Origin of the sequence: Enterobacter cloacae complex sp. IR5412, assembly GCF_049237385.1 — a bacterium.
GTDB classification, from domain to species: domain Bacteria; phylum Pseudomonadota; class Gammaproteobacteria; order Enterobacterales; family Enterobacteriaceae; genus Enterobacter; species Enterobacter intestinihominis.
This window is the reverse complement of sequence record NZ_JBMKHQ010000013.1, coordinates 74659-131117: the sequence shown is the minus strand read 5'-3', so window position 1 is coordinate 131117 and position 56459 is coordinate 74659. Positions and strand designations below refer to the sequence as shown.

Sequence of the window (56459 nt, the reverse complement as noted above, 5' to 3'; positions counted from 1 at the left end):
CACGGCAGGCATTGACAGCCTGCCGTGTGGGGATCAGTTCTTTTCAGGCGGGAAAATGAGATTCAGCACGATAGCGGTAATACCGCCCGCAGCGATGCCGGAAGAGAGCAGGTTTTTCACCCAGTCCGGGGCAAACTGCAAAATCAACGGCTGCTGGGAGACGCCAAGTCCTACGGCGAGAGACAGCGCAATAATCATGATTGCGCGGCGGTTCAGCGGCTCGCGGGAGACGATACGCACGCCGGAGGCCGCGATGGTACCGAACATGACCAGCGTCGCGCCGCCCAGGACCGGCTCGGGAATGTGCTGCACAAACCCGCTCACCGCCGGGAACAGGCCGAGGACCACCAGCATCAGCGCCACCACGAAGCCCACGTAGCGGCTGGCAACCCCGGTCAGCTGGATCACGCCATTGTTCTGGCCGAAGCAGGAGTTCGGGAATGTGTTGAACACCGCCGAGACAAACGAGTTCAGTCCGTTCGCCAGCACGCCGCCTTTCAGACGTTTCATGTACAGCGGGCCGGAGACCGGCTGCTCGGACACGTCGGAGGTGGCAGTGATATCGCCAATGGTTTCCAGCGAGGTGATCATAAAGACCAGCATCAGTGGCAGGAGCAGACTCCAGTCAATGCCCAGGCCGTAGTAGAGCGGCGTTGGCACGGTAATCAACGCGCTGTTGGTTGGGGTGGTGTTTTCAGGCAGCATGCCCAGCGCCCACGCCAGCAGGTAACCGGCCGCCATGGCGATCACCAGCGAAGCCACACGCAGGTACGGGTTACGCTGGCGGTTAAGCAGAATAATGATCGCCAGCACCACGCCTGCCAGCAGCAGGTTTTTCGGCGCGCCGAAGGTATGGTCGCTCATTGCCGCGTAGCCGCCCCCGATGGAGGTCAGACCCACCTGAATCAGCGACAGGCCGATAATCATCACCACCACGCCGGAGACCAGCGGGGTGATCACCCGGCGCGCAAGGTGCAGAACGCGGGAGATGATCATCTCTGTGCAGCTTGCCAGCATCAGGGTGCCGAAAAGCGCCGCCATCATCGTCGGGACATCTGCGCCGCCGGTTTTCAGTGCCGTACCGCCCATGATCAGCGGCGCCACAAAGTTAAAGCTGGTGCCCTGAATCGACAGCAACCCCGAACCCACCGGACCCCAGGCTTTAATTTGAATGATGGAGGCTACACCGGAAGCGAACAGAGACATACTGATGATGTGTTGCGTATCCTGCGCCGGTAACCCCAGCGCCTGACAAATCAGCAGAGCCGGCGTGATGACCGCAACGAACATCGCCAGCAGATGCTGGCAGGCGGCAAACAGGGTTTGAGGTAGCGGGGGACGATCTTCAAGGCGGTAAATCAGTTCACTGTTTTGCTTCTGCGCAATCGGTTGCGCATCAGCAGACTCCAGAGTGTTAACAGACATCGGCGGCAATCCCACGGTGGAAAAGCGGGCATTTTAGCTGACCACCTGGTAAAAGCAAACGATTGCCAGCAAAAAAAAGAGAGAAAATCTGCCGGTGTGAGCAGGTTTTCTACAACGAACAGGAAAAAAAAATTACACTTTTCGCGCCGGCGGCTCATGACGAGCATCACCCGGCCCAGGATAACGCCGCGTGTGTATGGAACACGCGCATAACAGGAGCCTTTTATGATTCATCTCGATACGTTGTCGACCCTTGTTGCCGCAACGCTGGTTCTTCTGCTTGGTCGCAAGCTGGTACACAGTGTTTCCTTTCTGAAAAAGTACACCATTCCTGAACCTGTAGCCGGTGGATTGCTGGTGGCGCTGGCCCTGCTGGTACTGAAAAAAAGCATGGGTTGGGAAATTGATTTTGATATGTCCCTGAAAGATCCGTTGATGCTGGCCTTCTTTGCCACTATCGGCCTGAACGCTAACCTCGCAAGCCTGCGTTCAGGCGGCAAGGTGCTGGGCGTGTTTTTGATTGTCGTGGTGGGCCTGCTGCTGATGCAAAACGCCATCGGCATCGGTATGGCGTCGCTGCTGGGGTTGGATCCGCTGATGGGTCTGCTGGCGGGGTCGATTACCCTGTCAGGTGGCCACGGAACGGGCGCGGCGTGGAGCAAGCTGTTCATCGAACGCTATGGCTTTGAAAACGCAACGGAAGTGGCAATGGCCTGCGCGACCTTTGGCCTGGTGCTTGGCGGGCTGATTGGCGGCCCGGTGGCGCGCTATCTGGTGAAACATTCCACTACGCCGGAAGGCAGACCAGACGATGAAATGGTGCCGACCGCGTTCGAAAAACCGGACGTTGGTCGCAGCATCACCTCGTTGGTGATGATTGAAACCATCGCCATGATTGCCATCTGCCTCACCGTGGGCAAAATCGTTGCGCAATGGCTGGCGGGAACGGCTTTCGAACTGCCAACCTTTGTCTGCGTGCTGTTTATCGGGGTGATCCTGAGCAACGGTCTGGCGCAGATGGGCTTCTACCGCGTCTTCGAACGCGCGGTGTCCGTGCTGGGGAACGTCAGCCTGTCGCTGTTCCTGGCGATGGCGCTGATGAGCCTCAAGCTGTGGGAGCTGGCCTCGCTGGCGCTGCCGATGGTGGCGATCCTGGCGGTACAGGCCGTGTTTATGGCGCTGTATGCCATCTTTGTTACCTGGCGCATGATGGGCAAAAACTATGATGCGGCGGTACTGGCTGCGGGTCACTGTGGATTTGGTCTGGGAGCGACACCAACGGCCATCGCGAATATGCAGGCGATCACCGAACGGTTCGGCCCGTCGCACATGGCGTTTCTGGTGGTGCCGATGGTGGGCGCATTCTTCATTGATATCGTCAACGCGCTGGTCATTAAGCTCTACCTGATGCTGCCGATGTTTGGCTGACCGTCAGGCGTTGGAATACCGCTCGGTTTCCGGCATCCAGCGTTCAATTAACGCTGCCGCCTGTTCGGGGTAGCGTTCATGAATATGACGCGCAAGGCGTTGTACTTCGGGGATCATGGCCTGATCGCGCAGCAAATCCGCCACTTTAAATTCGGCGTTACCCGTCTGACGCGTGCCCAGCAGTTCGCCCGGGCCGCGGATCTCCAGATCTTTTTGCGCAATGACGAAGCCGTCATTGCTGTCGCGTAATACCTGCAAACGCATCTGCGCGGTTTTCGACAGCGGGGCTTTGTAGAGCAGCACGCAGTGAGAGGCGATCGCGCCACGGCCCACGCGGCCTCGTAGCTGGTGGAGCTGCGCCAGGCCCAGACGCTCCGGGTTCTCAATAATCATCAGGCTGGAGTTCGGCACATCCACGCCCACTTCGATAACCGTGGTCGCAACGAGTAAGTGCAGCTCGCCCTGTTTGAACGACTGCATCACCGCCTGCTTCTCGGCAGGCTTCATGCGCCCGTGAACCAGACCGACGTTCAGCTCTGGCAGGGCGAGCTTTAACTCTTCCCATGTGGCTTCGGCAGCCTGCGCTTCCAGCAGCTCAGACTCTTCAATCAGGGTGCAGACCCAGTACGCCTGACGCCCTTCCTGCGTACAGGCGTTGCGCACGCGGTCAATGATGTCGCTGCGCCGCGTGTCCGGTATGGCAACCGTGGTCACCGGCGTTCGGCCCGGCGGCAACTCGTCGATGGTGGAGGTATCCAGATCGGCATAGGCCGTCATCGCCAGGGTGCGCGGAATCGGCGTGGCGGTCATGATCAGCTGATGCGGGTGGAAGCCCTGTTGCAGACCTTTCTCCCACAGCGCCAGACGCTGATGAACACCAAAGCGGTGCTGTTCGTCGATAATGACCAGCGCCAGGCCGTTAAACTGCACCTGTTCCTGGAAAATGGCGTGCGTGCCGACAATCATCTGCACCTGCCCGCTGGCAATAGCTTCCTGCTGCGCAAGACGTGCTTTGCCCTTCTGCTTCCCGGCCAGCCAGCCCACTTCGATCCCCAGTGGGGCGAACCAGTTACGGAAATTGTTGGCGTGCTGCTCGGCCAGCAGTTCTGTCGGCGCCATCAGCGCCACCTGCTTGCCGTGGGCGATAGCGCGTAAAGCGGCCAATGCGGCAACCAGCGTTTTCCCGGAACCCACGTCGCCCTGCACCAGGCGCATCATCGGCACATTCAGCGCCATATCGCGTTCGATCTCGGCGGTGACCCGCGCCTGGGCGCCGGTGGGTTTAAACGGCAGTGTGGCCAGCAGCTTATCTTTGAGCTCATCATGCGGGCTTAATGGCTGCGCGTGGAAACGCTGCGCACCTGCGCGCAGGGCCAGCATGCTCAGGTTGTGAGCCAGTAATTCCTCAAGGATAAGCCGCCGTTGGGCGGGATGTTTACCGCTTTCTAAATCAACGAGCTGAAGCGTTGGCGGTGGACGGTGCAGGGTGCGCAACGCCTCCGGCAGGCTCATCATGCCCTGCGCCAGCTCCGGCGGCAGCAGCTCGTTAATGGCGCAGGTATCGAGCAGCTCCAGCGCCTGGTCGGTGAGCTTGCGCAGCGTGGCCTGCTTAATGCCTTCGGTGGTTGGATAGACCGGCGTGAGCGTCTCCTGTAGCTCAGGTGAGCTGAGATCGCCCTGCACGCGGTATTCCGGGTGGATCATCTCCGCGCCGTATTTGCCCCGTTTGGCTTCACCGTACGCAAGTACGCGTCGTCCGGTGGCAAGGCTGTTTTTCATCGCCGCATTGAAGTTGAAAAAGCGCATGGTGAGAATGCCGGTGCCGTCGCTGATCTGGCAGGTCATCATCCTGCGTCCGCCAAAGGTGATGTTGCAGTTCAGCACTTCCCCTTCAACGGTGGCGTAAATAGCGGGCAGCAGATCGCCAATTTTATAAAGTTGAGTACGGTCTTCGTAACGCAGGGGGAGGTGGAGCAGGAGATCCTGCACGGTGTGCAGGCCAATCTTCGCCAGTTTACTGCTTTGTGCCGCGCCCACGCCCGTCAGGCTGTTGAGCGGTATGGCGTCCAGCAGGCGGCCTTTCATGATTTACCCTGCGTACTGCATGGTGGACCACCACTCGGCATCGGCTTCAATTTCGCCCTGCGCGTTGACGTGGGGGTAAGGCAATTTCTTCTGCTTCGCAACGCGAGCCAGCACCGGATAGCCACCTTCAAACAGCAGGCGCTGCTGCTCCTCTTCCGGCAGCATGCTGTTGCTGCGCTCGTACATTCCGGCATTCTGACGCTGGCGCTGCGCTTCATACAGGATCAGCGCTGAGGCGACCGACACGTTGAGTGACTGGACCATGCCGATCATCGGAATGATGATGTCCCGGTCAGCCAAATCCAGTGCTTCCTGCGTGATCCCCGTTTTCTCCTGGCCCATTAAAATGCAGGTCGGACGGGTGTAGTCGATCTCACGGAAATCCACGGCTTTAGCTGAGAGGTTGGTTGCCAGAACCTGCATGCCACGCCCTTTCAGGTGCGAGACCGCTTCACCAATAGTCTGGTGAGTTTTCACGGATACCCAGCTGTTGCTGCCTGCGGCGGTGGAGGCCATGGTACGCATACGTGCGCCTGGCCAGACGGCGTGGACTTCATGCACGCCGACGGCATCTGCGGTGCGGACGATAGCAGAGACGTTATGAGGTTTATGGACCTGCTCCATGCAGACCGTCAGATCAGGCTGACGCCTGGCGAGCATTTCGCAGATTCGCTCGTAACGTGTTGAATTCATAATGCTAGTTTCGGTTACGGGTGACTTTAATGACATCCGGCATCACGCGGATCTTGCGCATAATATTGGCCAGATGTACGCGGTCACGGGCGGTCAGGCGAATAAAGGCGCTGTAAACGCGGCCATCTTTTTCTTCAGTATTCAGGCTCTGAATGTTTGACGAGGCCGTGTTGATCGCTGCCGTCAGGTTCGCCAGTGCACCCTGGTGGTTAAACATATCCACCTTGATTTCAGTGATAAATTCCTGCGCTGTCTCTTTATCCCATTCGACCGCCATGAACTTCTCAGGCTCTTTCTGATAGCCACGGATGTTACGGCAGGATTCGTGGTGGATCACCAGCCCTTTACCCGGGCTGACGTGCGCAATAATCGGGTCGCCCGGGATAGGGCGGCAGCATTTGGCGAAGGTGATGAGCACCCCGTCAGCGCCTTTGATTGGCAGGTGACCATGATTTTGCGCGTTAGCAGGAACGGCTGTCGTTTCGCCCTGTTGCAGGTTCTTCGCCACGACCACGCTCATGGCGTTTCCGAGGCCAATCTCTGCCAGCAGGTCATCCAGCGAGGCGAGCTTCATACGCTCCAGCTCATGCTGAATGTTTTCTGGTGGGATCTCTGCCAGTTTGCGGCTGCCACCCAGCGCGTGATTGAGCAGACGACGCCCCAGGCTAACGGAGTCGTCGCGCTTGAGATTTTTCAGCAGCTGGCGGATTTTTGCGCGCGCTTTTGAGCTCACGACAAAGTTCAGCCAGGCGGCGTTAGGACGTGCGCCCGGCGCGGTAATAATTTCGACAGTCTGCCCGCTGAAGAGCGGCTGCGACAGCGGATAAGGCTGCCTGTCGACGCGGGCACCCACGCAGGCATGGCCGATATCGGTATGCACGGCGTAAGCGAAGTCGACCGGCGTCGCGCCCGCAGGCAGTTCGACAATGCGCCCTTCCGGCGTGAAAACGTAAATCTCATCCGGGAAGAGATCGGATTTAACGCTCTCGATAAATTCAAACGAGCTACCTGCACTCTGTTGCAGCTCCAGCAGGCTCTGCATCCAGCGCTGGGCGCGGATTTGCGCGGTGGTGCTGCTTTCGCCGCCGTGCTCTTTATAAGCCCAGTGCGCCGCGACACCCATTTCCGCCATCTGATCCATGTCTTCGGTACGAATTTGCACCTCAACCGGAACGCCGTGCGGGCCAATCATCGAGGTGTGCAAAGACTGGTATCCGTTCGCTTTTGGAATGGCGATGTAATCTTTGACGCGCCCCGGACGTGGCTTGTACAGGCTATGCATCTGCCCCAGCACGCGGTAGCAGGTGTCCGAGTCGTGGACGATGACGCGGAACGCGTAGATATCCATGATCGAGTGAAAACGCTGCTCCTTGAGCACCATTTTGCAGTAGATAGAGTACAAATGCTTTTCGCGACCGCTAACGCGGCACGGAATACCGGCTTCCTGCAAGCGCCCTTCGATTTCAGAGAGGATCTTTTGAATCATCTCTTTACGGTTGCCTCGTGCGGCTTTCACTACCTCTTTAATCACGCGATAGCGGTTTGGGTATAACGCTTCAAAACCCAGCTCTTCCAGCTCGGTTTTAATGTGATGAATACCTAAACGGTGCGCCAGCGGACTGTAGATTTCGAGGGTTTCACGGGCGATGCGGCGACGTTTATCCGGGCGAAGTGAGCCCAGCGTGCGCATATTGTGGGTGCGGTCAGCAAGTTTGATGAGAATGACGCGGATATCCTGCACCATCGCCATGATCATCTTGCGAAAGTTTTCGGCCTGCGCCTCTTTCTTATCGCGGAATTTCAGCTTATCAAGCTTAGAGACCCCTTCCACCAGCTCGGCAACGCTTTTGCCAAACAGCTGTTCCATGTCCTGGTAGGTGGCAGGGGTATCTTCAATCACGTCATGCAGCAGGGCGGCCATGAGCGTTTCGTAGTCGAGTTTCATCTCGGCCAGAATACAGGCCACCGCTACCGGGTGCGTGATATAGGGTTCACCGCTTGAACGTGTCTGGCCCTCGTGAGCGTCACGTGCAACGAGATACGCCTGTTGAAGACGCTTAATCTGGTCTTCAGGCAGGTAGGTTTGAATCAGTTGATTCAGGCTTTCAAACAGATACAAGGGCGACCCGCAGGTTTAATTAACGACGACCTTCAGCAATGGCGGTTACGGCCTGCAGTTCTGCGGCTTCCTGCTCTTGCTGCTCCTGGCGCTCACGCACGTCGAGGATCTGGTTGTTGATCAGACCTTCTTCGATTTCGCGAAGTGCAATAACGGTGGTTTTATCGTTTTCTTCCGGTACCAGCGGATCTTTACCGCCTACCTGCATCTGACGAGCGCGACGCGCGGCGACCAGTACCAGGTCAAAACGGTTACCAATTTTCTCTACAGCGTCCTGAACAGTTACGCGTGCCATACTTAAAATGCTCCACAGGTGAAGAAATGACTGGGCATGATACTGAAAGTGGGTTCAGTCTGCCAACAGTTTGGTGATTAATGCGTCATGTCGCTGCTTCTGGCGGCTCATACGCAGACGTTCTGCGCGAAGGATAGTTTTGAGATCGCTCAGCGCGGCATCAAAATCATCATTCACAATAAGGTAATCATATTCCGCGTAATGGCTCATTTCTGCAACAGCCTGTGCCATACGCTTCGCGATAACTTCTTCGCTGTCCTGGCCGCGACCACGCAGGCGGCGATCCAGTTCATCTTTCGATGGCGGTAGAATAAAAATACTGCGCGAATCAGGCATTTTCTTACGAATTTGCTGCGCGCCCTGCCAGTCGATATCCAGGAACACGTTCACGCCGGTCGCCAGAACCTGCTCAATGGTTTCACGCGAAGTACCGTAGTAGTTACCGAATACTTCTGCGTGTTCAAGAAACGCGTCTCTGCCAATCATCGCTCTGAATTCGTCGTGATTCACAAAGAAATAGTGTTCACCGTGCACCTCACCCGGACGCGGTGCTCGCGTGGTGTGAGAAACAGAAACCTGTGTATCGTACAGCGGTTGGGTTTTTAACAGTGCCTGAATAAGGCTGGATTTACCCGCGCCACTAGGGGCAGAAACAATATAAAGCGTGCCTTGAGCCATGAGAGTCTTTTGTATGTGTTAACGAAGAAGTCTTACATACGGGCTTATTATACACGTCGCCGCTGTGTGACGTAGCCTTTGTCACACTTTTTCCCGTGGATGATTAAATTTTGCGTGCTGTTTTCAGGTTTTGTCTGCGGTTTGCAGCAACAAAAAGAAACGCTGGATAACGCCTCGTAAAGCGTAACGTTGCCATTCGCGTCGTTTTCAATACCGGGTTATACCTCCTCCAACGCAAAGGAGGGGTAATAATGTGGCGATGGATAAGCGGGTTTGCGCTGTTGTGGTGTGGCACCGGGTTAGCGGTATGCCCGGTATGGTCGCAGGCAAAAGCAGAAAAGGAAATTGTAGCGCTGAGCGCACAGATCAAACGCTGGGACGATGCTTACTGGAAGCAGGGAGGCAGTGACGTTGATGACGGGGTGTACGATCAGCTTAACGCGCGGTTGAACCAGTGGCAGCGCTGCTTTGGTCATGTCTCTTCCGAAGAGAGACCGCCACCTCTGACAGGTAGTGTGACACACCCGGTTGCGCATACGGGCGTGCATAAGGTTGCCAGTAAAGCTGAGCTCAGCCAGTGGATGCGAGCCCGGCAACATCTCTGGATGCAGCCCAAAGTGGATGGCGTGGCTGTGACGCTGGTGTACCAGGGCGGGAAGCTTGTCCGGGCCATTAGCCGTGGCAACGGTGTGAAAGGTGAAGACTGGACGGCGCAGGTTCGATCAATCCCCTCTGTTCCGCAAAACCTGTCCGGCCCCCTGGCAAATAGCGTCTTACAGGGTGAACTGTTCTGGATTCATGAAAACCACATCCAGCGTCAGATGGGGGGGATGAACATGCGGGCAAAAGTGGCGGGCGCCATGATGCGTCATAACGATAGCGCACTTCTCAGGCAGCTCGGCGTGTTTATCTGGGCCTGGCCGGATGGACCTAAAGAGATGCAGGTATCTCTGGATGCGTTGTCAAAAGCCGGGTTCACCCTGACGGCGCGTTATACGCTGCCCGCCGCGTCTGTGAATGCGGTCGAAGCGCAGCGTTCAGCGTGGCATACAACAGCATTGCCCTTTGCCACGGACGGCATTGTGGTGCGTTCAGCGGATGAACCCGCGGGCGACGGTTGGTTACCCGGTGAAGGCCGTTGGGTTGTCGCATGGAAATATACGCCTGTCGCTCAGGTTGCTGAAGTGCGAGGGATACAGTTTGGCGTCGGGCGAACGGGCAAGGTGTCCGTTGTAGCCGAACTGGATCCAGTAAAGCTTGATGATAAACAGGTGCGGCGGGTGAGCCTGGGGTCGGTCACACGCTGGCAGCGGCTGGATATTGTTCCCGGCGATCAGGTTCTGATAAGCCTCGCCGGGCAGGGGATCCCCCGATTCGATCGAGTTGTCTGGCGGGGAGCGAACAGGGAAAAACCAGAACCTCCGGCCCTGCAGTACCACTCGCTGACCTGTTTTTATGCCTCACCAGCGTGTATGGAACAGTTCTTTGCCCGGTTGACGTGGCTTAGCTCAAAACAAGGGCTAGGGATCGAGGGGTTAGGCGAGGCGGGCTGGCGAACGCTTCATCAGACGCATCGTTTCGAGCATATTTTTTCGTGGTTAACACTGACGCAGGCGCAGCTACAGTCCACGCCTGGCTTTTCCGCCGGGCGCGGGTTATCGCTCTGGCATCGTTTTAATATTGTGCGCAAACAACCTTTTATTCGCTGGGTCACAGCGATGGGGATCCCGCTGACAAAAGCCACGCTGAATGCGGTTGGGGCGGCGTCGTGGCAGGCGCTGAATCAGCGGAGCGCCGCTGACTGGCAGGCTTTGCCGGGAACAGGTGAAGAGAAGGCGCAGCAGGTCGTTAACTGGCTGCATGCGCCTCCTGTTGATAGGCTGGCAAGGTGGCTGGCTGAGCAGCACATTAACGGGTTCTGACCTTAATGCGCGTTGTGCTTGTAATGAAAAACCGGCAGGCCCAGCTTCAGGCGCAATGCCAGCATACGCGCGGTGAAACCAAACAGCAGCGTGGAGATAACGACCACATCGTGGTTTGTGACATAGTGCTGCAAGGCGACATAAAGCACTGCCGCGGCAAAGGAGATGCCGGCATACAGTTCCTTCTGGAAAACCAGCGGGATACGTTTGCAGAACATATCGCGCAGCACCCCGCCAAACACGCCCGTGATCACCGCCGCAATGGTGGCGATAACCGGGCCTTCACCCATATCGAGAGCAATTTGTGCGCCAATGATGGAAAAAACAATCAGCCCAAGCGCATCCAGCACCAGGAACAAGCGGCGCAGATGAGGCATCACCGGGGCTACAATCGTGGTTAACACGGCTGCCGTTGCCACGATAATGACGTACTCAGGGTTTTTAACCCAGCCGAGCGGATAATGGCCAAGCAGGATATCGCGCACGGACCCGCCGCCGAGCGCAGTGGCCGTGGCAATAATGATCACGCCGAAGGTGTCCATTCGGCGACGTCCGGCGGCAAGCGCGCCGGTCATGGCTTCAGCGGTAATGCCAATAAGATAGAGAATGTGAAGCAGCATAAACCCTCCGGAATGAAGTGGAGGAGGTTAGCGATTTGTGCGCAAGATCACGATTGAGATTTTCTAAGGCGAGGGGATTTGCCCTAAAGGAATTTATCAACGCATGCCAGGCGGGCTTGTGATAAGGCGGGAGGCAAAGAAAGTAAGGATAAATAAGGATTAGAAAAAGTAATGGGTGATGTGCCAGACACCACCCTGAAAGGTATTACTCGATATTCTGGATCTGCTCGCGCATCTGCTCAATCAGGACCTTCAGTTCAATTGCTGAATTGGTCACCTCTGCATTGATAGACTTAGACGCCAGCGTGTTCGACTCGCGGTTGAACTCCTGCATCATAAAGTCGAGACGGCGGCCTACCGCTTCTTTCTTCTTCAGGATGTTATAGGTCTCTTTAACGTGCGCTTCCAGACGATCCAGCTCTTCAGCCACGTCTACACGCTGCGCCATCAGCACCAGCTCTTGTTCCAGACGGTTGTTTTCCAGCTGGACTTCCGCCTCTTCCAGTTTGGCGACAAGACGCTCACGCTGCCATTGCAGCACTTCTGGCATATGCGCGCGCACTTTAGCCACTTCGGCGCTCACGCCTTCAAGGCGTTGCTCAATCATCGCTTTCAGCGCCTGGCCTTCGGTTTCGCGGGCAACGATAAAGTCATCCAGCGTGCCGTCGAGTGCAGCCAGGATTTCAGCGGTAATCGCGTCCAGATCCTGCTCTCCGGCGGCCATCACGCCAGGCCAGCGCAGAATATCAACCGGGTTGATCTCGCCTTCATCGCTTTGCATTTTGACCCAGTTCGCCGCATTAACCAGCTGTTTTGCCAGCTTTTCGTTCAGGATCAGTTCGCCCTGTGCACTGGCATCGGGCTCAAAACGCAGGTTACATTCCACTTTCCCGCGGGTCAGACGCGTACGGATACGCTCACGCACCACAGGCTCCAGGCTGCGGAACTGTTCCGGCATACGGAAATATGTTTCCAGATAGCGCTGGTTTACCGAGCGCATTTCCCAGGTAGCGCTACCCCAGCTACCCTTGATTTCACGCCGGGCGTAGGCGGTCATACTGCGGATCATAGACATTCCCGTTTTTAAAGGAGAGATGGGGGGATTATAGCTTTCAGGGGCTTCTCAGGATAGGAATAAGCGTCCTTTATCCGTATAATGCGCAGCCACATTCGTTTCAAGCCGGAGAATCCATCATGCGTCCAGCAGGTCGTAGCGCCAACCAGGTGCGTCCCGTCACCCTGACCCGTAACTATACAAAACACGCTGAAGGCTCCGTGCTGGTTGAGTTTGGTGACACCAAAGTGCTTTGCACCGCGTCCATCGAAGAGGGCGTGCCTCGCTTCCTGAAAGGTCAGGGCCAGGGGTGGATCACCGCGGAATACGGTATGTTGCCGCGCGCAACCCATACCCGTAATGCCCGTGAAGCGGCAAAAGGTAAGCAGGGCGGCCGTACTATGGAGATCCAGCGCCTGATCGCACGTGCGCTCCGCGCCGCGGTTGACTTAAAAACGCTGGGTGAGTTCACCATCACGCTGGACTGCGACGTGATCCAGGCCGATGGCGGCACGCGTACGGCCTCCATTACCGGTGCCTGTGTGGCGCTGGCAGATGCGCTGAACAAGCTGGTTTCCGCCGGTAAGCTGAAAACCAACCCAATGAAAGGGATGGTTGCTGCTGTCTCCGTTGGTATTGTTAACGGCGAAGCGCTTTGCGATCTGGAATACGTTGAAGATTCTGCCGCAGAAACCGACATGAACGTGGTGATGACCGAAGATGGTCGCATCATTGAAGTGCAGGGCACGGCAGAAGGCGAGCCATTCACTCACGAAGAACTACTCACCTTGCTGGCGTTGGCCCGAGGGGGTATTGAATCTATTGTAGCGACGCAGAAAGCGGCGTTAGAAAATTGATTTTAAGGCGACCAATGAGTCGCCTTTTTTTTGCCTGTAAGACTGAAAAGACAAAGGAGCAAATCCATGAAATCGTATCAGCGCCAGTTTATTGAGTTTGCGCTTAACAAGCAGGTACTTAAGTTTGGCGAGTTCACGCTGAAATCCGGTCGTAAAAGCCCGTATTTCTTCAACGCCGGGCTGTTTAATACCGGGCGCGACCTGGCACTGTTAGGCCGCTTCTATGCCGAAGCGCTGGTAGATTCCGGGATTGATTTCGATCTGCTGTTTGGCCCCGCGTACAAAGGCATTCCAATTGCAACCACCACGGCGGTGGCGCTGGCGGAGCACCATGACCGCGACGTACCGTACTGCTTTAACCGTAAAGAGGCCAAAACCCACGGTGAAGGCGGCAATCTGGTAGGCAGTGCGTTGCAGGGCCGCGTGATGCTGGTGGATGACGTGATCACCGCAGGCACCGCGATCCGTGAATCGATGGAAATTATCCAGGCTAACGGTGCAACGCTTGCGGGTGTGCTGATTTCGCTCGATCGTCAGGAGCGTGGGCGTGGCGACATCTCTGCTATTCAGGAAGTGGAACGCGATTATGGCTGCAAAGTGATCTCTATCATCACGCTGACAGACCTGATTGCATATCTGGAAGAGAAGCCTGAGATGGCGGATCACCTGGCGGCGGTAAAAGCGTATCGCGAAGAGTTCGGGGTTTAATTGCGTTGCCCGGTGGCGCTACGCTTACCGGGCCTACCTGTTCGTAGGCCGGATAAGGCGAAGCCGCCATCCGGCGATGGCGTTACTGTAATTGTGCTGCCACTAACGGCCAGCGGGCGTCAAAATCGTCCGTTGGTCGATATTTAAACTCGCTGCGCACAAACCGGGAGAGCATCCCTTCGCAAAATGCCAGGATCTGGCTTGCCAGCAGCGTCTCATCCGTATTATATCCCTCGCCTTCCCGCATTTTCTTCTCGCGCAGAACCTGACGAAGCTGGGCTTCGATACGCTCAAAAAGCTGGTTTATACGGCCTTGCAGACGATCCTGTTCAAACATCAGCGCGTGGCCGGTAAGAATACGGGTCAGACCCGGGTTACGTTCACCAAAGCCCAGAATCAGCAGCACAATCAGACGCAGACGCGTGCTGGTGTCTTTTTCATCCTTCAGAATCAGGTTGATGCGCGTGATCAGGCTATCTTCGATAAACTCGATCAGGCTGTCGAACATCCGGGTTTTGCTCGGGAAATGACGATACAGCGCCGCCTCTGACACGCCCACAGAGGCCGCCAGCTTGGCGGTGGTGATGCGTTGACTGCCGTCGCTGGATTCAAGCATCAGAGCCAGAGATTGAAGTATTTCTTCGCGACGATTCCTTTTCGCGGTTTGTTTTTCTGCCATGTTACAAAATACCCCTGAAAATAAGCACTTGTCAGGCTGGCAACCACACAGCGACCCGCAAACTGACGTTTGCGGTTTGTTATTGCATTATGGCGCTGTGAGATGCGTGTTTGTCGGGCGGTTATTTGCGCCCGGAATGGCCGAAGCCGCCTTCGCCACGGTCGGTAGCGTCGAAGTCTGCCACCAGGTTAAATTCTGCCTGCACCACCGGTACAAACACCATCTGCGCGATACGCTCGCCCGGTTCAATGGTGAAGCTGTCCTGGCCACGGTTCCAGACGGATACCATCAGCTGACCCTGATAGTCAGAGTCGATCAGGCCGACCAGGTTACCCAGCACGACGCCATGCTTATGGCCCAGGCCAGAGCGCGGCAGGATCACCGCTGCCAGTGACGGGTCAGCAATGTGAATCGCCAGCCCGGTCGGGATCAGGGTCGTTGCACCCGGCGCCAGTTCTACGGCGTCATCGAGACAGGCGCGCAGGTCAAGACCGGCAGAGCCGGAGGTGGCATACGTTGGCAGCGGAAATTGCTCGCCAACGCGCGGGTCCAGAATCTTAACGTCGATTTTTTTCATCATAACGGGTAACGATCTCGTCCAGTAATTGTTGGCCCAGGAGTTCTTTGCGCTCAAGCGGTAAGACTTTATCTCCATCCTGCCAGAAAAGGTGCAATGCGTTGCTGTCGCTGTTAAATCCTTGCGTGGACAGCGATACGTCGTTCGCGCAAATCAAATCGAGGTTTTTGCGGGTACGTTTTTGCCGGGCATATTCTTCCACATTATTCGTTTCTGCGGCAAACCCAACAACGTAAGGACGATGAGTTTTCAATGCGGCGACACCGGCAACGATATCCGGGTTCTTCACCATTTTTATTGTTAATTCATCACCTTGCTTTTTAATTTTGGCGTCGGCAATGGTTTCGGCGCGGTAATCAGCGACGGCCGCACAGCCGATAAAAATATGCTGTTGTTGAGCATGCGCCTGTACGGCGGCTTCCATTTCCAGCGCGGTAGTTACATCAATACGCCGCACAAACGCAGGGGTGGTAAGCGACACCGGGCCGCTCACCAGCGTCACGTTCGCGCCTCGTTTGGCTGCCGCGGCAGCAATTGCAAAGCCCATTTTGCCGGAGCTGTGGTTGGTGATGTATCGCACCGGATCCAGCGGCTCGCGCGTGGGGCCCGCGGTAATCATGATGTTGAGATGTTGCAGATCGTTGACAGGCGAGAAATGGGCGGCGGCCATATCAACAATCGTCAATGGGTCGAGCATACGCCCTGGCCCCACGTCGCCACAGGCCTGGCTGCCGCTCTCCGGTCCCCAAATTAGCAGGCCGCGCGAGGCCAGCGTATCCAGATTATGCTGGGTAGCGGCGTTGCGATACATCTGCTGGTTCATTGCGGGTACAACCGCGACGGGCGCAGGCGTGGCGAGGCAAATGGTCGTTACCAGATCGTTCGCCATCCCGGCCGCCACGCGGGCAATTACATCTGCCGTGGCGGGGGCAAGGATAACCAGATCGGCCCATTTCCCCAGCTCAATATGGCCCATTGCGGCTTCGGCTGCCGGGTCGAGAAGGCTGTCGGATACCGGGTATCCCGAGACGGCTTGCAGGCTCAGCGGGGTGATAAAGGCTTTGCCGCCTTCGGTGATCGCGACCCGTACGTCGGCCCCGCGCTCGCGCAAACGGCGCACCAGGTCTGGCGTTTTATAGGCAGCAATACCGCCGCTGACGCCAAGAACGATTTTTTTACCGGCCAGGCTCATCATGATTCTTTCCTGTTGGGTTTCACCAGAGAGCGGGCATTTTATCACAATCCCTAAAACGGGGTGATGATGTCCTTAATTCACTTTGCGAGGCGCTACGCAAGAACGAAACGCCAGCGTCGAGCCCCGAATTTGCCTGTGGCAGCATAATGGCAAACAGAAGGAGGCCGGGCATGGAAGAGACTGAACTGCTGCTACCGCGTGAAAAAATGCTGCGCCATGGCGTCACGTTGTTAAAGGACGACGAGCTGCTGGCGCTCTTTTTACGCACAGGCACGCCGGGGAAAACGGTATTTACGCTGGCGAAAGAGCTGATAGAGCATTTCGGCTCACTGTATGGATTGTTGACCGCCGAGCTGGAGGCGTTTACGCACGTTGAGGGTATTGGCGTGGCGAAATATGCCCAGTTGCGGGGCATTGCGGAGCTGGCCCGGAGATTTTACAACGTGCGTATGGAGGAAGAAGACCCGATCCTCACCCCCGATATGACCCGCGAATTTCTGCAAAGCCAGCTTTCCGATCTGGAGCGGGAGATCTTTATGGTGATCTTTCTCGACAACAAAAACCGGGTACTGAAACATACCCGCCTTTTTTCGGGAACATTGAGCCACGTTGAGGTGCATCCGCGAGAAATTGTGCGGGAAGCGATAAAAGTGAATGCAGCCGGCGTGATCCTCGCGCATAATCACCCCTCTGGCTGTGCAGAACCAAGCAGAGCTGACAAAGCAATTACCGAACGTATTATCAAATGCTGTCAATTCATGGACATTCGTGTGCTGGACCATCTGATAATTGGCCGCGGAGAGTACATTTCTTTTGCCGAACGTGGCTGGATTTAGGCCTTTTCTCGCGATCCATCGGGATCTTTGTCTGTTCGGGACTTGAGCACACCGCCGAGTCAGCGTATACTACGCCACCTTTGAGAATCTCGGGTTTGGCATTTGGGCCTGGCAATCGAGAGTTCAATAGAACTATGCGATGACCGGGCTGTAAAGCCTGACGAGGCGCCGATACCCCATACGAAGCTCGAGCTAATTTGATTTTTGGAGAATAGACATGTCCCGAGTCTGCCAAGTTACTGGCAAGCGTCCGGTGACCGGTAACAACCGTTCCCACGCACTGAACGCGACTAAACGCCGTTTCCTGCCGAACCTGCACTCTCACCGTTTCTGGGTTGAGAGCGAGAAGCGTTTTGTCACCCTGCGCGTATCTGCTAAAGGTATGCGTGTAATCGATAAGAAAGGCATCGATACAGTTCTGTCCGAACTGCGTGCCCGTGGCGAAAAGTACTAAGTACTTAAAGAGGAAATAAATCATGGCTAAAGGTATTCGCGAGAAAATCAAGCTGGTTTCTTCTGCTGGTACAGGTCACTTCTACACCACCACGAAGAACAAACGTACTAAGCCGGAAAAACTGGAACTGAAAAAATTCGATCCAGTTGTACGCCAGCACGTACTGTACAAAGAAGCTAAAATCAAATAATTTTAGTCTCCTTGTATTGAAAAACCCCGCATCTGCGGGGTTTTTTGCATTCTGCATCTCAACGGAGGAACCATGCCTGAATTACCTGAGGTAGAGACCAGCCGCCGCGGCATTGAGCCCCATCTGGTTGGCGCGACTATTCTTCATGCTGTCGTTCGCAACGGGCGTCTGCGCTGGCCGGTGTCCGATGAGATCCACGCGTTAAGCGATAAACCCGTCCTGAGCGTACAGCGCCGCGCGAAATACCTGCTGCTGGAGCTGCCTGACGGCTGGATCATTATCCATCTGGGCATGTCGGGAAGCCTGCGCATCCTCACCGAAGAGTTGCCTGCGGAAAAGCACGACCACGTTGATCTGGTGATGAGTAACGGCAAGGTGCTGCGTTACACCGACCCGCGTCGCTTTGGTGCATGGCTGTGGACCAAAGAGCTGGAAGGGCACAACGTGCTGGCGCATCTTGGACCTGAGCCGCTCTCAGAGGCGTTTAACGCGGATTATCTCAAAGAGAAGTGCGCGAAAAAGAAAACCCCGATCAAACCCTGGCTGATGGATAACAAGCTGGTCGTGGGCGTGGGGAATATCTATGCCAGCGAATCGTTGTTTGCCGCCGGGATCCATCCCGATCGGCTGGCCTCTTCGCTGTCTGCGCAGGAGTGCGAGCTGCTGGTCAGAGTGATTAAAGCGGTACTGCTGCGCTCAATTGAGCAGGGCGGGACGACGCTGAAGGATTTTCTGCAAAGCGACGGGAAGCCGGGCTATTTTGCGCAGGAGTTGCAGGTTTATGGTCGTAAGGGGGAACCGTGCAGAGCATGCGGGACGCCGATTATTGCCACGAAGCACGCTCAGCGCGCCACGTTTTACTGCCGTCAGTGCCAGAAGTAGGGTTACTTTAACTTTTCCATCAACGCCTGGTGGACGTTAACCGGCAGAAAGTGGGTAACGTCCCCGCGATGGCGCGCCACCTCTTTCACCAGCGAAGAAGAGATGAAGGACCACTCTTTGGAGGGCATCAGGAATACGCTCTCCAGCTCCGGCATCAGATGGCGGTTCATGTGCGCCAGCTGCATCTCATATTCGAAGTCTGCTACCGCGCGAAGACCGCGGATCAGGATATTGGCCTGCTGGGCACGGGCAAAGTTTGCCATCAAATCGCTGAATCCGACGACCTCAACATTCGACAAATGCGAAATCGCATCGGTGGCAAGCTGCACGCGTTCGTTCAGGTCGAACATCGGCTTTTTGCTCGGGCTGGCGGCAATGGCCAGAATCACTTTGTCGAACATACACGCCGCACGGGTGATGATATCAAGATGACCGTTAGTGATCGGATCGAAGGTACCCGGATAAATCGCTTTTGTGCTCATGGCTCACGTTTTCTCTGAGTAGCCGCGGTTCAGCGCCCACAGCTCGGTGTATTTATTGAAAGTATACTGGGCATTCACTACCGCCAGTAACCAGCCCTGTTTGCCGTCCAGCACGCCGCCACGTAGCAGCAGCGTTTTCAGAAACGCGCCCAGCGTGTGGGTGAAGATGCCGGTCAGCGTGGCCTTCTTGCCGCGCGCATGCCGCTCCTGTGCCCAGGCGGTGGCATAGTTCAGCTGTTTCCGCTGGAAGCTGGCGAAATCGCGGCAGGTCAGATGAAGCAGATCGCCCGTCAGGGGGATGACCTGAGCGTTATCGCAGGCCAGAGACTCATGGACCAGGTTGTCGTTGTACTGATAACGCTCGCGGGCATAGAGGCGCATCACGCGGTCGGGGTACCAGCCGCTGTGGCGCATAAAGCGGCCCAGGAAATAGTTACGACGCGCGATACTGTAGACCGCGCCGGGCTGTGGCGCAGCAAGCACCGTTTGAATGGCCTGTCGGAGTTCCGGGGTGACGCGCTCATCGGTATCGATCATCAACACGTAATCGCCTGTGGCGTAACCCTGCGCACGCTGACGCTGAATACCGTAGCCCTGCCAGTCGGTGTCGGTAAAGACTTTTGCCCCGGCTGCACGGGCAACGTCCGCCGTATTGTCCGTACTTCCGGAATCGAGAATGACGATTTCGTCAGCCCAGGCAACAGAGGCCAGGCAATCCGGAAGCAGGTCGGCGGCGTTTTTGGCGATCATCACGACCGACAGACGCGTTGACATTAGTGGCTCCGCTGCGGCAGGTAAGGTTGCAAAAGTTGCAGCAGACGGGTCAGTGCGCCCTGGTTCTGATGCAGGACTTCAACGGCGTGACGACCGTACCACAGGCGGTAATCTTCGTCAGTCAGAAGGGTTGAGACCTCTTTGACCACCGAGTCCGCATCGGTCACGGTGATTAAGCCATCGGCTTGCTGCAATTTCGCGCAGATATCTTTGAAGTTAAACGTGTGTGGACCCATCAGCACGGGAATGGCGTGGGCTGCCGGCTCCAGCGGGTTATGACCACCGCGCTCCACCAGGCTTCCGCCAACGAATGCAAGATCGGCAATCCCGTACAGCAGCATCAGTTCGCCCATCGTATCGCCAATCACCACCTGCGTGCTGCCAGAGGGGATTTCGCCGCTGCTGCGCAGGGTGAAGCTGAAACCGCCTTTTTGCACCATCTCCCGGGCATCTTTAAAACGCTCAGGATGGCGAGGCACCAGAATCAGCAGTAAATCAGGGAATTTTTCCAGCAGCTGGCGGTGAGCCTGAAGAATAATGGCCTCTTCGCCGTCATGGGTGCTGGTAGCAATCCAGACCTGGCGACGCGGCGCCCACTGACGACGCAGCGTTACCGCACGGGCGGCGAGTTCAGGGGTGACGGAAATATCGAACTTCAGGCTACCCGTGACCGCAAGCTGGTTGCGCTTCAGGCCGAGGGCGATAAAGCGCGCGGCATCTTCTTCGTTCTGCGCGGCGATCAGCGTAATTTTGCTGAGCAGGCGACGCATAAATTTACCCAGCTTGCCGTACCCTTTCGCCGAGCGTTCCGACAGACGCGCGTTGGCGATAACCAAAGGAATTTTACGGGCATGCAGGGCGGAAATCATATTCGGCCACAGTTCAGTTTCCATGACGATCACCAGTTTAGGGCGAACGGTATTCAGGAAACGGTTCATGGCGCAGGGGAGATCGTACGGCAGGTAGACGTGATGCACGTCTTTACCGAAGGCAGACATCACGCGCTCTGAGCCGGTTGGCGTCATCGTGGTGACGGTGATGGGCAGTGACGGATAACGATGGCGTAAGGCACGCACCAGTGGAATGGCGGCCAGCGTTTCCCCAACTGACACGGAATGCAGCAGAATACCGTCCGGCGCCACTTTATTGCGGCAGTAGCCATAGCGTTCGGCCCAGCGGTTACGGTACGCAGGCGCTTTACGGCTACGAAGCAACAGTCGCAGCCACACCAGTGGCTGAATGATGTAGAGCAGGGCGGTATACAACAATTCCAAGCGATTATCCGTTTTTTTAGTTTCGGCCGGGAAATTCTAAGCATTTAAGCGTGCTAAAGCTATCTCTTATGCCAGATACCGTTTTAAACGGAAGTAGCGTCGGCCCAGGCGCCAGCGCAAACGCGGGCTTTTGGCACTTTTCCAGATGAGCTTCCAGATCCCGGTGTCGAAGAACTCTTTGATTATCATTGATTTCTTCGCTTCATCCTTCATGTTGTCGAAGGTATGAATAATTCCCAGACCCTCTTTGGCGATTTGCCAGTGACAGGCCGGGATATTTTTCACTTTATCCGGGTAGCGCTGGTTAATGGCATCAAGCATCTTCAGGATCTTCATGTAATGGCGCGCTGAGCGAATCAGCGTGTCGTCATTATCCGGGGTGTGCGATACCGAGGCGGAGTGAATGTAGTAGTCGTAAAAGCGTTCGCTGGTGTACTGAACGCGTTCCGCAGCAAGCAGCACCTCAGTCGTCCACGGGATATCCTGATGGCGCAGGCCAGGCTCGAAACGAAAGCCGTGCTGACGAATAAAATCGTGACGATAGATATTCAGCCAGGTCACATGCAGGAACTTACGTGAATCCAGCGCCTTTTTTAACCATGCCGCGCCATTCATGACGCCCGTTGAGGCGAGCTTATCTTCAGGGAAGATAGGGCGAGACGGTTTTTTGTTATTTTCCCAGACGTAGTTGCCATTGCAGGTGGCGACATCCAGGTTCTGCGTGACGGCCATATCCAGCAGACGCTGGTACATGCCGGGTTTGAAGACATCATCAATATCCGGGAAAGAGAGATATTGGCCGGTCGCAACGGCCAGGCCGGTATTACGCGCGATGGACACGCCCTGATTAGGTTGTTCAATAACCTGCATCTGTGGCAGCTGTTCGCGCCATTTTTCGACAATCTGCATCGAGCGGTCAGTGGAGCCGTCATTCACGATGATGACTTCCATACTGTCGATATGTTGATTTACAAGGCAGGTAAAGAACTGATCGAGAAAAGCTTCACCGTTATAAACGGCAACCACCACGCTTAATAAAGGCGCTGAATTTTGCATATGAAACCTGATTATTTTTGGTTGTCGACCAAAGCAATGTATTGCTGGCAAATGGCGTTGATACCGAACGATGCGATCGTTTCGCGATCAACAACCGGCGGAGAGGCATACAGTTCTGCCAGTGTTTTCGCCAGTGATTCGTCGGTTAACGCGGTCAGACCACGCGCCAGAGGGCCAGTAAGGATCTCAGCAGGGCCGCCAGGGCAGTTTGTACTCACCGGTGGGGTCTGACAGATAATGGACTCTACCAGTACATTACCAAAACCTTCGCAGTCGGAACTTAACACTAAAAGGCGTGCACCTTTGATCCACGGATAAGGATTGGTTTCAAACGGGCGGAAGACGATCTTGTTTTCAATTCCCAGCTTAGCGGCAAGCTGTTTGAGCTGGTTAATTTTCACGTCAGAGCCTTTGCCCATCAACACCAGCGATGCGTCAATCTTGCTCATCGCAAACGCCCGCAGCAGCCGGTCGTGACGTTTGTGCTCATGAAAACGGCCAACGTGGATAATGTAATTCTGCCCCTGCATCTCAAAGGGCGCTTCCGCCAGACGCTGAATTTCAGGGATATCAAACGGGTTATGGATAACCGCTTTGCGCCGCAGGGGGATCGCGAGTACTTCAGACAGATCGTGCAGCACGGCGCCGGATACCGCCACCACGTTGCGGTTTTCATAGGTATGACGAATTTTATAATGCTTAAACCAGCGAGAAAGCCCGCTGCGATGGCGCAAATAGGAGAAGGAGAACATCCCGTGTACGCAGAACCAGACCTTATCGCGATCCAGCACGCGGCTGTGCGCCACGATACGGTCGGTTTTATGCAGATGCGAGAAGACGACGTCAAATTTACCGCTGCGTTCTGCCTGCTCAATGGCGCGATCCAGCAAACGGGCGCGACGCGGGATCTCGGTCAGCTTCCGCCAGGGTTTTTTACAGGTATCCTGCACGACCTGAAAATCGATGCCTTCCGGAATGGCGTAGTCGCACACCTTCCGTAAGGAGAAAAGGGTGACCTGATGCCCCAGTTCTGTCAGTCCGCTGGAGAGGGTGAGAACCGTTTTTTCGGCTCCTCCACCGGGTAAACCATCAATAATCATTAGGATGCGCATTATTAATCCAGTAATTTTTGATAAAGCGAAATAAGCTGACTTGATAGTTTTTCAGGGGTTGCTTCTCTGACGCGTTCACGCGCCGCAAGCCCCATATTGTTATTTTTTTCCAGTGAAGGGATGGACATGACGGCCTCCTTCAATGTGTGGATATCAAGTGCATCACAGTAAAACCCGTTCTGGCCTTGCTCAATAAATTCTGAACCACCGCAACTCTCTGACGTAATGACGGGCAATCCACAGGCCATTGCTTCAAGTATGACGTTAGGGAAAGGATCATACAGCGTCGGCAGCAGTAAACCATCAGAAAGCTGATAAAATGGCAGCGTCTCTTTTTGCATTCCCAGGAAACGGATTTGCCCCTCACAGCCTAATGAACGGGCGAGGTCGCGATAGCGGCTTTCCGCTTTATCCTGACCGACCACAACCAGCCACGCCGATGTTCCTGCTATAGCCTGAATAGCGTTTGCCAGCCCCTTGCGTTCAAACCCTGAACCCACGAAGCAGAAAATGACGGCATCAGCGGGTAAGCCAAATTGCTTACGCAGTACAGCGCGCTGCCTCTCTTCTGCCGGAACGAAGCGGCGGGAATCTATTGAATTATAAATCACATGTATCTTTTTTGCGTCAATATCAAAGTCTTCGACGATTTCGCGCTTGATCATCTCCGCATTACAGATAACGGCTTTCAACTCGGGAGCCTGGTACATTTCACGTTCGGCGTTCATCACGTAGCGGTGATAGCGATCGTGCATGAGCAGCTTCGCGCGCCAGGCGGGAAGAATACGCGTACGCTGTAGCAGCCAGCGTCGATGTACACCATCTCCGGCGCGGTAAATATCGCAGCCCGGAATACGTTCGTGGCTCTGTACAATATCAAACTGCTGTTGCTGCCACAGCGCGCGCGCGGCGTGTGCAAAGCCGCGTTCACGGCTGATGCGGCCCCACTTTCGTGGATCGCAGATATGAATATGCCAGTCGTCCTGCTTTTCGCCCTGCCACTCGCGGGTGATGACGTTGAGCTCAAGATTTTGATTGCTCAGCGCGTTGAGTGCCCTGGAGACAAAACGTTCTGCTCCCCCATCCGGCCGATATTTTTGGCGCACAATGGCCAGACGATGAAGCTTCATTGCAGGTATCTCCTTGCGGCGGAGACGACAGCATCAACGGGGATGGCGTCGAGATAACGTTCCGTCGTTTTTGTATCAATGGCATCAGGGTTGGGAAGCGGGCCGTAGTTACCAGCCCAGATGACCTCGCCGTTAACCTGCCATGGCGACCAGAACGTCAATTTTGACGGGCCAAACAGCGCCACGCAGGGCGTCTGAAGGGCGGCGGCCATGTGCATGGGGACGGAGTCAACGCCAATGAACAGGGCTGCGTGATCGATAAGCGAGGCCAGCTGGCGCAGGGTTAACTGCCCTGCCAGCGATACAACACCCGTCTGCGGGGAGGCGGCAAGAATGCGGTCAATCATCGCCAGCTCTTTCTTATCCGGTCCCGCCGTAAGGACGATAGTGTGGCCGTCCTGCTGCAACGCGGCGATAGTTTGCGCCATTTTGCCTTCGTCCCAGCACTTAAAGAACCAGCGTGAAGTGGGTTGAATAACGATATAGCGTTCCCCCACGCCCTTTTGTGTCAGCTTGTGATGAGCATGGTGCCAGTCATCCGCGCTGTAAGCCATGGTGACGGCGGGTCTGGCGGCAACGGGTAATGGTTTCAGTATGGACAGGTTTTGTTCAACGGTGTGCAGCGACTGATGGCTGGCGACTGAGACCAGTTCACTGTGACAAAAACGCCAGAAGGCATTATTGCGCTTGTTAAAAGCGAACCCGAGCCGAACCGGTGCGCCGGTGAAGCGGGTAACCAGCGCGCTGCGCCACTGATCGGCAAGATTGATCACCAGATGATAATGCTGAGCGCGTAAAGCACGAAGCAACTGCCACTCTTTTTGCAGGTGCTTCAGCGTCCCCAACTGCTTCCATTTACGATCGATACCATAGATCGTACCGATTGCCGGATGCGCGGCGAGCATGTCTCGCGTCTCTTCATAGAGAAGCACGTCGATTTGGGCTTCAGGCCATTTCTGGCGCAATGAATTGATGACGGGGGTGGTGAGTAACATGTCACCATGATGGCGAAGTTTAATCAGTAAAATGCGCAAATCAGGCGTGTCAGGTAAGTTATTCATCATCATCTTATCGGCGTTGTACTGTTGGCAATTCTAATAGACCTGGTAACGACTTGCACTCTTTCTCCATAATGTCAGGAATTTCCCTGGAAGGGTTTACTCCTGCTTTCGGGCGTGCGTAACATAGCGCTAACTATTTTGTCTTGCGGACTCATTATGAAAAAACCAGCGTTTATCATCACGATCGATACCGAAGGGGATAATCTCTGGCAGAACCACCGGGTCATCAAAACGGAAAACGCGCGCTACCTGGCGCGGTTTCAGACGCTTTGCGAGCGTTTCGGCTTTAAGCCTGTCTGGCTCACCAACTACGAGATGGCCGTCGAACCGGTGTTCATTGAGTTCGCGAAAGAGGTCATAGCCCGGGGGCAGGGCGAGGTAGGAATGCATCTCCATGCCTGGAACAGCCCTCCGGAGCACGATCTGACCGGTGATGACTGGCGCTGGCAGCCTTATCTGATTGAGTTTTCAGACGAGGTCATGCGTGAGAAAGTGCTGTTCATGACCCGCCTACTGGAAGAGACCTTCCAGACAAAAATGCTCAGCCATCGCGCCGGGCGCTGGGCATTCGACAGCCGTTACGCCCGGTTACTGATTGAGCTGGGGTATCAGGTAGATTGTTCCGTTACGCCGCGCGTGAACTGGCGCAACGCGAAAGGTGCCCCGCAGGGTAATGGCGGAACGAATTACCAGCATTTTCCCGATCGCGCCTACTTTTTGGACGTAGACGACATTTCCCGGCCGGGAAACAGCCTTCTCCTCGAAGTGCCAATGAGCATCCAGTATAAACACCCGGCATGGCTGAATTCCCTGAAGCAGGGTTACGATCGTCTGCGCGGTAAATACCGTTCTCCGTCAGTTAACTGGTTACGCCCGGCAGGCGGTAACGCGCAGGAGATGATTAAGGTTGCGCAGCAGTGCCTGTCTCAGGGAAATGACTACGTAGAGTTCATGCTGCATTCGTCGGAATTTATGCCTGGCGGGAGCCCTACTTTTAAAGACGAGGCCGCGATTGAGGGGCTTTATCAGGATCTGGAGCAGCTCTTTACCTGGTTATCAGATAAGACCGTGGGGATGACGCTGGCGGAGTTTTACCAGTACAAAAAATAGTTATGCCCGCCAGGCGGGCATATTTGCTATTGCTGCTTTGTTGGGGTGAAAGGTGTACTTAATGCAAACAAAACCATAAAGAAGATTAAGGCTTCTGAACTGAGCAGTATGACATCCGTCAGTCCATACAAAAGCAAAAGTAGCATCGAGGTTAGCAGCAGTGCGTTTTTACTTCTAATAGAGTAAGCTATTATCGAAACAAAAAAGAAGCACAAAATTAGCAGTCCAGGAATGCCTTGCAGTGAATATTTTTCAATAAACTCATTGTGCAAATGAATTCGAATGTAACCGAGCGCTGCTGCAACATGTTGATGTCCATTTGCGACATAATTTCGAACCCATGATTCCCTGCTTTCAATAGACTGTCCCAGTGGATGCGCAATGCCAGTCATAAGACCCACGTTCCACATTGAAAAACGAGCCCCCAGAGAAGTTGCATCATGCCCTTCCTGATATTTAGTTATCTCAGTCACTGTTTGTTGAATTTTAGGTGATATCAATGGTTTATAACTTACAATTATGATCCCTGCAACGATGCATAAAAAAATCATTAATGATTTAAGGTGAATTTTTCGGAAATGATAAAGTGTAAGAATAATAGCCAGTAACAGGTAAAGGGCCATGGCGGCACGCGTGGCTGTCAAAAGAATCAGGAAGAAAGATATCAGGACTACGACGCCTGCCAAAAGGTATAATTTCACATTATTCTTTAGGTATAAGCTGTAAACAAAGGCTAATGATAGAACAGAATATACATACGCTGCGATAGTTGGACGGTTTATAGCCATCTCTACGCGATTAATACCTTGTACAGCCTGATAAAGGCCATAAGCTGTGGCAAGGGTATAACCTACAGCTGTACTAATTAAGAAGTATTTCACAAAATTATCTTTTGTTACATAATTTTTGAAACGGTCAAGGTAAAAAATCAAAAGGCTTGCCAGAATTAATTTTTTACTCGATCCAAGATAATCACTGTATGCGTTTAATCCCTCATTATGCAATTCATAAGTGACATACCAAATAAGATTAAGTAACCCTATCAGCATAATAGGATAGGCGATACTAAAAGGATGCCAGGAGATTTTTTTATACTCAAATGCCAAACCCAAGATACTTGCATATATTGCAATATAGAAAAACTCTCGTTGTTTCCCTGAATTAACAAGCACAAGAGCTAAAGAGATAAGGCTCAATGCGAGTGTTAACTGGTAAGTTCTTAACTTTATTTTTTCCATAACGCCTCAATAACCCTTTTTTTGTAGCTAAAACGAACATCGGTGGACAGGAAAAAAGACAATGTGTACATGGCCTTTACGCGTTGTTTCACGAGTTGCAATTGTTGGTCTGTAAGACAGGACCGATGGTTGCTGTAAATATCAAACCAGTGGCAATTGACAAGATGCCTGTAGCTTGACGGAAATGTTCTTTCCATCTGTAACGTGCATTCGACAAGCGTTGAAATTTTGCTGGCGTCCAGACTGCTCGACAAACTGTCGCGACGCTTGACGTAATAATAATGCCCCTGGCGTTGATAGACTATTTTGCTCGATTGCATCAACATTCCGGGGAAGACAGCGAAATCCTCATAACATAACATTGGAGGAATAGGGTTGCTCTCGTACAGGCTACGATGAATAAACTGGCCAATGAGATGCGCCTGAAAGTCTTTATGGCGTAAGAAACGAGCGACTGCTTCATGTTGTGACAATGGCACAGGGTTGAATCCCTGCCAGTCTGAAGTCATTTTCCGGGGATCGCGAATCTCAAGCAAACGTGTCAGTAACATATCCGGACGTTGCGCTTTCAGAAAGGTAATTGCGTCCCTGAGGCTGCCCGGCTTTAAGCAATCGTCACTGTCGAGCATCGTAATATATTCACCGGATGCCAGTGCGACAGCACTGTTTCGTACCCGGCCGACGTTACGAAAGTTCACGGTGCGCGTTATGATCTGAGGAAATTTAGGTGACCACTCTTCAATTATTGCCTGCGTGGTATCCTCAGAACTGTCATTAAAAATAATAATTTCAGTGTCTTGAACGGTGGCTGCCAGCAGGCTTGAAAGCGTGGCATGCAGCGTAGCTTCAGCGTTATGCGCAGCAATAATGACGCTTAAAAAAGCCATAAAAATTAGTTTCCTTGAGCGTCGGTAGCGCTAGCCAGTGAGCGGGCTTTGGGTAATGTACGGATAAACTGCTGAAGATCGTGTAACGCGGAGTCAGTGACAGAGAATAGTGCTTCCCGTTCTTGCGGGAAGTAATAGCGCGTTTCAAACACATAAGAACAAATGTTGTCGTCATTCCCGATCAGCAACACATTGCCAAGCGGACGTTGTTCATAATGACAACACGGACCAAACAGCAGGACTACCGGAACGCCAACGGCGTCTGCGATATACACATTCCCCGAGTCAGACGCGATATAACAGTCCATCTTAGAAATGGCCCAGGGAAGCTCTTCCAGCGAAATTTTGCCAATAAGATTGATAAAATTAGGGATTTCACCGTAAAGGCGGGTGATATCGTCCATCCACGACTGTTCATTTGGCGCACCGAAGACATAAAACTCGCAGGGTAAATCAGCGAGTTGATCAACAATCCGTTTCCAGATAACCGGAGGAACGGTTTTGGCTTTATTGCCCGCCGCAATACTGATGCCGATGCGGATAACGTCAGGTTTATCAAGAATGGCCGGCCAGGTCGTCGGTTTAAAGAGCGGCTTTGTGGCGTGCTTGGGAGAGTCTTGCCATGTGAGTGCGCGGTCGGCCAGTTTCAGGTAGTTCGACACCGAAAGCGTTTTTTTGCCATGCTCAACGGTACCGTCAGCCGCAAGATAGAAAATCCCGTGATACCACCTGCGCGTGTAAATGGTTAAAAATTGTTTGTTTTTAGCATTGCAGACGGCGGCAAAAAAGAGGTTCACGCTGTTGGGTTGTAGCAGGTAGACGTTGTCGTAGCGGTTCATGATCCTGCACGCGAAGCACAGTTTACGCCACAGGTTGCGCTTATGCTGCTCAATAAAATAGATCTGCTCGATAGTCTCATCATGCTTCGCCAGCGCACCAACGCTGCGACTGACCAACACATCGCTTTTTTGCAGATATGCCAGAAGAGGTGTCGCATTAATAAAGTCACCGATTTTGGCTGTCTGAATGACAAGGTTTTTGCCCGTGTCTTTTCGAAACAGCTTCCGGAGGAGTTTCACCGGAAAGAGTAAAATCAGCAGAAATACATAACTCATGGGTTAAATATCCCTGTTGGAAAGCCGATGGCTGCCCTGTAAAAATGAAAAAATAGCATCTGCGCTAATATCCTTCGTTTGTTGCGTAGGGCTGACCATCTGATGCTGGTTTTTACCGTAACCCCCGATCAACCCCGGATCGGTCGGGCCGAAAATCGTGATATTAGGACGATCCAGTGCGGCGGTTAAATGGCTTAACCCTGTATCCACAGAAACGACGGCGTTAGCGCCCGCCAGCTGTGCGGCAACCTGCGCCAGCGTGAGTTTGGGTAACACCTCAACGTGGGAAAAGCCTGCTGCCAGACGTTCCGCACGCTGCCGCTCATGTTCTGCACCCCACGGGAGTTTAATATGGATACCGCAAGGTTGCATTAGTTCAATCAGCCTTCTCCAGTGCGTTTCCGGCCAGTGCTTATCGTCGCGCGTTGTGGCATGCAGGAACACCAGATACGGTTCAGCATGCTCCTCCGTCTCGCGCAAAAAATGCTGTGCAATAGCGTAGTCACCCTGGGCTTCAGGTTTTGCATAGCCCAGGCTTTTCGCGAACAGCTCGCGGGTACGTTCCACGGCGTGCTGCTGCTTCGCAATATGGTGGCGACGATTATAGAACAGGCTCGCCAGCGGTTCGCGGGCGGTTTGCCAGTCCATGCCGTGCTTTACGCCGTGCGCCAGACGCGTGACCAGCGCGGCGCTTTTCACCAGGCCCTGAGCGTCAACGATCGCGTCGTAACGCCGGGCCTGCACCGCTTCGCGGAAGGCTTTACGTTCGGCTTTAATCGGTGCGGAGAACCATGCTTTGCGCCAGCGGCGAATGGCCACCGGGATCACGCGGTCAACCGCTTCGTGCCAGGTGGGGATCTGCGCGAAGCCTTCTTCCACCACCCAGTCAAAACGAATGCCGGGAATGGCCCGCATCGCGTCCGTCAGTGACGGCAGCGTATGCAGCACATCGCCCATCGAAGAGGTTTTAACGATCAATACCCGCATTCGTTATCCTTCTTGGCTCAACAGAAGTTCGTTGAGCTCTTCGAGAACGCGCTGCGGCGTAATGTCGATCAGGCTCTGATGGTAACCTTCTGCGGCATCACCTTTACGTACCTTGTGGTAGCCGGTAATCAGGCGAATTACGCGCGCTTTGTGCGACAGCGGCGGCGTGAAGTCCGGGCTGCTCGGGCCATACAGCGCCACCAGCGGACGATCCAGCGCGGCGGCGACGTGCATCAGGCCAGAGTCGTTGCTGACAACGGCTTTACAGGCGGCAATCAAAATAACCGCCTGCTCGAGCTGCGTTTCCCCGGCCAGGTTTCGGCACCAGGCCTGTTGCTCGGTGCTGAGCGTGGCGAGAATTTCATTGCCCGCCTCGTGATCTTTCGCTGAGCCAAACAGCACAATTTGATAGCCTTCGTCGATCAGCTGTTTCGCCAGCTCTGCGTAGTGATAGTGCGGCCAGCGTTTTGCCGGACCAAACTCCGCGCCGGGGCAGAAGCCAATCATCGGGCGTTCGGACGAAATGCCAAACGCGTTGCAGGTGTGGGATTTCTCCCCGTCGCTTACCTGGAGCTGCGGCCACAGTAGCGGCTGCGGCAGATCTTTCGCGCTGCGCATCACGCCTTTGTCGTAGGCCAGCGCCACGTAGCGTTCTACCATCAGCGGCCAGGCCTCTTTATCCAGCACCCGGGCGTCGTTAAGCAGGCCGTAGCGCATTTCACCGCGCCAACCGGTACGGTGCGGGATGCCCGCAAAGAAGGGCACAAGAGCGGATTTGAAGGAGTTTGGCAGGACATATGCGCGATCATAGCGTTTCTCGCGCAGGCTATGGCCGAGTTTGCGGCGTTCACCGATTTCCAGCGCCCCGTGGCCGAGCGGCATCGGGATCGCCTCGTTCACTTCCGGCATACGCGATAACAGCGGACGGCACCATGCGGGTGCCATCACGTCGATTATCGCCTGGGGATAACGCGCCTTGAGCGTGCGATAGAGACTTTGCGACATCATCATGTCGCCCACCCAGGACGGGCCGATCACCAGTATTTTCATTCACTTCATCCTTCAAGCTGTCTCTGCGTTGGCTGCCTGCGTTCACTCCAGTCACTTACTTTTGTAAGCTCCCGGAGATTCACTTAGTTGCCGCCTTGATACCGCTCGAATGATTTTGTGAATTTATATCGCGGTCACGGTTCAGCCAGGCCATATATTCCGTTACGCCTTCGGCAACGGTCTTGAACGGCTTGTCGTAGCCTGCGGCGCGCAGGTTAGTCAGGTCCGCCTGGGTGAATGCCTGGTAGCGGCCTTTCAGCTTATCCGGGAACGGAATGTACTCGATGCTGCCTTTCTTATGGTAAGCCAGCGTCGCGTCTGCCACCGCCTGGAAGGATTCCGCGCGGCCTGTGCCCAGGTTGAAAATGCCGGACACGCCGTTTTCCAGGAACCACAGGTTCACTGCCGCCACGTCGCCTACGTAGACGAAGTCACGCTTAAAGCCGTCGCTGCCTTCGAACAGTTTCGGACTTTCGCCGTTATTTAACTGGGTGTTCAGGTGGAACGCCACGCTCGCCATGCTGCCTTTGTGGCCTTCGCGCGGTCCGTAGACGTTGAAGTAGCGGAAGCCGACAATCTGAGAGTTGGCTTCTGGGAGGATCTGACGCACGTACTCATCAAACAGGAATTTGGAGTAACCGTAAACGTTCAGCGGCTGCTCATACTCGCGGGATTCGATGAAATCTGAAGTGCGTCCACCGTAGGTTGCCGCGGAAGAGGCGTACAGGAACGGAATTTCACGCTCCAGGCAGTAGTGCAGGATCTCTTTGGAGTACTGATAGTTGTTGTCCATCATGTACTTGCCGTCCCACTCGGTGGTGGAGGAACAGGCCCCTTCGTGGAAGATGGCTTCGATCTCGCCGAACTCTTCACCCGCCATAATCTGGATAAGAAAGTCTTCTTTATCCATGTAGTCAGCGATGTTCAGATCCACCAGGTTTACGAACTTGGTGCCGTCTTTCAGGTTGTCCACCACCAGGATGTCGGTGATGCCTTTGTCATTGAGGGCCTTAACAATATTGCTGCCGATAAAGCCCGCGCCGCCGGTAACGATGATCATAACTGTAACCTTTGAAGTGTGGAGTCCGGGGAACATCCCGAACGCTAATCTCTTTATCATATCATCACAATGCCCGGTCTTCAGCCATTCACCGATATGCAGCAGGGGTACACGTGATTTATGCTGCAAAAACGAGAAGAGATACGGCGTCATCTCGTCATGAACTATTGGTTTGGGTAATATGTGCCAAAATTTGCCGAGTCTGGAGAATTGCAATGCGTGGTGATTTTTACAAACAGTTAAACAGCGACCTCGACACCGCACGTGCGGAAGGGTTGTTCAAAGAAGAGCGTATTATCACGTCTGCCCAGCAGGCGGACATCACCGTTGCCGACGGCAGCCATGTGATCAACTTTTGCGCGAACAACTATTTAGGTCTTGCGAATCACCCTGAGCTGATTGCCGCGGCGAAAAACGGCATGGATACCCACGGCTTCGGCATGGCCTCCGTTCGCTTTATCTGCGGTACCCAGGACAGCCACAAGCAGCTTGAGCAAAAGCTGGCGAACTTCCTCGGAATGGAAGACGCGATTCTGTACTCCTCCTGCTTCGACGCCAACGGCGGTCTGTTTGAGACCCTGCTCGGTGCAGAAGACGCGATTATCTCCGACGCCCTGAACCACGCCTCCATCATCGACGGTGTACGCCTGTGCAAAGCGAAGCGTTTCCGCTACGCCAACAACGACATGGTTGAGCTGGAAGCCCGCCTGAAAGAGGCCCGTGAAGCCGGTGCCCGCCACGTGCTGATCGCCACCGACGGCGTGTTCTCCATGGACGGCGTGATCGCCAACCTGAAAGGCGTGTGCGATCTGGCGGATAAATACGACGCGCTGGTGATGGTGGATGACTCTCACGCGGTTGGCTTTGTCGGCGAAAATGGCCGCGGCTCCCACGAATACTGCGACGTAATGGGCCGCGTAGATATCATCACCGGTACGCTGGGCAAAGCGCTTGGTGGCGCGTCTGGCGGCTACACTGCTGCGCGCAAAGAGGTGGTTGAGTGGCTGCGTCAGCGCTCCCGCCCGTACCTGTTCTCCAACTCCCTGGCGCCGGCGATTGTGGCCGCCTCTATTAAAGTGCTGGAAATGGTGGAATCCGGGGCTGAGCTGCGCGACCGCCTGTGGGCTAACGCCCGCCTGTTCCGTGAAAAAATGAGTGCCGCAGGATTCACCCTGGCCGGCGCTGACCATGCGATCATTCCAGTGATGCTGGGCGACGCGGTTGTCGCGCAGAAATTTGCTCGTGAGCTTCAGAAAGAAGGGATTTACGTGACCGGGTTCTTCTTCCCGGTGGTACCAAAAGGTCAGGCGCGTATCCGCACCCAGATGTCTGCGGCGCACTCGCCTGAACAAATTGAACGTGCGGTGGAAGCCTTTACCCGCATCGGCAAACAGCTGGGCGTAATTGCCTGAGGACGTGTGATGAAAGCGTTATCCAAACTGAAAGCGGAAGAAGGGATTTGGATGACCGACGTGCCGGAGCCGGAAGTCGGTCATAACGATCTGCTGATCAAAATTCGTAAAACCGCCATCTGCGGTACTGACGTTCACATCTACAACTGGGACCAGTGGTCGCAAAAAACCATTCCCGTGCCAATGGTTGTCGGCCACGAATATGTCGGCGAAGTGGTCGGCATTGGCCAGGAAGTGAAAGGCTTCAACATTGGCGACCGCGTCTCCGGTGAAGGCCACATTACCTGCGGTCACTGCCGCAACTGTCGCGGTGGGCGTACGCACCTGTGCCGCAATACCGTCGGCGTGGGCGTGAACCGTCCGGGCTGCTTCGCGGAATACCTGGTGATCCCGGCGTTTAACGCGTTCAAAATCCCGGACAATATCTCTGACGACCTGGCCTCCATCTTCGACCCGTTCGGCAACGCGGTACACACGGCGCTCTCCTTTGACCTGGTGGGTGAAGACGTGCTGGTCTCCGGCGCGGGCCCAATCGGCATTATGGCGGCAGCCGTGGCGAAGCATGTGGGTGCGCGCAACGTGGTGATCACCGACGTGAACGAATACCGCCTGTCGCTGGCGCGCAAAATGGGCGTCACCCGCGCGGTGGATGTCTCGAAAGAGAGCCTGACAGACGTGATGGAAGAGCTGGGCATGACCGAAGGTTTTGACGTGGGTCTGGAGATGTCCGGCGCGCCACCGGCGTTCCGCACCATGCTCGACACCATGAACCACGGAGGCCGTATCGCGATGCTGGGTATTCCGCCGTCAGATATGTCCATCGACTGGAACAAAGTCATCTTCAAAGGGCTGTTCATTAAGGGCATTTATGGCCGCGAGATGTTCGAAACCTGGTACAAGATGGCTGCGCTGATCCAGTCCGGTCTGGATCTGTCCCCGATTATCACTCACCGTTTCTCCATCGATGAGTTCCAGCAGGGCTTCGACGCAATGCGTTCCGGCCAGTCAGGGAAAGTGATCCTGAGCTGGGATAAGTAATCAAAAAGGGGCCTGAGGCCCCTTTTTTACTGATTCTTTTTCTCTTCGTCCGTCAGGTAACGCACCTTGCGGGTGTAATCCTGACCTTTGAACAGCAGCTTATTATCCGGTGATTCCAGATACTTCTGCCATTCGGAAAGCGGGAAACCGCCGTGCGCGCCAATCACCTCTTTCGGCACAACGGCTTCCTGTCCGCCGATCTTCTTGGAGACCGGCCAGTTCATCCAGTCGCCCAGGTTAACCGTTTTGACATCCAGCATGTCCAGCAGCGCAGCGAGCGGCAGCTGATCGGTCGGCGGCTGCGTATCGTCCATCAGCTCCCAGGTATCCTGGAACAGCGTCAGCCACAGCGGGCAGATACGGCGCCAGGTCTTTTTGGTGGCGGCAAGAAACGCGCCGTTAACATGATCGACCAGATACGGGCGCACCGTTTCTTTGTAATACGCCGGCACTTTCTCCGCTGGCGCGCCGTCCAGCTTGGCAATCATTTTGCCCTGACGGAAGCTGGAGTAGATGTGCATATCCGCCATGTTGATCTCTGGCATTTTAAGCAGGTTGAGATCGGAGTCGATCATCAGCACACCTTCACCGCGCGCCTGCAACGGAGCGTTAAGCTTCACCAGACGACTGAGGTAGATCTGCTTATAGCGGTAACCTTCTTCACGTTTTGGAAGCGTGAGGGTAACAACGCGGGTTTTTGGCGGCAGTTCGCCGAAAGCGGATTCAGGCTGATCGCTGACGATAACAATCTCGCTGACGTCAGAGGCATAACGCTCTGCAAAGGTCGCTGACAATAACGCCTCTTCGACGAAATCCGCGCCCGTACACGGGATCACAATGGAATCAACCGCAACGAGATCGCGCGTGACCGGAAGGGAAGCGTAAGGAATGTTATGACGCCCGGTAATGTGGCGGTAGCGAGCATTCAGGAATTTAAACATGTTCTTCTCGTTTGGTTATTGCGCGCCAAGAACGGCCTCGACACCGTTAACATAGCTTTCAATGGCATACATGTTGCAGACATTCTGGTGCGCGGCTGCGGCGAGCCGGGCGCGCAGAGCAGGATCCTGCCAGATATTATCCAGATGTTGAGCAAGTTGCGACACGTCGCTCCAGGGGAACAGCAGCCCGGTCGACTCATGGTCGATCAATTCTGCCGTGCCGGTCACTTTTGAACCAATCACGGGGATGTTGAGCAGCATTGCTTCCAGCACGACGCGGGGCAAGCCTTCGCTCTGCGAGGCCAGAATGAACGCGTCAAAAGTGGCGAGATAGTCAAAAGGCGTGTTCTGGAAACCGGTAAAAATGACGTGCTCAGCAATACCTGATGCATCAGCTTGTGCAGCCAGCGCGCCGCGTTCAGCCCCTTCACCGACCAGCACCATTTTCCATTTTGCCTGCGGGTGTCTCTGGCTGAACTGTGCCAGCGCCTCCAGCGTGTGGTGGTTGGCCTTACGAGGGATTAACGAGCCAATGCTGCCGAATACAAACGTATCGTCTTCAATATTCAGTCGCTGGCGCATCGCGCATCGGTCCGGCAAAGGCTGATGGATGTCGATGGCATTGTTGACCGTGGTACACAGCTCTGGCCGGACGCCATGCTGAAGTAGCACGCGTTCAACGCCGTGCGAGACGGCAATGATTTTTGTGGCATGGGCATTCACCAGCTTCACCAGCGGCGGGGTCAGCACTGGTTCAATCCGGCAGTGCTGGATTATCCGTGCACGCAGGTTTGCGCCCGCCAGATACCCTTCTTCATTAGAGCCTGGCTGGTTGTTCATATACAGCGTATCGAATCCACCTTCCCTGAAAATGGTCTCGATCTTGCTGACGTTGGGCCGGATACGCCACAGGGTATCAATATGCCGCGTAAATGCTTTGCGCGCCGAACGCGAGAAAAACAGCAGACCACGTCCCGCTTCTTTCAGGAGTTTTGCCCATGCCGGTTGCTTTCGTTGAGGGATAACGAGTAATGGGATCCCAATGCTGTTGAGCACCTGGCCTATCGTTTGACCTTCAGCACGACTATAATCACTGTAAAAACAACAGGTAATGTCGAATTTGTCGCGGTTGATTCGCTTCAGAAGCTCAAGCATACTGTTGGTACCTCCCCCCCATTCTTTGCCTGTGTCCAGGAGGAGGATTTTACGTTTTTGCGGCATGTCTGAATCCGTATGCTACCATTCATCTGACCGCATTATAAAGAATTTACTGAAATAAAATAGATTTTTTGTATTTCTTTGTCTTTTTATAAGGAAAGGTTTTAAACGCGCTTATTTTAAAAGTGCGATTTAAGACTTTAATCGCCTCTTCTCAATTCGATAGTATTAGCGCAAAAATTTTATGTTGTTTTTGAGAGAGTGAGAATATGTTTAAAATAACGGTTTGCTTATTAACGTTTAACTCCGAAAGAACGTTGCACGATGTTATTCCTCCTCTTTTAAAAATAGCGGATGAATTCGTTGTAGTTGATTCCGGCAGTACAGACGCAACGATATATATTTGCCAGAGTTATGGATTGTCGCCCATATTCAAAAAATATAGCTGGCACGGCGAGCAGATGAATCATGTCGTATCCCATGCGCACAACGACTGGGTGCTGTGCATGGACAGTGACGAAATACTCGATCAAGAAACCGTTGGTGCTATTTTAAAATTAAAAATGGGCGATGAACCCGAACCGGATATGGCGTGGCGGATATGTCGTCACTGGTTTGTTCTGGGAGAAAATGTCCGAACGATTTATCCAGTCTCATCTCCGGATTACCCGGTGCGTCTTTTTAACCGTACGCAGTCGCGATTTAATAACCGGCCAGTAGACGATCAGGTTGAAGGTTTTCTCCGTTCTGAACGTATTCCTGGCTATGTCAGACATGATACGTTTTATTCACTGCATGAACTTTTCAATAAATTAAACGGATATACCACTCGCCTGGTTCAATATCAGACGATACGTCCCTCTCTTGGTCGCGGCGCGATCAGCGCTATCGGCGCATTTTTCAAATGGTATCTGTTTAGCGGTGCGTGGCGTCAGGGCAAAGTGGGTGTGGTGACAGGGTTTTATGCCACGGCGTACAGTTTTTTGAAGTATTTCAAGGCCTGGTATCAGGATCGAGAAAAGAAAGAGTCCGTTGCAAAAGAGCAGTCGGACTCTTATCTGGCAGAATAGGCGTTAGCCGATCAGGCTTTTTTTCCCCAACCCTGCCACTGTTGCTGGACGTATTTAACCAGCGTACTGCTGCTGATGCTTTCGCCAATCACCGTGAAGAAGCGGGTTGCATAGACCGGTTCAGGCGGCTGTTTCAGCGAGCAGTTCTTCACGTCGCGGAATGGATTACGCGGCTGCGTTGTGGGTGGTTGCGCGCTACCCGGACGGGAAGTATCCACCTGAGGTTCATTGAGCAGATCGCTCGGACGCACCAGGGTGATATCGGCGGGTAAGCCCGGCAACATTTGCTGCAAAACGCGAACGGTAGACGGATGCGGATGCCCAATGGCAATCGCCGAACCGTTACGGCGCGCCAGCTGTACCGCGCGGTTGAACTGCACGCGGATATCCGCTTCGTTCTGGGAGTCGTCCAGGAAGACTTTGCGCTTGATGACTTTTACACCCGTCCCCTGAGCGGCACGCATCGCCTGGCTATTGCCGATGGTCATGCTGTCGAGGAAATAGAGATTGTAACGCTCCAGGGCCTGCATCACTTTCAGCATGCCGTACAGGCTGGAGGTCATCGCGCTGCCCATATGGTTATTCAGACCCACGGCATACGGCACTTTATTGTACGCATCGCGGATGATGCGATCGATCTCGTCGCTGCTCATGTCCGGACGCAGGGTATCTTTTTCCAGCGGCTGCTTGCTGAGAGGGGCCATCGGCAGATGGATGAGGACCTGATGGCCGCCATTGTGCGCTTTGGTCGCCATTTCATGCGCGTGAGGCGCATTAGGCAGGACGGCGACAGAGATGGCTGACGGCATCGCCAGCACCTGATTTTCATAGTGTGGTCGATAACCGAAGTCATCAATCACAATCGCGAGTTTGCCTGCATAAACCGGTGCAGCCAGCGCCAGTGCGCTGACGACGGAAAAAACAATTCGACGAAATTGAAGCAAAACTTATCTTCCCAACCACGGCTGTGGATTGACCGCCTGACCCTGACGACGAATTTCGAAATAGAGTGACGGGCGGCCCTGACCGCCACTGCTGCCCACAAGGGCAATGGGTTGACCCGCGCGCACCTGAGTGCCAACGCTGACCAGCGCGCTCTGGTTGTAGCCGTAAAGACTCATGTCGCCTTTACCGTGCTCGACCACCACCACGAGCCCGTAACCCTGTAGCCAGTCGGCCAGGATCACGCGGCCATCGGCGATGGCTTTCACTTCGCTACCTTCAGACGCACCGATAACGATCCCCTTCCAACGTAGCTCACCCTGCAACTGTTCGCCATAGCGATGCAGGATCGTACCGCGAACGGGCCAGTAAGCCTGACCACGCGGGGAGCCGAGGCCGCCGGTACGCGACATCAGGGAACGTTCATTTTCAGTCGGTTTGTAGGTGGTGCCTTTCCGGGAGGCTTCCTGCTGCTTATTACGCACCGCCTGCGCTTCGCGCGCTTCTTTTTCGGCGCGCGCTTTGGCCGCGGCTTCTGCCCGGGCAATGCTGTTACGCAGTCTGGATTCGTTGGCGCGCATTTCGCTCAGTTGGCTTTGTCCTGCCTGGATAGAGGACTCCAGCCCGGCGAGCGTCTTCTTACGCTCATTGCGCGCCTGCTCAAGCTTCTCCTGCTGCGCCTGCTGATCGTAGAGCAGCGTTTGCTGCTGGCTCTGCTTCTCTTCCAGCTCGGCTTTTTGCGTGGTGACTTCTTCGCGCGTCTGTTTCAGCTGCGCAATGGTCTCCTGACGAGCCTGGTTGAGATAGCCGAAATAGGCCTGTAAACGCTGACCGCGCTGGCTCTCTTCACCGCTGAGGATCAACTGAAGGCCTGTGTGCTCACCCTGGCGGAAAGCGGCATCAAGCTGTGCAGCAAGGTTCCGCTCCTGGGCATCGCGCTGACGCTCCAGTTTCGCAATCGATGCGTTCATTTCATCGATTTGCTTATTAAGCTGGGCAAGGGTGTTTTGTGTTTCACGCAGCTTACGCGCGGCGGCGGAAATAGCCTCTTCCTGCTTTTTAAGCTGGGCAAGCAGGGCAGAGCGCTGCTGCTGCTGCTGGCGTACCACACGCTCTTTGGCGGCGATATCGGCCTGAATGGATTTGAGCTGGTCGCGGTCATCCGCGTGGGCAGATGCGGCGCACAGCAATACGCCAGCGCTGAGTGCGCTGGCGCAAAGCAAAGGTCTGACTGATAACCGAAACGGCTTCACGACCCATGTGATTGAAAAAATCGCCTTTCCCCTCATGGGGAGCGATTATTCCACGATGAACAGCGGCTTGCCAGTCATCTCTTCAGGGATTTCCATACCCATCAGCGACAACATGGTTGGCGCGATGTCGGAAAGCTTGCCGCCTTCCACTGCTTTCACTGACTTATCACCTACATAAATCAGTGGAACAGGCAGGTTGGTATGGGCAGTATGCGCCTGACCGGTTGCCGGGTCACGCATCTGTTCTGCGTTACCGTGGTCAGCGGTGATCAGCAGCTGGCCGCCCACGGATTCAACCGCTTTCGCGACCTGCTCAACGCAGTGGTCCAGCGCTTCAACCGCTTTAACGGCAGCTTCCATCACGCCGGTGTGGCCCACCATGTCGCCATTCGGATAGTTACAGATGATGGTGTCGTATTTACCGCTTTCGATCGCGGTCACCAGTTTTTCGGTCAGCTCCGCAGAGCTCATTTCTGGCTGGAGATCGTATGTGGCGACTTTCGGCGAGTTAATCAGGATGCGGTCTTCGCCTTTAAACGGCTCTTCTACGCCGCCGTTAAAGAAGAAGGTCACGTGCGCATACTTCTCAGTTTCGGAGATGCGCAGCTGCGTTTTATCGTTTTTCGCCATCCACTCGCCGAAGGTATTTTCCAGGGAAGCGGGTGGATACGCGCATGGGGCTTTGATATCCGCTGCATACTCGGTCAACTGGATGAAATCGATCTTCGCCACTTTCTTACGGGCGAAACCGTCGAAATCGCTGTTGACGAAGGCGCGGGTGATTTCGCGCGCGCGGTCAGCACGGAAGTTCATGAAGATCAGCGCATCGCCATCTTCCATAGCGGCATCGGCCTGGCCTTCAGCGCGGATCACGGTTGCCTTCACAAATTCGTCGTTTTCATCACGCGCGTAAGCCGCTTCCAGGCCTTCAACGGCGGTCGGGAACTGGAACTCGCCTTTTGCCAGGGTCAGCAGATCATAGGCTTGCTCAACGCGGTCCCAGCGGTTGTCGCGGTCCATGGCATAGTAACGGCCAACGATGGATGCCACGCGGCCTTTGCCCAGTGCGGCAAATTTATCTTCAAAGGCTTTCAGAGAACCTTTTGCGCTGCGTGGCGGCGTATCGCGACCATCCAGGAAGGCGTGCAGATAGATTTTTTCCGCACCGCGCTCAGCGGCCAGCTCTACCATCGCCATGATGTGATCTTCGTGGCTGTGAACGCCGCCCGCAGAGAGCAGGCCCATAATATGAACGGCCTTGCCTGCGGCAACGGCTTTATCAACTGCTCCGGTGAGCGTTGGGTTGGCAAAGAATGTACGTTCTTTGATTTCAACGTCCAGGCGCGTCAGGTCCTGATAAACGATACGGCCTGCCCCCAAGTTAACGTGACCCACTTCAGAGTTGCCCATCTGACGATCCGGCAGGCCGACTTCCAGACCAGACGCATCAATCAGGGTGTGGGGACGTTTTGCCCATAGCGCATCCATAACCGGGGTTTTGGCGTTGAAAATGGCGTTATCCTGTTGATCTTCACGGTAGCCATAGCCATCCAGAATCACCAGTACCATAGGTTTTTTAGAAACCGACATTGCGACAACCTCATGCTCAAGAGACAAAAAATTTGCGTAATTTTACTACAGCTGAATCGATAAAATAGCCGCAGAAGATCAAAGAAAGCGCGGGGGCAAGGCTGTTCTCAGGCCATTTTGAGGCTTTTTTTACGTGGCATGCCGCAGAAAATAGATTAGCTTTATGTCGCTGGCTGTATTTGCCACAGCGCACAGGTATACTCCTGTCCTGGTTTTTTTAATCACTTAGTCGGGAGTTGTTACCCCCCATGCAAGAAATTATGCAATTCGTTAGCCGCCACCCGGTTCTGAGCATCGCGTGGATTGGCCTGCTGGTCGCTGTACTGTTCACCACATTTAAGGGACTGACGTCTAAAATTAAGGTGATCACCCGCGGTGAAGCGACACGTCTGATCAACAAAGAGGACGCCGTGGTTGTCGATCTGCGTCAGCGCGACGATTTCCGCAAGGGCCATATTGCAGGTGCTATCAACCTGCTGCCAGCGGAAATTAAAGCGAACAACATTGGTGAGCTGGAGAAGCATAAAGCCCAGCCGATTATTGTTGTTGACGGCACTGGCATGCAGGCGCAGGAATCTGCCAACGCACTGCATAAAGCAGGCTTTGAAAACGTAACGGTGCTGAAAGAAGGCATCTCCGGCTGGAGCGGGGAGAATCTTCCTTTAGTGCGCGGTAAATAAGGAGTTAAGTGATGGCCAATATTGAGATCTACACCAAAGCAACGTGCCCGTTCTGCCACCGAGCGAAAGCGCTGCTGTCCAGCAAAGGCGTAACGTTTAAGGAACTGCCGATTGATGGTGACACGATTAAACGCGAAGAGATGATCCAACGCAGTGGTCGCACAACGGTTCCACAGATTTTTATTGATGCGCAGCACATTGGCGGCTGTGATGACTTGTATGCGCTCGACGCCCGCGGTGGACTCGATCCGCTGCTGAGCTAGAGACTTTAGGACAATTAAAAAGGGTTTTTCCATGTCAGAACAAAACAACACCGAGATGACTTTCCAGATCCAGCGCATCTACACCAAGGATGTCTCTTTCGAAGCGCCAAATGCGCCGCACGTTTTCCAGAAAGACTGGCAGCCAGAGGTTAAACTTGATCTGGATACCGCATCCACCCAGCTGGCGGATGACGTGTATGAAGTCGTACTGCGTGTCACCGTGACCGCCTCCCTGGGCGAAGAAACTGCATTCCTGTGCGAAGTCCAGCAGGGCGGTATCTTCTCTATCGGCGGCATCGAAGGTAACCAGATGGCGCATTGCCTGGGTGCATACTGCCCGAACATTCTGTTCCCGTATGCGCGTGAATGCATCACCAGCCTGGTTTCTCGCGGTACATTCCCGCAACTGAACCTTGCGCCAGTCAACTTTGATGCGCTGTTTATGAACTATCTACAGCAGCAGGCTGGCGAAGGTGCCGAACAACATCAGGATGCCTGATGAGCACTGTTAATGCGTCAATGACTGTGATCGGTGCCGGCTCTTACGGCACCGCTCTTGCCATCACACTGGCAAGAAATGGTCACGACGTGGTCCTGTGGGGCCACGATCCAAAACATATCGCGACGTTGCAACACGACCGCTGCAACGTGGCGTTTCTCCCGGACGTTCCGTTCCCTGACTCACTGTATCTGGAAAGCGACCTCGCGACCGCGCTGGCGGCCAGCCGCAATATTTTGATTGTGGTGCCAAGCCATGTGTTTGGCGAAGTCCTGCGTCAGATTAAGCCGCTGATGCGTGCGGATGCGCGTATTGTGTGGGCGACGAAAGGGCTGGAAGCGGAAACCGGACGTCTGTTGCAGGACGTTGCCCGCGAAGCGCTGGGAACAGCGATCCCGCTGGCGGTGATCTCCGGGCCGACATTCGCCAAAGAGCTGGCTGCGGGCTTGCCGACGGCGATCTCGCTGGCGTCCACCGACCAGGCATTTTCCGACGATCTTCAGCAACTGCTGCACTGCGGCAAAAGCTTCCGCGTGTACAGCAACCCTGATTTTATCGGCGTACAGCTGGGCGGTGCGGTGAAGAACGTCATTGCCATCGGGGCCGGGATGTCTGACGGCATCGGCTTCGGCGCGAATGCGCGTACGGCGCTGATCACCCGTGGCCTGACCGAAATGTCACGCCTGGGCGAAGCGCTGGGCGCCGATCCGGCCACCTTTATGGGAATGGCTGGGCTGGGCGATCTGGTGTTGACCTGCACCGACAACCAGTCGCGTAACCGCCGCTTTGGCATGATGCTCGGACAGGGTAGCGATGTCAAAAGCGCGCAGGAGAAGATTGGTCAGGTGGTTGAAGGCTATCGCAATACCAAAGAAGTTCGCGAATTGGCGCATCGTTTCGGTGTCGAAATGCCAATAACCGAGGAAATTTATCAGGTATTGTATTGCGGAAAAAATGCGCGCGAGGCAGCATTGACCTTATTAGGTCGTGCGCGCAAGGACGAGCGCAGCAGCAATTAGCCGGGAAGTATCGTCACCTGAATGACCCAGCCAGCGCAGAACTGGCTGGTCATTAACTATCGTCTGGAGCAAGCAATGCCGTGTGAAGAACTGGATATCGTCTGGAATAATATTAAAGCCGAAGCCCGAGCGTTGGCCGACTGTGAGCCCATGCTGGCCAGTTTTTATCACGCGACGCTACTCAAGCACGAAAATCTCGGCAGCGCCCTGAGCTACATGCTCGCCAATAAACTGGCTTCCCCTATCATGCCTGCTATCGCTATTCGCGAGGTGGTGGAAGAGGCCTACGCTGCCGATCCGGAAATGATTGCTTCTGCCGCCTGCGATATTCAGGCCGTGCGCACGCGTGACCCGGCGGTGGATAAATACTCCACGCCGCTGCTGTATCTCAAAGGCTTCCACGCCTTACAGGCGTACCGCATCGGCCACTGGTTATGGAATGAGGGACGCCGCGCGCTGGCCATCTTCCTGCAAAACCAGGTTTCCGTGACCTTCCAGGTCGATATTCACCCGGCGGCGAAAATTGGCCGCGGGATCATGCTCGATCACGCCACCGGCATTGTTGTCGGTGAAACGGCGGTGATCGAAGATGACGTGTCGATTCTGCAATCCGTTACGCTGGGCGGTACAGGTAAAACCAGCGGCGATCGCCATCCGAAAATTCGTGAAGGGGTGATGATCGGCGCGGGTGCTAAAATCCTTGGCAATATTGAAGTCGGACGCGGCGCAAAGATTGGCGCGGGATCGGTTGTGCTCCAGCCTGTACCGCCGCACACCACCGCCGCTGGCGTCCCGGCGCGCATCGTCGGTAAGCCAGACAGCGATAAACCGTCGATGGATATGGATCAGCACTTTAACGGTATTCACCACACCTTCGAATACGGCGACGGTATCTGAACGCTGGAACACTCAAATAAAAAAGCCCGGTGAGTTAATGCACCGGGCTTTTGATTAGTTGCGGTATAACACTTTGATAATGTGATAGCCGAACTGCGTATGCAGTGGGCCGGTTGGCTCCAGCACCGGGCAGGAGAAGACCACTTTATCAAACGCCGGAACCATCTGGCCCTGGCGGAACTCGCCTAAGTCACCACCGCGTTTGCCTGACGGGCAAATCGAGTGTTTCTTCGCCAGTTTGCCGAAGTCGGCGCCGTTTTTAATCTGTTCGAGCAGATCCTGTGCCAGTTTTTCTTCTTTAACAAGGATATGCAGTGCTGCTGCTGTTTTTGCCATGATCGTGCCTTGAGTCAACGAGTTTACGATCGGTATACTACCACGCGTTTTTCCTCCTCTCCCGACTTTCATTGAGTGATCATTTATGCGTTTAAACCCCGGACAACAACAAGCTGTCGAATTCGTCACCGGACCCTGCCTGGTGCTGGCGGGAGCGGGATCCGGTAAAACACGCGTGATCACCAACAAAATCGCCCACTTAATTCGGGGTTGTGGATACCAGGCGCGCCATATCGCGGCGGTCACCTTTACCAACAAAGCGGCGCGTGAGATGAAAGAGCGCGTCGGCCAGACGCTGGGCCGTAAAGAGGCGCGCGGGCTGATGATCTCCACCTTCCACACGCTGGGTCTGGATATCATCAAGCGCGAATACGCGGCGCTGGGAATGAAGTCCAACTTTTCGCTCTTTGATGACACCGACCAGGTGGCGCTGCTCAAAGAGCTGACGGAAGGGCTGATCGAAGATGACAAAGTGCTGTTGCAACAGCTGATCTCGACGATCTCGAACTGGAAAAACGATCTGATGACGCCGGCCCAGGCTGCGGCAAGTGCCAAAGGCGAGCGTGACCGCATCTTTGCCCACTGCTATGGCCTGTACGACGCGCATATGAAAGCCTGCAACGTACTGGATTTCGACGATCTGATCCTGCTGCCGACGCTGCTGCTTCAGCGGAATGAAGAGGTGCGCGAGCGCTGGCAGAACAAAATTCGTTACCTGCTGGTGGATGAATACCAGGATACCAACACCAGCCAGTACGAGCTGGTGAAGCTGCTGGTAGGACAGCGCGCGCGTTTTACCGTTGTAGGCGATGACGATCAGTCGATTTACTCATGGCGTGGCGCACGTCCGCAAAACCTGGTGCTGCTGAGCAAAGACTTCCCGGCGTTGCAGGTGATTAAACTGGAGCAGAACTACCGTTCTTCCGGGCGTATCCTGAAGGCGGCGAACATCCTGATTGCCAACAACCCGCACGTCTTTGAGAAGCGCCTGTTCTCTGAACTGGGTTACGGGACCGAGCTGAAAGTCCTTAGCGCCAATAACGAAGAGCACGAAGCGGAGCGCGTAACCGGCGAGCTGATTGCCCATCACTTCGTCAACAAAACTGAATACAAGGATTACGCGATCCTCTATCGCGGAAACCACCAGTCGCGCGTCTTTGAAAAGATGCTGATGCAGAACCGCATCCCCTACAAAATCTCCGGCGGTACGTCGTTCTTTTCGCGTCCGGAAATCAAGGATCTGCTGGCCTATCTGCGCGTGCTGACCAACCCGGATGACGACAGCGCTTTCCTGCGCATTGTAAATACGCCGAAGCGCGAGATTGGCTCTGCGACGCTGCAAAAGCTGGGTGAATGGGCGATGACCCGCAATAAAAGTCTGTTCACCGCCAGCTTCGATATGGGGCTGAGCCAGACCCTGACCGGGCGCGGCTATGACGCCTTAACCCGCTTTACCCACTGGCTGGGTGAGGTGCAGCGTCTGGCAGAGCGCGAGCCCGTGGCGGCAGTACGCGATCTGATCCACGGCATTGATTACGAATCCTGGTTGTATGAAACCTCCGCCAGCCCGAAAGCGGCAGAAATGCGCATGAAAAACGTTAATCAGCTCTTCAGCTGGATGACCGAAATGCTTGAAGGATCTGAGATTGACGAGCCGATGACCCTGACGCAGGTGGTCACCCGCTTCACGCTGCGCGATATGATGGAGCGCGGCGAGAGTGAAGAAGAAGCCGATCAGGTCCAGCTGATGACGTTGCATGCCTCGAAAGGGCTGGAGTTCCCGTATGTCTATCTGGTGGGGATGGAAGAGGGCCTGCTGCCGCACCAGAGCAGCATTGATGAAGATAACGTCGACGAAGAGCGCCGTCTGGCCTACGTGGGGATCACCCGTGCGCAGAAAGAGCTGACGTTTACGCTGTGCAAAGAGCGCCGTCAGTATGGTGAGCTGGTGCGCCCGGAGCCGAGCCGTTTCCTGCTGGAGTTGCCTCAGGACGATCTTATCTGGGAGCAGGAGCGTAAAGCTATTACCGCTGAAGAGCGGATGCACAAGGGTCAAGCCAACGTGGCGAACATACGCGCCATGCTGGCGAAAGCCAAAGAGAAAGGATAACAATTTTGTAGGCCGGGTAAGGCGAAGCCGCCCCCCGGCACGCTTCAAAGGGTCACTTCACATCAAGCGCCCAGTGCACATAGCTCTGCCACTGGCACTCCTGCTCGATCAACTCTGCTCCAAGCGGATGATCTTCTAGCCAATTTTCCGGCAGCGTCAGCGTCAGTTTTTCATCGTCTGCCACCAGCGTAATGGCCGGGAGGAGATCGTCGCGACGCCGGCTGGCAAACAGAATCGCCAGACGAAGTAAGCGGCAGAGATGTTCGGCCACGCGCGGCGGTACAGCGTTTTGCTGATGAAGTGAAGAGAGGTCAACGGCGTTGGTTTGATTCAGCAGCAGGGTCGCGAGCAATTTTTTCTGCGCGGGAGTGTAGCCCGGCAAATCGAGATTACGCACCAGCCAGGCTGCGTGTAGCGGCGCTTGTTTGTACTCAACGCTAAGCCCAATTTCATGCAACGCACACGCACTTAGCAGCAAATCGCGGCTTAACGGTTCGATATCCCAACGTGGTTTAACCTGATCCGCAAAGAGCGATGCCAGTTGGCCCACTCGCTGCGCCTGATCGGTATCCACAATAAAGCGGCGCTGGACGTTACGTAGCGTACGGCTTCGAATGTCCTGATCCACCGAAAGATGCAGCATCCCATAGACCAGACCTTCGCGCAGTGCGCCGCCTGCCAGGGTCATGCACTGGATGTTTAGCTCGGTAAAAATGGCGATGAGAATGGCTAGCCCGCTGGGGAAGACCAGCGCACGTTCGAGCGTCAGCCCTTCAATTTCCAGCTCTTCCAGACGACCACATTGAATGGCGCGCTGTTTAAGCTGCTGGAGTTTAGCAAGCGTGATCCGCTCATCCATCCCCTGCGCCATCATGATTTCCTGCAACGCCTGTACAGTTCCTGACGCCCCAACACACACTTTCCAGCCGTGGTAGCGCAGTTCGTCCATGACCGGACGCAGCACTTCACGCGCGGCATTTTCAGCCTCGTCGAAGTTTTCTTGCGCGAGATTGCGGTCAGTAAAGTAGCGCTCAAGCCAGGTTACGCAGCCCATCGACAGACTGAACAGCGAGGTCGCCTGGGCACCTGTGCCGGTCACCAGTTCAGTACTCGCTCCGCCAATATCCACCACCAGACGGCGATCGTCGCCCCCGGTAGTGTGCGCCACGCCCTGATATATCAGACGCGCTTCTTCTTCACCGCTGATGACTTGCACCGGGCAGCCGAGAATTTCCTGCGCTTTGGCAATAAAATCGACGGCATTAACCGCCAGACGGAGCGTCGCGGTCGCGACAACGCGGATTTGGGCATGCGGTATGTCCTGCAGACGCTCTGCAAAGAGGCGCAGACACTGCCAGCCACGTTCCATGGCTTCGGGAGAGAGGTGATTATCGCTGCTCAGGCCCGCCGCCAGGCGGACCTTGCGCTTGATGCGCGTCAGCGTCTGTATGCTTCCCGCCACCTCGCGTACAACCAGCATATGAAAACTATTCGAACCGAGATCAATTGCCGCATAAAGCGAGGTGGAACTGAGCATCATTTTTTAACCTGAACGACGACGATTACGCGGCGCACCGCCGGAACGACGCGGGCCATTACCGGTACGTGGACGGGTAAGGCGCTTAGGTGGCGGCAGTTCGCTCATCAGCGCGTCCGGATTGTATTTACTCTGTGGAATAGAGTGACCGATATAGGTCTCAATGGCCGGAAGGTTCAGCGCATACTCTTCACATGCAAGGCTGATGGAGTGACCGCTTGCGCCGGCACGACCGGTACGACCGATACGGTGTACATAGTCTTCACAGTCATCTGGCAGGTCATAGTTAAAGACGTGCGTCACGGCTGGAATGTGCAGGCCACGGGCCGCCACGTCGGTCGCGACCAGAATATCAAGGTCGCCACGAGTAAATTCGTCGAGAATGCGCAGGCGTTTTTTCTGCGCCACGTCGCCGGTCAGCAGGCCCACACGGTGACCATCTGCCGCCAGGTGGCCCCAGATATCTTCACAGCGGTGTTTAGTGTTCGCAAAGATGATCGCGCGATCCGGCCACTCTTCTTCGATCAGGGTTTGCAGCAGGCGCATTTTCTCTTCATTAGAAGGATAGAAGAGCTCTTCTTTAATGCGGTGCCCGGTTTTCTGCTCCGGTTCTACTTCCACATATTCCGCATTGTTCATCTGCTCGAATGCAAGTTCACGTACGCGGTATGACAGGGTTGCGGAGAACAGCATGTTCAGACGCTGGTTTGCCGCAGGCATACGGCGGAACAGCCAGCGGATGTCTTTAATGAAGCCCAGATCGTACATGCGGTCTGCTTCATCCAGCACCACGACCTGGATTGCCCCGAGGTTGATATGGTTCTGTTTAGCGTAGTCGATAAGACGGCCGGTGGTTCCAATCAGGATATCTACGCCGCTTTCCAGCACTTTCAGCTGTTTATCGTAGCCGTCGCCGCCATAGGCCAGGCCAAGTTTCAGGCCAGTGGCTTGCGCCAGGGGCTCAGCGTCTGCGTGGATCTGTACCGCCAGTTCTCGCGTCGGGGCCATAATTAGCGCGCGCGGCTGGTTAACTTTGCGGTCTGCAATCGCTGGGTGAGAAAGTAAATAATGAAACGTTGACGTTAAAAACGCCATCGTTTTGCCAGTACCGGTTTGCGCCTGCCCTGCAACATCACGACCGGCCAGCGTCAGCGGCAGGGCGAGAGCCTGAATGGGCGTGCAGTTATGAAACCCTTTAGTTTCAAGGGCTTCTATCACCTTTGGGTGCAGGGCGAAGTCGGAAAACTTCTGTTCTGTTAAATGTGTTTTGCTCATAGTGTGGTAGAATATCAGCTTACTATTGCTTTACGAAAGCGTATCCGGTGAAATAAAGTCAACCTTTAGTTGGTTAATGCGACATCAACACGTCGTTGGTGGAGACAAAACCAACGTACCAGGCTTATTCCTGTGGAGTTATATATGAGCGATAAAATTATTCACCTGACTGACGACAGTTTTGACACGGACGTACTTAAAGCTGACGGGCTGATCCTCGTTGATTTCTGGGCTGAATGGTGTGGTCCTTGCAAAATGATCGCTCCGATTCTGGATGAAATCGCTGACGAATATCAGGGCAAACTGACCGTTGCCAAGCTGAACATCGACCAGAACCCGGGCACCGCGCCAAAATACGGTATCCGTGGCATCCCGACCCTGCTGCTGTTCAAGAACGGTGACGTGGCGGCGACCAAAGTGGGCGCACTGTCCAAAGGTCAACTGAAAGAGTTCCTGGACGCTAACCTGGCGTAAGGTTTCTCCGCTGAGCGTCCAGAGCGCCTAATTAATGGTGAGCTCTGGACGCCCGGCTTTAGTCGTGCTAAGTTAGCTATGACTACGTTTTAAACATATCTTGTTGTTTGAATCTTGTTTTACCCGATACTTCCCGTTGTTAACTTAAACAGTGCGTGAAGTTGCTAGATTCCGGGCTTGTCACTCAATCCGTCTTGTCGTTTCAGTTCTGCGTTCTTTCCCTGTGACCAGACAGCGAACAGACATGAGGTGATGGCCGCTAAACAGGCATGGATGACCCTGCCATACCATTCACAACATTAAGTTCGAGAATCACCCCGAGTTTAAGAACCCACACCATTATGAATCTTACCGAATTAAAGAATACGCCGGTTTCTGAGCTGATCACTCTCGGCGAAAATATGGGACTGGAAAACCAGGCTCGTATGCGCAAGCAGGACATCATTTTCGCCATCCTGAAGCAACACGCTAAGAGTGGCGAAGATATCTTTGGCGACGGTGTGCTGGAGATACTGCAAGACGGATTTGGTTTCCTCCGCTCTGCAGACAGCTCCTACCTCGCCGGCCCTGACGACATCTACGTATCCCCTAGCCAAATCCGCCGTTTCAACCTCCGCACTGGTGACACCATTTCAGGTAAGATTCGTCCTCCAAAAGAGGGTGAACGCTACTTTGCGCTGTTGAAGGTTAATGAAGTCAACTACGACAAACCGGAAAACTCCCGCAATAAGATCCTGTTCGAGAACTTAACGCCGCTGCACGCGAACTCTCGTCTGCGTATGGAGCGTGGTAACGGGTCTACTGAAGACTTAACCGCTCGTGTGCTGGATCTGGCATCGCCAATTGGTCGTGGCCAGCGTGGTCTGATTGTGGCACCACCGAAAGCCGGTAAAACCATGCTGCTGCAAAACATCGCGCAGAGCATTGCTTACAACCATCCAGACTGTGTGCTGATGGTGCTGCTGATTGACGAACGTCCGGAAGAAGTGACCGAGATGCAGCGTCTGGTGAAAGGGGAAGTGGTTGCGTCAACCTTCGACGAGCCTGCTTCCCGCCACGTTCAGGTTGCGGAAATGGTTATCGAGAAGGCGAAACGCCTGGTTGAGCACAAGAAAGACGTGATCATCCTGCTCGATTCCATTACCCGTCTGGCGCGTGCCTACAACACCGTGGTGCCGGCTTCCGGTAAAGTACTGACCGGTGGTGTGGATGCCAACGCCCTGCATCGTCCGAAGCGTTTCTTCGGTGCGGCGCGTAACGTGGAAGAGGGCGGTAGCCTGACCATTATCGCGACGGCGCTGATCGATACCGGCTCCAAAATGGACGAAGTTATCTACGAAGAGTTTAAAGGTACAGGCAACATGGAACTGCACCTTTCTCGTAAAATCGCAGAAAAACGCGTCTTCCCGGCGATCGACTACAACCGTTCCGGTACCCGTAAAGAAGAGCTGCTTACCACTCAGGAAGAGCTGCAGAAAATGTGGATCCTGCGCAAAATCATCCATCCAATGGGCGAAATCGACGCAATGGAATTCCTCATTAACAAACTGGCGATGACTAAAACGAACGACGATTTCTTCGACATGATGAAACGCTCGTAACGCAAATAATCCCAGTAAACGCCACGTTTTTACGTGGCGTTTTTTATTTATGGGCTATACGCTATTACCACACACTCCCAATTTTGCCCGGTCGGTGCGACAATAAGAAAATTCGCACAGTAAAAATATTAATAGCTTGAATAATAAACAAATGGGTCGCAAGAGGTGTGCTTTATGCCTTCTGGCTTGATGCCATCATGGTTATACTTCTTTGACTAACATATGTTGAGAACATCCGTTGTGAACCTATTCGATACGTTTGCTGAACTCACCAGTATTTTTTTGTTCACTACTTGCTTTCTTTTTTTAGCACGTAAGGTAGCAAAATATGTCGGTTTAGTGGACAAACCTAACTTCCGTAAACGGCACCAAGGTATGATTCCCTTGGTGGGAGGAATCTCCGTTTTTGCAGGTGTTTCTTTCACTTTTGCTGTCGCGGATTACTATATCCCACATGCCAGGCTGTACCTGTGCTGTGCGTCTGTTCTGGTTGTTGTGGGGGCACTTGATGATCGCTACGATATCAGTGTAAAAATTCGAGCCTTCGTGCAGGCTGCAGTTGCTCTTGCCATGATGGTGGCGGCAAACCTTCACCTTAGCACTCTTGGATACATTTTTGGTTCCTGGGAGATGGTACTTGGGCCATTTGGTTACTTCCTTACACTCTTTGCCGTATGGGTCGCCATCAATGCATTTAATATGGTAGATGGGATTGATGGTTTATTGGGCGGACTATCTTGTGTTTCATTTGCTGCCATTGGCATAATCTTATGGTTTGATGGTCAATACAGCCTGGCAATGTGGTGTTTTGCTATGATTGCGGCCATTCTGCCCTATATTCTTTTAAATCTTGGCGCGCTGGGCCGTCGCTATAAAGTCTTTATGGGCGATGCGGGTAGCACATTGATTGGTTTCACTATTATCTGGATCTTATTGGAAACCACTCAGGGTAAAACACATCCAATCAGCCCGGTTACAGCGCTTTGGATCATTGCCATTCCGCTGATGGATATGGTGGCGATTATGTATCGTCGTCTGCGTAAAGGAATGAGCCCATTTTCTGCGGACCGGCAGCATATTCATCATCTGATTATGCGCGCCGGCTTCACGTCTCGTCAGGCGTTTGTGCTGATTACGCTAGCGGCTGCTATTCTGGCTGCGATTGGCGTTGCCGCGGAATACGCTCATTTCATTCCTGAATGGGTAATGTTGGTATTATTCTTGCTAGCATTTTTCATGTACGGTTACTGCATCAAGCGTGCATGGAAAGTTGCGCGTTTTATTAAACGTTTAAAACGCAGGATGCGTCGGAACAGTGGCAAAAACACAACTTTAACTAAGTAAAACCGGGACTATGATGACTCAACCGTTGGCGGGAGCGAAATCAGTGGGCACTGAGAACGAGCTGGATATTCGTGGTTTGTTTCGAGTGTTATGGCAGGGCAAACTGTGGATTGTGGGGATTGGCCTGGGGTTCGCGCTGTTAGCGCTTGCCTACACCTTCTTTGCGAAACAAGAGTGGAGCGCCACGGCGATCACAGACCGACCAACGGTGAATATGCTTGGAGGCTACTACTCCCAGCAGCAATTCCTGCGTAATCTTGATATCAAGGCCAATCTGGCGACCCCGGATCAGGCCTCGGTGATGGATGAGTCCTACAAAGAGTTTGTGATGCAGCTGGCGTCGTGGGATACACGTCGCGATTTCTGGTCCCAGACAGACTACTACAAGCAGCGTATGGTCGGTAACAGCAAAGCGGATGCCGCGCTGCTGGATGATTTAATCAACAACATTCAGTTTATGCCTGGCGATGTGCTCCGTAACGTTAGCGACAGCGTGAAGCTGATTGCGGAAACGGCGCCTGACGCCAATAACCTGTTGCGTCAGTACGTTGCTTTTGCCAGCCAGCGTGCGGCCAGTCATCTGAATGACGAGCTGAAAGGCGCCTGGGCTGCGCGAACTATCCAGATGAAAGCGCAGGTCAAACGTCAGGAAGAGGTCGCTAAGGCCATCTTCGCCCGTCGCGTGCATAATATTGAGCAGGCGCTGAAGATTGCGGAACAGCACAATATTTCCCGTAGCGAAACGGATGTTCCGGCTGACGAACTCCCTGATTCAGAAATGTTCCTTCTTGGTCGCCCAATGCTTCAGGCACGTCTGGAAAATATCCAGGCCGTTGGCCCTGACTTTGACCTTGATTACGACCAAAACCGCGCCATGCTCAATACGCTCAACGTCGGTCCAACGCTGGACCCGCGTTTTCAGACCTATCGTTATTTAAGAACGCCTGAAGAGCCTGTAAAACGCGATAGTCCGCGTCGCGCATTCCTGATGATCATGTGGGGGATTGTGGGCGCACTGACTGGCGCTGGCGTAGCGTTATTACGTCGCCGCACAAACTAAGAACGCCGTCTACGATGAAGGCTGCGGCCTTCATCGTCTAATCGAAGAGAATCGATGTGAAAGTACTAACCGTATTTGGCACCAGGCCGGAGGCCATCAAGATGGCGCCTCTGGTTCATGCGCTGGCCAGAGATCCTGATATTGAAGCGAAAGTGTGCGTGACTGCCCAGCACCGTGAGATGCTCGATCAGGTCTTAACCCTCTTTTCTATCGTCCCGGATTACGATCTCAATATAATGAAACCGGGACAGGGACTGACGGAAATCACCTGCCGTATTCTGCAAGAATTAAAGCCTATTCTGGAGTCGTTCAAGCCGGATGTAGTGCTGGTGCACGGCGACACCACCACCACCGTGGCGACCAGCCTGGCCGCGTTCTATCAGCGTATCCCTGTTGGCCATGTCGAAGCGGGACTGCGTACCGGCAATCTTTATTCCCCGTGGCCGGAAGAGGCCAACCGTACGCTCACCGGTCACCTGGCGATGTACCATTTTGCGCCAACCGAGAACTCACGTCAGAACCTGCTGCGCGAAAATATCAGCGACAGCAAAATCTTCGTTACCGGCAATACGGTCATTGATGCGCTGATTTGGGTGCGTGACCGCGTGCTGGCTAACAGCGAGCTTCAGGCAGAACTCGCTGCGCGCTATCCGTTCCTGAACAACGGCAAGAAAACGATTCTGGTGACGGGACACCGCCGCGAAAGTTTTGGCCGTGGCTTTGAGCAAATCTGCCACGCGCTGGCTGAAATCGCCGCGCAGAATGAGGATGTGCAGATTGTCTATCCGGTGCACCTTAACCCTAACGTCAGCGAACCGGTCAACCGTATCCTGGGCCACGTGGAAAACGTGCTCCTGATAGAGCCGCAGGACTATCTGCCATTTGTCTGGCTGATGAACCACGCCTGGCTGATCCTGACCGATTCTG

The 56459-nt window shown here is 54.4% G+C and carries 55 protein-coding genes; 23 read left to right on the top strand and 32 right to left on the bottom strand.

Annotated elements, in window-relative coordinates; genetic code table 11:
• Positions 1-33: 33 nt before the first annotated feature.
• Positions 34-1425, bottom strand: a complete 1392-nt coding sequence (gene xanP / locus ACOTX2_RS19975) for a xanthine/proton symporter XanP (protein WP_032626600.1) — start codon at positions 1423-1425, stop codon at positions 34-36.
• A 225-nt stretch (positions 1426-1650) separates the two neighbouring features.
• Here xanP and gltS point away from each other — a divergent pair, with 225 nt between their 5' ends.
• A complete protein-coding gene (gltS, locus tag ACOTX2_RS19970) occupies positions 1651-2853 on the top strand; it encodes a sodium/glutamate symporter (protein WP_006812438.1) in 1203 nt (400 codons plus the stop codon).
• Positions 2854-2856: 3 nt separating this feature from the next.
• Here gltS and recG read toward each other — a convergent pair whose 3' ends face one another.
• The 5 genes from recG to gmk are packed head-to-tail and all read right to left on the bottom strand — an operon-like array spanning position 2857 to position 8723.
• Entirely contained in the window at positions 2857-4938 is a 2082-nt protein-coding gene (gene recG / locus ACOTX2_RS19965; protein ID WP_023299014.1) for an ATP-dependent DNA helicase RecG, read from the bottom strand.
• 3 nt (positions 4939-4941) lie between these two features.
• Complete coding sequence (gene trmH / locus ACOTX2_RS19960) at positions 4942-5631, bottom strand: tRNA (guanosine(18)-2'-O)-methyltransferase TrmH (protein ID WP_032622047.1); 690 nt, start codon at positions 5629-5631, stop codon at positions 4942-4944.
• 4 nt (positions 5632-5635) lie between these two features.
• Complete coding sequence (spoT, locus tag ACOTX2_RS19955; protein ID WP_022646616.1) at positions 5636-7750, bottom strand: bifunctional GTP diphosphokinase/guanosine-3',5'-bis pyrophosphate 3'-pyrophosphohydrolase; 2115 nt, start codon at positions 7748-7750, stop codon at positions 5636-5638.
• Positions 7751-7769: 19 nt separating this feature from the next.
• The gene (gene rpoZ / locus ACOTX2_RS19950; protein ID WP_000135058.1) at positions 7770-8045 is read right to left on the bottom strand and encodes a DNA-directed RNA polymerase subunit omega; all 276 of its coding nucleotides are present in this window, start codon (positions 8043-8045) and stop codon (positions 7770-7772) included.
• A 54-nt stretch (positions 8046-8099) separates the two neighbouring features.
• The gene (gmk, locus tag ACOTX2_RS19945) at positions 8100-8723 is read right to left on the bottom strand and encodes a guanylate kinase (protein WP_006177710.1); all 624 of its coding nucleotides are present in this window, start codon (positions 8721-8723) and stop codon (positions 8100-8102) included.
• 251 nt (positions 8724-8974) lie between these two features.
• On the opposite strand from gmk, the gene ligB reads away from it, so the two are divergent.
• The gene (gene ligB, locus ACOTX2_RS19940; RefSeq protein WP_063148215.1) at positions 8975-10645 is read left to right on the top strand and encodes an NAD-dependent DNA ligase LigB; all 1671 of its coding nucleotides are present in this window, start codon (positions 8975-8977) and stop codon (positions 10643-10645) included.
• A 2-nt stretch (positions 10646-10647) separates the two neighbouring features.
• Here ligB and ACOTX2_RS19935 read toward each other — a convergent pair whose 3' ends face one another.
• Both ACOTX2_RS19935 and ACOTX2_RS19930 read right to left on the bottom strand, forming a co-directional pair.
• Complete coding sequence (locus tag ACOTX2_RS19935; RefSeq protein ID WP_023299016.1) at positions 10648-11265, bottom strand: trimeric intracellular cation channel family protein; 618 nt, start codon at positions 11263-11265, stop codon at positions 10648-10650.
• Positions 11266-11470: 205 nt separating this feature from the next.
• Positions 11471-12334, bottom strand: coding sequence for a YicC/YloC family endoribonuclease (locus tag ACOTX2_RS19930; protein WP_003860907.1), 864 nt, complete (start codon positions 12332-12334; stop codon positions 11471-11473).
• A 125-nt stretch (positions 12335-12459) separates the two neighbouring features.
• On the opposite strand from ACOTX2_RS19930, the gene rph reads away from it, so the two are divergent.
• Complete coding sequence (gene rph, locus ACOTX2_RS19925) at positions 12460-13176, top strand: ribonuclease PH (RefSeq protein WP_048966550.1); 717 nt, start codon at positions 12460-12462, stop codon at positions 13174-13176.
• A gap of 66 nt (positions 13177-13242) precedes the next feature.
• Positions 13243-13884 (top strand): orotate phosphoribosyltransferase, encoded by a 642-nt coding sequence (pyrE, locus tag ACOTX2_RS19920; protein ID WP_023305206.1) that lies wholly within the window; start codon positions 13243-13245, stop codon positions 13882-13884.
• A gap of 82 nt (positions 13885-13966) precedes the next feature.
• On the opposite strand, the gene slmA is transcribed toward pyrE, so the two are convergent.
• From slmA to coaBC, 3 genes are all read right to left on the bottom strand, one after another.
• Entirely contained in the window at positions 13967-14563 is a 597-nt protein-coding gene (gene slmA / locus ACOTX2_RS19915) for a nucleoid occlusion factor SlmA (RefSeq protein WP_003860901.1), read from the bottom strand.
• A 121-nt stretch (positions 14564-14684) separates the two neighbouring features.
• On the bottom strand, positions 14685-15143 hold the full coding sequence (dut, locus tag ACOTX2_RS19910) for a dUTP diphosphatase (protein ID WP_015570042.1): 459 nt from the start codon (positions 15141-15143) through the stop codon (positions 14685-14687).
• Positions 15121-16332 carry a bifunctional phosphopantothenoylcysteine decarboxylase/phosphopantothenate--cysteine ligase CoaBC gene (gene coaBC / locus ACOTX2_RS19905; RefSeq protein WP_087878399.1) on the bottom strand — a complete coding sequence of 404 codons (1212 nt, stop codon included), beginning with the start codon at positions 16330-16332 and terminating at the stop codon, positions 15121-15123. Before coaBC ends, dut begins: the two co-directional genes overlap by 23 nt.
• A 173-nt stretch (positions 16333-16505) precedes the next feature.
• Between coaBC and radC the strand changes: the two genes are divergently transcribed.
• The 4 genes from radC (at position 16506) to mutM (ending at position 18697) form a co-directional block, all read left to right on the top strand.
• Positions 16506-17171 (top strand): RadC family protein, encoded by a 666-nt coding sequence (radC, locus tag ACOTX2_RS19900; protein WP_022646621.1) that lies wholly within the window; start codon positions 16506-16508, stop codon positions 17169-17171.
• 217 nt (positions 17172-17388) lie between these two features.
• Positions 17389-17625: a 50S ribosomal protein L28 gene (gene rpmB / locus ACOTX2_RS19895; RefSeq protein WP_002436699.1), complete on the top strand. Its 237-nt coding sequence runs from the start codon at positions 17389-17391 to the stop codon at positions 17623-17625.
• A gap of 22 nt (positions 17626-17647) precedes the next feature.
• Entirely contained in the window at positions 17648-17815 is a 168-nt protein-coding gene (gene rpmG / locus ACOTX2_RS19890) for a 50S ribosomal protein L33 (protein WP_003024094.1), read from the top strand.
• A gap of 72 nt (positions 17816-17887) precedes the next feature.
• Positions 17888-18697 (top strand): bifunctional DNA-formamidopyrimidine glycosylase/DNA-(apurinic or apyrimidinic site) lyase, encoded by an 810-nt coding sequence (gene mutM, locus ACOTX2_RS19885; protein WP_003860879.1) that lies wholly within the window; start codon positions 17888-17890, stop codon positions 18695-18697.
• Positions 18698-18699: 2 nt separating this feature from the next.
• On the opposite strand, the gene coaD is transcribed toward mutM, so the two are convergent.
• The 7 genes from coaD to rfaQ all read right to left on the bottom strand — a co-directional run bounded on the left by coaD (position 18700) and on the right by rfaQ (position 25592).
• Positions 18700-19179, bottom strand: a complete 480-nt coding sequence (gene coaD / locus ACOTX2_RS19880; protein ID WP_022646622.1) for a pantetheine-phosphate adenylyltransferase — start codon at positions 19177-19179, stop codon at positions 18700-18702.
• A gap of 3 nt (positions 19180-19182) precedes the next feature.
• Positions 19183-19953 carry a glycosyltransferase family 2 protein gene (locus tag ACOTX2_RS19875; RefSeq protein ID WP_003860875.1) on the bottom strand — a complete coding sequence of 257 codons (771 nt, stop codon included), beginning with the start codon at positions 19951-19953 and terminating at the stop codon, positions 19183-19185.
• Positions 19953-21227, bottom strand: a complete 1275-nt coding sequence (waaA, locus tag ACOTX2_RS19870) for a lipid IV(A) 3-deoxy-D-manno-octulosonic acid transferase (RefSeq protein ID WP_063148216.1) — start codon at positions 21225-21227, stop codon at positions 19953-19955. The genes ACOTX2_RS19875 and waaA overlap by 1 nt, the downstream gene beginning before the upstream one ends.
• Positions 21228-21293: 66 nt before the next feature.
• Entirely contained in the window at positions 21294-22283 is a 990-nt protein-coding gene (locus tag ACOTX2_RS19865; RefSeq protein WP_045621031.1) for a glycosyltransferase, read from the bottom strand.
• Between the two features lie 11 nt (positions 22284-22294).
• The gene (locus ACOTX2_RS19860) at positions 22295-23395 is read right to left on the bottom strand and encodes a glycosyltransferase (protein ID WP_046621790.1); all 1101 of its coding nucleotides are present in this window, start codon (positions 23393-23395) and stop codon (positions 22295-22297) included.
• Between the two features lie 2 nt (positions 23396-23397).
• The gene (locus tag ACOTX2_RS19855; RefSeq protein ID WP_063148218.1) at positions 23398-24525 is read right to left on the bottom strand and encodes a glycosyltransferase family 4 protein; all 1128 of its coding nucleotides are present in this window, start codon (positions 24523-24525) and stop codon (positions 23398-23400) included.
• Positions 24522-25592, bottom strand: a complete 1071-nt coding sequence (rfaQ, locus tag ACOTX2_RS19850; RefSeq protein ID WP_074134778.1) for a putative lipopolysaccharide heptosyltransferase III — start codon at positions 25590-25592, stop codon at positions 24522-24524. Before rfaQ ends, ACOTX2_RS19855 begins: the two co-directional genes overlap by 4 nt.
• A gap of 150 nt (positions 25593-25742) precedes the next feature.
• On the opposite strand from rfaQ, the gene ACOTX2_RS19845 reads away from it, so the two are divergent.
• Positions 25743-26696 (top strand): polysaccharide deacetylase family protein, encoded by a 954-nt coding sequence (locus tag ACOTX2_RS19845; protein ID WP_046621788.1) that lies wholly within the window; start codon positions 25743-25745, stop codon positions 26694-26696.
• Between the two features lie 26 nt (positions 26697-26722).
• Here the strand turns inward: ACOTX2_RS19845 and ACOTX2_RS19840 are convergent, their stop codons facing one another.
• The 6 genes from ACOTX2_RS19840 to rfaD form a co-directional block, all read right to left on the bottom strand.
• Positions 26723-27934, bottom strand: coding sequence for an O-antigen ligase family protein (locus ACOTX2_RS19840; RefSeq protein ID WP_063148219.1), 1212 nt, complete (start codon positions 27932-27934; stop codon positions 26723-26725).
• Entirely contained in the window at positions 27922-28821 is a 900-nt protein-coding gene (locus tag ACOTX2_RS19835; protein WP_023305212.1) for a glycosyltransferase family 2 protein, read from the bottom strand. Before ACOTX2_RS19835 ends, ACOTX2_RS19840 begins: the two co-directional genes overlap by 13 nt.
• A gap of 5 nt (positions 28822-28826) precedes the next feature.
• A complete protein-coding gene (locus ACOTX2_RS19830; RefSeq protein ID WP_022646631.1) occupies positions 28827-29936 on the bottom strand; it encodes a glycosyltransferase family 9 protein in 1110 nt (369 codons plus the stop codon).
• Positions 29937-29939: 3 nt separating this feature from the next.
• Positions 29940-30923: a lipopolysaccharide heptosyltransferase RfaC gene (gene rfaC / locus ACOTX2_RS19825; protein WP_022646632.1), complete on the bottom strand. Its 984-nt coding sequence runs from the start codon at positions 30921-30923 to the stop codon at positions 29940-29942.
• 3 nt (positions 30924-30926) lie between these two features.
• Positions 30927-31973 (bottom strand): ADP-heptose--LPS heptosyltransferase RfaF, encoded by a 1047-nt coding sequence (gene rfaF, locus ACOTX2_RS19820; protein WP_063148220.1) that lies wholly within the window; start codon positions 31971-31973, stop codon positions 30927-30929.
• 79 nt (positions 31974-32052) lie between these two features.
• A complete protein-coding gene (gene rfaD, locus ACOTX2_RS19815) occupies positions 32053-33033 on the bottom strand; it encodes an ADP-glyceromanno-heptose 6-epimerase (RefSeq protein WP_022646634.1) in 981 nt (326 codons plus the stop codon).
• A gap of 215 nt (positions 33034-33248) precedes the next feature.
• Between rfaD and kbl the strand changes: the two genes are divergently transcribed.
• Both kbl and tdh read left to right on the top strand, forming a co-directional pair.
• Positions 33249-34445: a glycine C-acetyltransferase gene (gene kbl / locus ACOTX2_RS19810; protein WP_015570030.1), complete on the top strand. Its 1197-nt coding sequence runs from the start codon at positions 33249-33251 to the stop codon at positions 34443-34445.
• Between the two features lie 9 nt (positions 34446-34454).
• Entirely contained in the window at positions 34455-35483 is a 1029-nt protein-coding gene (tdh, locus tag ACOTX2_RS19805; protein ID WP_017383610.1) for an L-threonine 3-dehydrogenase, read from the top strand.
• Between the two features lie 26 nt (positions 35484-35509).
• Here tdh and ACOTX2_RS19800 read toward each other — a convergent pair whose 3' ends face one another.
• Positions 35510-36424: a hypothetical protein gene (locus ACOTX2_RS19800; protein WP_023305215.1), complete on the bottom strand. Its 915-nt coding sequence runs from the start codon at positions 36422-36424 to the stop codon at positions 35510-35512.
• Between the two features lie 15 nt (positions 36425-36439).
• The gene (locus ACOTX2_RS19795) at positions 36440-37645 is read right to left on the bottom strand and encodes a glycosyltransferase (RefSeq protein WP_022646636.1); all 1206 of its coding nucleotides are present in this window, start codon (positions 37643-37645) and stop codon (positions 36440-36442) included.
• 206 nt (positions 37646-37851) lie between these two features.
• Between ACOTX2_RS19795 and ACOTX2_RS19790 the strand changes: the two genes are divergently transcribed.
• The gene (locus tag ACOTX2_RS19790) at positions 37852-38652 is read left to right on the top strand and encodes a glycosyltransferase family 2 protein (RefSeq protein WP_063148221.1); all 801 of its coding nucleotides are present in this window, start codon (positions 37852-37854) and stop codon (positions 38650-38652) included.
• 11 nt (positions 38653-38663) lie between these two features.
• Here the strand turns inward: ACOTX2_RS19790 and ACOTX2_RS19785 are convergent, their stop codons facing one another.
• The 3 genes from ACOTX2_RS19785 to gpmM are packed head-to-tail and all read right to left on the bottom strand — an operon-like array spanning position 38664 to position 42437.
• Positions 38664-39596, bottom strand: coding sequence for a divergent polysaccharide deacetylase family protein (locus tag ACOTX2_RS19785; RefSeq protein ID WP_063148222.1), 933 nt, complete (start codon positions 39594-39596; stop codon positions 38664-38666).
• 3 nt (positions 39597-39599) lie between these two features.
• Positions 39600-40859, bottom strand: coding sequence for a murein hydrolase activator EnvC (gene envC, locus ACOTX2_RS19780; protein WP_230259580.1), 1260 nt, complete (start codon positions 40857-40859; stop codon positions 39600-39602).
• Between the two features lie 33 nt (positions 40860-40892).
• Entirely contained in the window at positions 40893-42437 is a 1545-nt protein-coding gene (gene gpmM / locus ACOTX2_RS19775) for a 2,3-bisphosphoglycerate-independent phosphoglycerate mutase (RefSeq protein ID WP_048966556.1), read from the bottom strand.
• A 248-nt stretch (positions 42438-42685) separates the two neighbouring features.
• Here gpmM and ACOTX2_RS19770 point away from each other — a divergent pair, with 248 nt between their 5' ends.
• From ACOTX2_RS19770 to cysE, 5 genes are all read left to right on the top strand, one after another.
• Positions 42686-43117, top strand: coding sequence for a rhodanese-like domain-containing protein (locus tag ACOTX2_RS19770; protein ID WP_003860840.1), 432 nt, complete (start codon positions 42686-42688; stop codon positions 43115-43117).
• Between the two features lie 11 nt (positions 43118-43128).
• Positions 43129-43380: a glutaredoxin 3 gene (grxC, locus tag ACOTX2_RS19765; RefSeq protein WP_063148223.1), complete on the top strand. Its 252-nt coding sequence runs from the start codon at positions 43129-43131 to the stop codon at positions 43378-43380.
• A 31-nt stretch (positions 43381-43411) separates the two neighbouring features.
• Positions 43412-43879 carry a protein-export chaperone SecB gene (gene secB / locus ACOTX2_RS19760; RefSeq protein ID WP_003860835.1) on the top strand — a complete coding sequence of 156 codons (468 nt, stop codon included), beginning with the start codon at positions 43412-43414 and terminating at the stop codon, positions 43877-43879.
• Complete coding sequence (gpsA, locus tag ACOTX2_RS19755; protein ID WP_006812398.1) at positions 43879-44898, top strand: NAD(P)H-dependent glycerol-3-phosphate dehydrogenase; 1020 nt, start codon at positions 43879-43881, stop codon at positions 44896-44898. The genes secB and gpsA overlap by 1 nt, the downstream gene beginning before the upstream one ends.
• Before the next feature lie 75 nt (positions 44899-44973).
• Entirely contained in the window at positions 44974-45795 is an 822-nt protein-coding gene (gene cysE / locus ACOTX2_RS19750; protein ID WP_022646641.1) for a serine O-acetyltransferase, read from the top strand.
• A gap of 54 nt (positions 45796-45849) precedes the next feature.
• On the opposite strand, the gene ppiC is transcribed toward cysE, so the two are convergent.
• Positions 45850-46131, bottom strand: coding sequence for a peptidylprolyl isomerase PpiC (gene ppiC, locus ACOTX2_RS19745; RefSeq protein ID WP_006812396.1), 282 nt, complete (start codon positions 46129-46131; stop codon positions 45850-45852).
• Between the two features lie 85 nt (positions 46132-46216).
• Between ppiC and rep the strand changes: the two genes are divergently transcribed.
• Complete coding sequence (gene rep / locus ACOTX2_RS19740; RefSeq protein WP_022646642.1) at positions 46217-48241, top strand: DNA helicase Rep; 2025 nt, start codon at positions 46217-46219, stop codon at positions 48239-48241.
• Between the two features lie 52 nt (positions 48242-48293).
• Here the strand turns inward: rep and gppA are convergent, their stop codons facing one another.
• Positions 48294-49778, bottom strand: coding sequence for a guanosine-5'-triphosphate,3'-diphosphate diphosphatase (gene gppA / locus ACOTX2_RS19735; protein ID WP_038416966.1), 1485 nt, complete (start codon positions 49776-49778; stop codon positions 48294-48296).
• Between the two features lie 6 nt (positions 49779-49784).
• Entirely contained in the window at positions 49785-51053 is a 1269-nt protein-coding gene (gene rhlB, locus ACOTX2_RS19730; RefSeq protein ID WP_022646644.1) for an ATP-dependent RNA helicase RhlB, read from the bottom strand.
• A gap of 144 nt (positions 51054-51197) precedes the next feature.
• Between rhlB and trxA the strand changes: the two genes are divergently transcribed.
• The 5 genes from trxA to wecB form a co-directional block, all read left to right on the top strand.
• The gene (gene trxA / locus ACOTX2_RS19725; protein ID WP_006812392.1) at positions 51198-51527 is read left to right on the top strand and encodes a thioredoxin TrxA; all 330 of its coding nucleotides are present in this window, start codon (positions 51198-51200) and stop codon (positions 51525-51527) included.
• Between the two features lie 341 nt (positions 51528-51868).
• Positions 51869-53128 carry a transcription termination factor Rho gene (rho, locus tag ACOTX2_RS19720; protein ID WP_001054528.1) on the top strand — a complete coding sequence of 420 codons (1260 nt, stop codon included), beginning with the start codon at positions 51869-51871 and terminating at the stop codon, positions 53126-53128.
• Between the two features lie 240 nt (positions 53129-53368).
• Positions 53369-54472 carry a UDP-N-acetylglucosamine--undecaprenyl-phosphate N-acetylglucosaminephosphotransferase gene (wecA, locus tag ACOTX2_RS19715; RefSeq protein WP_045621327.1) on the top strand — a complete coding sequence of 368 codons (1104 nt, stop codon included), beginning with the start codon at positions 53369-53371 and terminating at the stop codon, positions 54470-54472.
• A 13-nt stretch (positions 54473-54485) separates the two neighbouring features.
• Positions 54486-55532 (top strand): ECA polysaccharide chain length modulation protein, encoded by a 1047-nt coding sequence (wzzE, locus tag ACOTX2_RS19710; protein WP_022646646.1) that lies wholly within the window; start codon positions 54486-54488, stop codon positions 55530-55532.
• Between the two features lie 56 nt (positions 55533-55588).
• The coding region (wecB, locus tag ACOTX2_RS19705) for a non-hydrolyzing UDP-N-acetylglucosamine 2-epimerase (protein WP_421625961.1) at positions 55589-56459 on the top strand (871 nt) is incomplete at its 3' end.

What these genes read in the sequence shown, in the direction of transcription:
- rho (WP_001054528.1), top strand. Translation starts at nt 51,869, where the DNA reads ATGAATCTTACCGAATTAAAGAATACGCCGGTTTCTGAGCTGATCACT.
- ACOTX2_RS19840 (WP_063148219.1), bottom strand. Translation starts at nt 27,934, where the DNA reads ATGGAAAAAATAAAGTTAAGAACTTACCAGTTAACACTCGCATTGAGC.
- rep (WP_022646642.1), top strand. Translation starts at nt 46,217, where the DNA reads ATGCGTTTAAACCCCGGACAACAACAAGCTGTCGAATTCGTCACCGGA.
- rhlB (WP_022646644.1), bottom strand. Translation starts at nt 51,053, where the DNA reads ATGAGCAAAACACATTTAACAGAACAGAAGTTTTCCGACTTCGCCCTG.
- rph (WP_048966550.1), top strand. Translation starts at nt 12,460, where the DNA reads ATGCGTCCAGCAGGTCGTAGCGCCAACCAGGTGCGTCCCGTCACCCTG.
- grxC (WP_063148223.1), top strand. Translation starts at nt 43,129, where the DNA reads ATGGCCAATATTGAGATCTACACCAAAGCAACGTGCCCGTTCTGCCAC.
- gppA (WP_038416966.1), bottom strand. Translation starts at nt 49,778, where the DNA reads ATGCTCAGTTCCACCTCGCTTTATGCGGCAATTGATCTCGGTTCGAAT.
- gpsA (WP_006812398.1), top strand. Translation starts at nt 43,879, where the DNA reads ATGAGCACTGTTAATGCGTCAATGACTGTGATCGGTGCCGGCTCTTAC.
- coaD (WP_022646622.1), bottom strand. Translation starts at nt 19,179, where the DNA reads ATGAGCACAAAAGCGATTTATCCGGGTACCTTCGATCCGATCACTAAC.
- ACOTX2_RS19800 (WP_023305215.1), bottom strand. Translation starts at nt 36,424, where the DNA reads ATGTTTAAATTCCTGAATGCTCGCTACCGCCACATTACCGGGCGTCAT.
- ACOTX2_RS19845 (WP_046621788.1), top strand. Translation starts at nt 25,743, where the DNA reads ATGAAAAAACCAGCGTTTATCATCACGATCGATACCGAAGGGGATAAT.
- ACOTX2_RS19790 (WP_063148221.1), top strand. Translation starts at nt 37,852, where the DNA reads ATGTTTAAAATAACGGTTTGCTTATTAACGTTTAACTCCGAAAGAACG.
- ACOTX2_RS19835 (WP_023305212.1), bottom strand. Translation starts at nt 28,821, where the DNA reads ATGGCTTTTTTAAGCGTCATTATTGCTGCGCATAACGCTGAAGCTACG.
- rfaD (WP_022646634.1), bottom strand. Translation starts at nt 33,033, where the DNA reads ATGATCATCGTTACCGGCGGCGCGGGCTTTATCGGCAGCAATATTGTT.
- recG (WP_023299014.1), bottom strand. Translation starts at nt 4,938, where the DNA reads ATGAAAGGCCGCCTGCTGGACGCCATACCGCTCAACAGCCTGACGGGC.
- rpoZ (WP_000135058.1), bottom strand. Translation starts at nt 8,045, where the DNA reads ATGGCACGCGTAACTGTTCAGGACGCTGTAGAGAAAATTGGTAACCGT.
- ACOTX2_RS19935 (WP_023299016.1), bottom strand. Translation starts at nt 11,265, where the DNA reads ATGCTGCTTCACATTCTCTATCTTATTGGCATTACCGCTGAAGCCATG.
- ACOTX2_RS19770 (WP_003860840.1), top strand. Translation starts at nt 42,686, where the DNA reads ATGCAAGAAATTATGCAATTCGTTAGCCGCCACCCGGTTCTGAGCATC.
- ligB (WP_063148215.1), top strand. Translation starts at nt 8,975, where the DNA reads ATGTGGCGATGGATAAGCGGGTTTGCGCTGTTGTGGTGTGGCACCGGG.
- rpmG (WP_003024094.1), top strand. Translation starts at nt 17,648, where the DNA reads ATGGCTAAAGGTATTCGCGAGAAAATCAAGCTGGTTTCTTCTGCTGGT.
- ACOTX2_RS19930 (WP_003860907.1), bottom strand. Translation starts at nt 12,334, where the DNA reads ATGATCCGCAGTATGACCGCCTACGCCCGGCGTGAAATCAAGGGTAGC.
- dut (WP_015570042.1), bottom strand. Translation starts at nt 15,143, where the DNA reads ATGATGAAAAAAATCGACGTTAAGATTCTGGACCCGCGCGTTGGCGAG.
- pyrE (WP_023305206.1), top strand. Translation starts at nt 13,243, where the DNA reads ATGAAATCGTATCAGCGCCAGTTTATTGAGTTTGCGCTTAACAAGCAG.
- ACOTX2_RS19875 (WP_003860875.1), bottom strand. Translation starts at nt 19,953, where the DNA reads ATGTCAACGCGTCTGTCGGTCGTGATGATCGCCAAAAACGCCGCCGAC.
- cysE (WP_022646641.1), top strand. Translation starts at nt 44,974, where the DNA reads ATGCCGTGTGAAGAACTGGATATCGTCTGGAATAATATTAAAGCCGAA.
- mutM (WP_003860879.1), top strand. Translation starts at nt 17,888, where the DNA reads ATGCCTGAATTACCTGAGGTAGAGACCAGCCGCCGCGGCATTGAGCCC.
- rfaC (WP_022646632.1), bottom strand. Translation starts at nt 30,923, where the DNA reads ATGCGGGTATTGATCGTTAAAACCTCTTCGATGGGCGATGTGCTGCAT.
- rfaQ (WP_074134778.1), bottom strand. Translation starts at nt 25,592, where the DNA reads ATGATGATGAATAACTTACCTGACACGCCTGATTTGCGCATTTTACTG.
- ACOTX2_RS19795 (WP_022646636.1), bottom strand. Translation starts at nt 37,645, where the DNA reads ATGCCGCAAAAACGTAAAATCCTCCTCCTGGACACAGGCAAAGAATGG.
- secB (WP_003860835.1), top strand. Translation starts at nt 43,412, where the DNA reads ATGTCAGAACAAAACAACACCGAGATGACTTTCCAGATCCAGCGCATC.
- ppiC (WP_006812396.1), bottom strand. Translation starts at nt 46,131, where the DNA reads ATGGCAAAAACAGCAGCAGCACTGCATATCCTTGTTAAAGAAGAAAAA.
- radC (WP_022646621.1), top strand. Translation starts at nt 16,506, where the DNA reads ATGGAAGAGACTGAACTGCTGCTACCGCGTGAAAAAATGCTGCGCCAT.
- ACOTX2_RS19830 (WP_022646631.1), bottom strand. Translation starts at nt 29,936, where the DNA reads ATGAGTTATGTATTTCTGCTGATTTTACTCTTTCCGGTGAAACTCCTC.
- kbl (WP_015570030.1), top strand. Translation starts at nt 33,249, where the DNA reads ATGCGTGGTGATTTTTACAAACAGTTAAACAGCGACCTCGACACCGCA.
- rfaF (WP_063148220.1), bottom strand. Translation starts at nt 31,973, where the DNA reads ATGAAAATACTGGTGATCGGCCCGTCCTGGGTGGGCGACATGATGATG.
- slmA (WP_003860901.1), bottom strand. Translation starts at nt 14,563, where the DNA reads ATGGCAGAAAAACAAACCGCGAAAAGGAATCGTCGCGAAGAAATACTT.
- ACOTX2_RS19865 (WP_045621031.1), bottom strand. Translation starts at nt 22,283, where the DNA reads ATGCAAAATTCAGCGCCTTTATTAAGCGTGGTGGTTGCCGTTTATAAC.
- ACOTX2_RS19860 (WP_046621790.1), bottom strand. Translation starts at nt 23,395, where the DNA reads ATGCGCATCCTAATGATTATTGATGGTTTACCCGGTGGAGGAGCCGAA.
- coaBC (WP_087878399.1), bottom strand. Translation starts at nt 16,332, where the DNA reads ATGAGCCTGGCCGGTAAAAAAATCGTTCTTGGCGTCAGCGGCGGTATT.
- xanP (WP_032626600.1), bottom strand. Translation starts at nt 1,425, where the DNA reads ATGTCTGTTAACACTCTGGAGTCTGCTGATGCGCAACCGATTGCGCAG.
- gltS (WP_006812438.1), top strand. Translation starts at nt 1,651, where the DNA reads ATGATTCATCTCGATACGTTGTCGACCCTTGTTGCCGCAACGCTGGTT.
- trmH (WP_032622047.1), bottom strand. Translation starts at nt 5,631, where the DNA reads ATGAATTCAACACGTTACGAGCGAATCTGCGAAATGCTCGCCAGGCGT.
- gmk (WP_006177710.1), bottom strand. Translation starts at nt 8,723, where the DNA reads ATGGCTCAAGGCACGCTTTATATTGTTTCTGCCCCTAGTGGCGCGGGT.
- gpmM (WP_048966556.1), bottom strand. Translation starts at nt 42,437, where the DNA reads ATGTCGGTTTCTAAAAAACCTATGGTACTGGTGATTCTGGATGGCTAT.
- ACOTX2_RS19855 (WP_063148218.1), bottom strand. Translation starts at nt 24,525, where the DNA reads ATGAAGCTTCATCGTCTGGCCATTGTGCGCCAAAAATATCGGCCGGAT.
- rpmB (WP_002436699.1), top strand. Translation starts at nt 17,389, where the DNA reads ATGTCCCGAGTCTGCCAAGTTACTGGCAAGCGTCCGGTGACCGGTAAC.
- tdh (WP_017383610.1), top strand. Translation starts at nt 34,455, where the DNA reads ATGAAAGCGTTATCCAAACTGAAAGCGGAAGAAGGGATTTGGATGACC.
- trxA (WP_006812392.1), top strand. Translation starts at nt 51,198, where the DNA reads ATGAGCGATAAAATTATTCACCTGACTGACGACAGTTTTGACACGGAC.
- wzzE (WP_022646646.1), top strand. Translation starts at nt 54,486, where the DNA reads ATGACTCAACCGTTGGCGGGAGCGAAATCAGTGGGCACTGAGAACGAG.